Raw genomic sequence first — 54,040 nt, 5'->3', positions numbered from 1 at the left:
TCGAGACGGGCCGGGTGCCTGCCGACGATCTGCTGGCGGATTACCACGGCCCATGGAACGGCGATCTGAGCCGTATCTACGCCGAATATTCCTACTGAAGGGTAAAGAGGCTGATGCCGCCCAGGGGCGGTGTCAGCCTTTCTGGCCGATGCGCGATTCCGTACCTGCGCGGATCCGGCGAATATTATCGCGGTGCCGCCAAAAGATCAGCAAGGTCAGGGCGATGCCCAAAAGCAGCATTTCCCCGTAGCCGAGGAAAATCAGCAAAAAGGTCGAGCTTGCCGCCGCCGCCAGTGCGGATAGGGATGAGATGCGAGAGAGCGCTGCCGTGGCCAGCCAGACCGCACAGCAGGCCAGCCCGACCGGCCAAGCCAGCGCCAGCATGAGGCCCAAAAAGGTCGCCACACCCTTGCCGCCACGAAAGCCCAGCCAGACCGGGTAGCAATGGCCGATCATCGCACCAAGCGCCGCCGCCTGCGCCGCATCTTCGCCCGCGAAGGCACGGGCCAGCAGCACCGCCACGGCCCCCTTGGCCCCGTCCAACAACAGCGTCAGCGCCGCCGCCTTCTTGTTGCCGGTGCGCAGAACATTGGTCGCGCCGATGTTGCCCGATCCGATATCGCGCAGGTTGCCCAGCCCCATCAACCGCGCCAGCAACATGCCAAAGGCGATAGAGCCGATGACATAGCCTGCCAGCGCCCAGAAAAGGATCAATTCGACGGAAGTCTCGATAGGGGGCATCAATTCGCCTCGTAAACGCAGGAACCTGCTACATAAGTTGCCACGACCTTACCCTGCATCCGCATCCCGTCAAAGGGCGTGTTGCGGGATTTCGACCGCAGCGTCGCGCGGTCCAGCACGAAGGGCGCGTCGGGGTTGAAAAGGACCATATCCGCAGGCGCGCCCACGGCAATCCGCCCGCCGGGCAGGCCGAGGCGTTTGGCCGGGTTCAGCGACAGCGCGCGCCAGAGCGTGGGCAGGTCCATCATCTCGGCATGGACCAGACGCATCGCGGCGGGCAGCAACGTCTCCAGCCCCACCGCGCCGCTGGCGGCTTCCTCGAAGGGCAGGCGTTTGCTCTCTTCGTCCTGCGGGGTGTGCATGGAACAGATGATGTCGATCAGGCCGCTGGCCACGGCTTCGACCACGGCAAGGCGGTCTTCCTCATCGCGCAGCGGCGGCTTTACCTTGAAGAAGGTGCGATAGTCGGCCACGTCGAGCGCGTTCAACGTCAGGTGGTGGATGCCGACACCGGCGGTGATGTCGAGCCCGTTGCGCTTGGCGCGTTCCAGCGCGGGCAGGGCGCGGGCGGTGGTGATCTGGTCGGCGTGGTAGCGCGCGCCGGTCATCTCGATCAGTGCGATGTCGCGGTCCAGCCCCATCCGCTCGGCCATGGGCGAGACCGCCGGAAGCCCGCGCAGTGAGGCGAATTTGCCGGAGGTGACGGTCGCCCCCTTGCTCAGCCCCGGATCCTGCGGGTGGGCGATGACCAGCGCGCCGAGGCTGCGGGCATATGTCAGCGCGCGGGAGAAGACCTTGGTATCCGTCACCACGCGGTCGCAATCGGTGAAGGCAGCGGCGCCGGCGTCCATCAGAAAGCCGATCTCGGTCATCTCGCGCCCCTCGCGGCCCTTGGTCAGCGCGGCCATGGGCACGACATTCACTGGGGCGGCTTCATTGGCGCGGCGGGTGACGAATTCGAGGGTCTCGGGGCTGTCGATGGCCGGATCGGTGTCGGGGCGCGTGACCATGGTGGTGACCCCGCCCGCCGCCGCGGCAAGGCCCGCAGAGCGGTAGCTTTCCTTGTGGCGCTCGCCCGGTTCGCAGACTTTCACGCCAATATCGACGATACCGGGGGCGAGGATATGACCGCCGCAATCGACCAGTTCCGCGCCCTCGGGCGCTGTGGCTCCATCGGCCAGCACCTCGGCAATCACCCCGTTGCGGACCAGAACCGCAGCAGGCTCAAGCGTGCCTGCCTGAGGGTCGAGAAGGCGCAGATTGGTGAAGAACTGGGTCATGGGCGGGCCTTTGATGCGATAGCGGATGCGCCGCTGTCATGCCCCAAATCGCCCCCCAAACCAAGCGGTCTTTTGGGCGGGTGCCCCCCGTTCTGACCGCTAGCCGCCAATCCAAATCATCAGCCCGACCACGCCGAAGGCCACCAGAAGGGCGACTATGGCGATACGGCCAGACATCTTGGGATCGTGTTCAGGTTCTTGCATGGGCCAGATGTAGCCCGCCAGCCCCGAGGGTGCCAGCGGTTTTCGTCTTAGGCCAGCAGCCACCAGATGATCAGCAGGATCAGCGCGACAACGGCCACGATCACCATCGTCTTGCCGCCGCCGCCCTTGGCGGGCTCAGTTGGAGAGACCCGGGGGATGCCAGTGTAGGGCTGCGCGGCTTCGGCCTCCATCGCCTGCACGGGCGTGTCGGGGCCGCCTTCGGTATAGGTGCCGATATGGGTCAGCGCCGGGATTGGGGCCAGCTGCAAAGATTGCCCGGCGAAAGCGCGGGAGTAGACGATCATCACCCAACCGTCGAGCGCGGCAAGCTTGCTGCGGTCCGTCTCGATCTGCTCGGGGTTCACGCCATTGCCGTCGCGCAGATAGCCTGCAAGCCCCAGTTGATCGAGGTCGGCCACCCGAAAGACCTCTGTATAAGCCCCGTCGATCCGCTCGACCCCGAGGGCTGCGGCCTGCGCGGTCTCATCATCGCGCATCGCCCGTGCCTCGGCATCCGAGAGCGAAAGGGCATAGACGCGGACCTTGCCAGCTTCTTGCGGGGCGACTTCTGTATGGGGCATGACGGCTTCCTTTGACTGTTCTCAGGAAAACGCCGCCCGGCCCTTCGGGGTTCCGGTCAGGCCGCGCCGGGTTGGGCAGCGATGTGGTTGCGCGCCAGCAGGTCCATCGCGGCCATGCGCACGGCGACGCCCATCTCGACCTGATCTTGAATGACGGAACGGTTGATGTCGTCGGCCAAGGTGCCGTCAATCTCCACCCCGCGGTTCATCGGGCCGGGGTGCATGACGATGGCCTCGGGGCTGGCATGGGCAAGCTTTTCGGCGTCGAGCCCGTAGCGGTGGTAATACTCGCGCTCCGACGGGATAAAGCCGCCGTCCATCCGCTCTTTCTGAAGCCGCAGCATCATCACCACGTCGACACCTTCGAGCCCCTTTTTCATGTCGTCGAAGACCTCGACGCCGAACTGGTCGATCTGGCTGGGCATCAGGGTCGGCGGGCCGACAAGGCGGATGCGGTTCTCCATCTTGCCCAAGAGCAGGATGTTCGACCGTGCCACGCGGCTGTGCGCGATATCGCCGCAGATCGCGATGCTGAGCCGGTGCAGCCGCCCCTTGGCGCGGCGGATCGTCAGCGCATCGAGCAGCGCCTGCGTGGGGTGTTCGTGCCGCCCGTCGCCCGCGTTGAGCACGGCGCAGTTCACCTTTTGGGCCAGCAGGTCCACCGCGCCGGATTGCGGGTGGCGCACCACCAGTAGATCGGGGTGCATGGCATTCAGCGTCATCGCCGTGTCGATCAGCGTCTCGCCCTTTTTGATCGAGCTTGCCTGCATCGCCATATTCATCACATCCGCGCCAAGGCGTTTGCCCGCGATCTCGAAACTCGCCTGCGTGCGGGTGGAATTCTCGAAGAACATGTTGATCTGCGTCAGCCCGCGCAGTGCGTCGGAGTGCTTTTGCGGCTGGCGGTTCCGGTCGGCATAGGTGTCGGCCAAATCCAGAAGGGTGGTAATGTCGGATTGCGAAAGCTGCTCGATGCCAAGCAGGTGGCGATGGGCGAATGACATGGTGGCGATCCCTTCTGCTGTTGCCGCCTTATAGGCGCGGGGGGCTTGGCGCGTAAAGCGCAGCGATAGGGCATTTCGCCTCTCGCCCACAGGGCGTAAGCTACGGGTCATGGAATCATTCGATTATCATCAGGCGGCAGAGATGCTGGCGTGGCAGGTCGAGCTTGGCGCGACCGAGGCGATCTGCGACGCGCCGGTCAACCGCTATGAGGTGCCCGCAAGCCCGCCCAAGGCCAGCGCCAAACTGGCCAAAGGGCCGCAGCCCCTGCAAGCTTCTGAGCAGCCCGATCCGGTGGCGCTGGCCCGGCGCGCCGCGCAGGGCGCGCAGAGCTTGGAAGAGCTTCGCGCCGCGATCCAAGGGTTCGATCATTGCGAGCTGCACAAGGGCGCGCGCAATCTGGTTTTCGCCGATGGGGTGCCCGGCGCGCCGCTGATGATCTTGGGCGAATCCCCCGACCGCGACGAAGACCGCGCGGGCAAGCCTTTCGTGGGGCGCGTGGGCCAGATGCTCGACCGGATGCTGGCGGCGATCGACATGGGGCGGGACCGCAATGTCTATCTGTCGAACATCCTGCCGTGGCGCACGCCGCAAGGGCGCGACCCGAAGCCTGATGAGATCGCGATGATGCGGCCCTTTGTACAGCGTCACATCGAATTGGCCAAGCCCAGGGTGTTGGTGCTCTTTGGCAATTGGTCCTGCCAGTCGCTTTTGGAGAAACGCAGCATCATGCGTCTGCGCGGCAATTGGACCAAGGCCGCCGATCTTTCTTGCATGCCGATGGTGCATCCCGGCTATCTGCTGCGCAACCGCGAGGCCAAGCGCGAGGCTTGGGCCGATTTGCTCAGCGTTCAGGCCAAGCTGCGCGATGGTTGATGCGCTGACCCTTCTGGCCTTCGTGCCTGCCGCCTTGGCGCTGAACCTCACGCCGGGGGCGGATATGATGTTCTGCCTCGGGCAGGGGCTGCGCTCAGGCCCGCGTGCCGCATTGGCGGCGAGCGCGGGGATCTCGGCGGGCGTGCTGGTGCATGTGGCCTTGGCCGGGTTGGGGCTGGGCGCGGTCGTCGCGGCGCTGCCCTGGGCGCTGGACCTGATCCGCTGGCTTGGCGTGGCCTATCTGCTCTGGCTTGCGGTGCAAACCCTGCGACAGGCCGGCAAGCCGCGCGATACGGCGCCCGGAATGGGCGGATGGCGCGCGTTCAACACCGGTTTCGCCGTCAATCTGACGAACCCCAAGGTGATCCTTTTCGTGCTGGCCTTCTTGCCGCAATTCGTGGTGCCCGAGGCTGGGCCGGTCCTGGCGCAGTTCCTGACCTTTGGTGCGGTGCTGGCTCTGGGCGGCTTCGTCATCAACGGCGCGGTGGGTGTCTTTGCCGCCGGGATCGGGCGGCGGTTGGCGGGCGGCGGGCGGCTGCTGGGCTGGATCAGCAGCGGTATTTTCGTGGCACTGGCCGCGCGTTTGGCAATGATGGAGCGGACATGAGCAGGATCGACGACACCCGGGCGTTCATCCCCGTGAGAATCGCCGTGCTGACCGTCTCGGACAGCCGCAGCTTGGCGGAGGACCGTTCGGGTGATGTGCTCGTCGCGCGGATCGAAGCGGCAGGCCATCTGCTGGCCGCCCGCGAGATCGTGACCGACGACCGCCCCGCCATCGCAGCGCTTCTGCGCGACTGGTGTGCGGATCCAGAGATCGACGTGGTGATCAGCACGGGCGGCACCGGCCTAACCGGGCGCGATGTGACAGTCGAAGCGCACCGCGATGTCTATGAGAAAGAGATCGACGCCTTCGGCACGGTCTTCACCATGATCTCGATGGAGAAGATCGGCACCAGCGCGGTGCAAAGCCGCGCCACGGGCGGCGTGGCGCAGGGGACGTATCTGTTCGCGCTGCCGGGCAGCCCGGGCGCCTGCAAAGATGCGTGGGACGGGATCCTTCTGAAACAGTTGGACTACCGCCACATGCCCTGCAACTTCGTTGAGATCATGCCCCGGCTGGACGAGCATCAGCGCCGCAAGTAGCGCGCGGGTTTAGCCCGAGGTACAGCCCGTCACCTCGACCGCGTGGTTCTTGCCAATCACCGTGATCCGAATGGCGGAACGGTCGAGCGCCAGCGCGGTGCCATTCTCGGCGATCATCTCACCGCTGGCGACGAGCGTATTGCCCGACCGCTGGCTCACGGTCTCGCTCATCCACATGTTGGGGTTGCCGGGTTCGATCACCACGGTTTCCTTGCCCCCGGCAGAGGGCAGGGAAAGCCGGGTTTCGATCTCCAGCCCCCGGGCGGTGGGGCGCAGGCTGCAATGGGCGCTTTTCAGTCCGGCCTCGGCCCCGGAATAGGGGCGTGCGGCAAAGGCGGCGGCGATGGCCGGGGTGGGCTTGCTCTCGCGGGTGTCGAGCAGGGCGCGCAGGTGGATGGTCTGGGGCAGGCAGATGTCGCTGCAGACGCCAAGGTCGATGCTGGTGTCCAACGTCACCGGGGCACCGGGGCGGCGCGGGGTGATGGTCAGCGGCAGGATCACCTCGCGGGCATAGCCGATGGAGTTCACCCCGCCTTGGTCAAAGACCTTGGGCGCGGGCCATGTGATCTGCACATCGCGCAGGTTGTCCGAGCCGGACCAGTCGAACTCAGGCGGGATGCCAGCATCCCCGGGGCTGCGCCAATAGGTCTTCCAGCCCGGCGCCATACGCAACCGGATCGCTGCCACCCGCCGCCCGTCAGGCTGCTGCCACCCGGTGAGCAGATCGCCCTGCAAGGGCGTGCCGACAGCATTCTGCGCCGCGACGGGCAGGGCGAGGGCGAGATAGGAGAGAACGGCGGAGAAGAGGCGCGATATATTCATGCGGACTTGATGCGGTATCCATCCGCGCCTGCCAAGTCACATTTGTATCATCCATGTTTCGCCGATGCGGCGGAGGCTGGGGCGCCTCTCTTGTTTTGTGGGGCGCAAGCGGCCATGTTCAAAGAAAGGTTACCTTCAGGAGGTGAGCGTTGACGGGGCAGAAGATGGAACTGACGGGCAAGCTGCTGGTCGCGATGCCGGGCATGGGCGATCCGCGTTTCGCCCATTCGGTGATCTATCTTTCGGCGCATTCCGAACAGGGGGCGATGGGGTTGATCGTGAACAAACCCGCCCCGGAACTGCGCCTGTCGGATGTGCTGGATCAGCTGGTTGAAGACACGCCGCCGCAGGCCAAATCGCTGGCCGTGCACTTCGGCGGGCCGGTCGAGACCGGGCGCGGCTTTGTGTTGCATTCGGACGAATACCGATCGGCCATTGAGACGCTGCGCGTGGGCGATGGCATCGCCCTGACCACGACCCGCGACATCCTCGAAGACATCGCCACCGGCAAAGGCCCGGCGCAGGCGCAGTTGATGCTGGGCTATGCGGGCTGGGGGCCGGGGCAGTTGGAGGGCGAGATCGCCCAGAACGGATGGCTGACCTGCGAAGCCTCGCCCGAGGTGATTTTCGACCTGCCGGATGCCGAAAAATGGGGCGCGGCGCTCAAGTCACTGGGGATCGACCCTTTGGGGCTGTCGGCCTCAGCCGGGCACGCCTAACGCGGTGCTGCGGCGCGGGCCAATCGGTCATTGATCGCGCGGCCCAGCCCGTGATCGGGGATCGGGGCCACGGCAATGGTCTGGCCGGTCGCGTCCAACTGGTGCAGGTGGTCGAACAGTTTCGCCGCAGCCTCGGTCAGATCGCCGGAGGGGGAGAGGTTGAGGTCGCAGATCATCTCGCCAAACCCGAGCAGCACTTCACCCGGCCCCGCCGTTCGCGCATTCAGCCGCACCGCCGCGCCGGGCGCGTAATGCGAGGCGAGCTGCCCCGGCGCGATGATCTCGGCCCCATCGATAACCTCTAGCCTCTGGCCAAGCGCGGCCTCGATTGCCTCGCTCGGCAGACCGCCTGCGCGCAGCAGCGCGGGGCGGGGGCCGGTCAGGCCGATGATCGTGCTTTCCAACCCAACGGGGCAAGCGCCGTCGTCCAGCACCGCTGCGATCTTACCGTCGAGGCCCGCCTGCACATGCGCCGCCGTGGTCGCGCTGATCTTGCCCGAGGGATTGGCCGAGGGCGCAGCGACCGGCCCACCGAGTTCCTGCAAGACCTGCTGCATGGCGGGGTGGGCGGGCACCCGCACCGCAAGGCTCGGCAGCCCCGCCGTCACCAGCGACGACAGCCCGCTGTCCGGTTTCACCGGCAGGACCAGCGTCAGCGCGCCGGGCCAAAAGGCCTGCGCCAGCCGGTCGGCCTCCTTGGTCCATTGCACGTAGCGTTTGGCGGTGTCGATATCCGGCAGATGCACGATCAGCGGGTTGAAACTGGGCCGGCCCTTGGCGGCGTAGATGCCCGCGACAGCCTCACCGTTGCGGGCATCCGCGCCAAGGCCATAGACCGTCTCGGTCGGCAGGGCAACCAGCGCGCCGTCTTGCAGCAGGCGCGCCGCGCGGGCGATGCCTTGGGGCGTGGCGGTCAGGGTTTCGGTCGGCTGGGTCATCGGGTGTTTCGGCCTGTCGGATCATGCAGCATCCCGTGACGCCGCGTTTGGGTTGCGGGGGGCGGCCGGGCATTTCATGCTGGCGGCAACATAAACCAGCCTTTATCAGGGCCATGTCAGGCTTGCCAGAACAAGCGCGCCTTTCAGGAGGATATGATATGCCGTACCGCGCCGCCGTGGATGACTACCGTTTTCTGATTGAGGACGTGTTGGATTTCGCAACGCTTCGCAGCACCGAGCGTTTCGCTGAGGCCAGTGAAGACGTCACCGGCGCGATCCTGTCAGAGGCCGGACGGCTTTGCGATGACGTGCTGGCGCCGCTGCAACGGGGCGGAGATCTGCACCCTGCCAAGCTGGAGAACGGCGTCCTGCGCACCTCTCCGGGGTTTGCCGAAGGTTTCGCCGCGATTGCAGAGGGCGGTTGGATCGGCATGTCGGCGGACCCTGAATACGGCGGCATGGGCCTGCCGATGACCCTGACCAGCGCGGTCAACGAGATGATGAGCGGCGCTTGCCTGTCGCTGCAACTCGCCCCCCTGATGAGCCAAGGGCAGATCGAAGCATTGGAGCATCACGCGAGCGACGCGATCAAGGAATTGTACCTGCCTAAGCTGATCTCGGGCGAATGGACCGGCACGATGAACCTGACCGAGCCGCAGGCGGGCTCGGACGTAGGCGCGCTGAGCAGCCGGGCCGAAGACAATGGCGACGGGACTTATGCGGTCTCTGGTCAGAAGATCTACATCTCTTGGGGTGACAATGATTTCGCGGGCAATGTCTGCCACCTTGTCCTAGCGCGCCTGCCGGGGGCGCCCGCGGGGACCAAGGGGATCAGCCTTTTCCTCGTGCCGAAGTTCATCCCTGATGAGAATGGCGCGCCGGGCCAGCGCAATGGCGTGAATGTGGTCAGCCTTGAGCATAAGATGGGCCTGCACGGATCGCCCACCGCGGTCATGCAATATGACAAGGCCACCGGCTGGCTGGTGGGCCGCGAAGGTGGCGGCATGGCGGCGATGTTCACCATGATGAACAACGCCCGCCTTGGTGTCGGCGAACAGGGCATCGGCGCGGCTGAAGGCGCCTATCAACTGGCGCTGGACTATGCGCTGGAGCGTAAGCAGGGCCGCTCTCCCGTCGAAGGCGGCACCGGCACCATCGTAGATCACGCCGACGTGCGCCGGATGCTTCTGAGCATGAAGGCCGATATCTTTGCCTCCCGCGCGATCGCGCTGAGCTGTGCCTATGCCAGCGACATGGCGCGCGCCGGGCAGGGCGACGAATGGGCGGCCCGGGCCGCGTTCCTCACGCCGATCACCAAGGCATTTGGCACTGATGTGGGCATCGGCGTCGCCGAGATGGGCGTGCAGGTGCATGGCGGCATGGGCTTTATCGAAGAAACCGGCGCGGCGCAGTTCAGCCGCGACGTGCGCGTCACGGCGATCTACGAGGGCACCAACGGCATTCAGGCGATGGACCTTGTGGGCCGCAAGATGATGGACGGCGGAGAGGCGGCGAACCGGCTCTTGGATGAGATCGAAGCCCATGCGGAATCCGCCCGCGGCCCTTTCCCGCGCATGGCCGATGCGGTCTGGCAGGCCAGTGAGACCCTGCGCGAGGCGACCGAGTGGATGACCGCGCAGAAAGACATGAACGCGCGTTTCGCCGGTGCCGTGCCCTATCTGCGCGCCTTCGCCCGTGTGCTGGGCGGGCATCTGCATCTGCAAGCCGCCATGGCCGAGAAGACCGCCGGCGCGGGCGATGCGCGGGCCAAGCTGGCGCGGTTCTATATCCAACGTCTCTTGCCCGAGCATCAGGGCCTGCTGGCTCATGCGCAGGCCGGGGCAGAAGATCTCTATGCGCTCGATGTCGAAGACCTGAGAAGCTGATGACAGAACAGGCCACCCTCTCCGCCGCTTCGCCGAAAACGCCCAAAGGGCTGCGCTATCCTTGGGAGGTGCCGCCCGCCGAGGGGGAGGCGATAGAGGTGGCGCCGGGGGTGCTTTGGTTCCGCCTTCCGCTGCCGATGAAGCTGGATCACGTCAACGTCTATGCCTTGGACGAGGGCGATAGCTGGACGGTGATCGACACGGGCTTCGCCTCGCGCCGGGCCAAGGAGATTTGGCGCGGGCTGATGGCAGGGCCGCTTGGCGGCAAGCCGATTGCGCGCGTGGTCGTCACCCATCACCACCCCGATCACATCGGCCTTGCCGGATGGTTGCAGAGCGAGTTCGGGGCGGAACTGGTCACCACGCGCACCGCGTGGTTGACCGCGCGGATGCTGACGCTCGATGTCCAAGAGGTGCCGGTCGCCGAAGCCCTTGCGTTCTACCGCAAGGCGGGGATGGCCTCGGCGCTCTATGACAAACGCGCCAGCGAGCGGCCGTTCAATTTCGCCGATGTGGTGGCCCCGCTGCCGCTGGGGTTCACCCGCCTCCGGCAGGGCGATGTGATCCGCATGGGCGGGCGCGATTGGGAGGTGCATATCGGCAATGGCCACGCCCCCGAACATGCGACCTTTTGGAGCCGCGACGACAATCTGGTGATCGCGGGGGATCAGATCCTCCCCTCCATCAGCCCCAACATCGGCGTCTACCCGACCGAGCCGATGGCCGACCCCATCGGCGAATGGCTGGAGGCTTGCGAGCGTTTTCTGCCCTTGGCGCGGGAAGATCATCTGGTGCTTGGCGGCCACAAACTGCCCTTCACCGGCCTGCCGACGCGGCTAAAGCAGTTGATCGAAAACCATCACAGCGCCCTGCGCAGGCTTCTGGCCCATATCGACATGCCGAAATCGGCCTCGGAATGTTTCGCGCCGCTGTTCAAACGCAATATCGGTGAGGCGGAATATGGCCTCGCGTTGGTTGAAGCCGTCGCCCATCTGAGCCACCTTTACCAAGCCGGAGAGGCCACGCGCAGCTTGCGCGCGGCGGATGGCGCATGGGTGTATCAGCGCAAAGGGTGAGCGATGGGCGATGAGGTGAAAACGGCAGCCGAGGCCTATGAGGCTGCGGCATTACCGCGCATGCATGAGGTGCACACGGGCGCGGATCAGCCCAAGTCGGGCGATCAACCCCTGCCCAAATCGGTGACCGGCAAGCCGGTTAAACAGAAATCCCCCGCCCAATGGGCCTATGAGCGGGTCGTGCTCTACCTCAAGAATTTCGAGGAAAAGCTCGACAACGATCATGAGGCGGCGATCGGCTTTGCCGGGGGCGACGCCGGCGTGCTGCGGATCGAAGGCATGGGGTATTTCGACCCCGATATCATCACCTTCTACGGCGTCGATCCGGCAGGGGCGCGGGCGCAATTGGTGCAGCATGTGGGGCAGTTGAACGTGATGCTGCGGGCCTTGCCGAAAAAGGTGCCGGATGCCGCGCCGCAACGGATCGGCTTTCGCTTGGTCGCCGATCTGGAAGACGGCGAAAGCTGAGAGACTCTATAACGTGCGGGGAAGTGTAAGATTCCCCTTTAGCGCGTAGTTCCGCGCAAAGCTAGTATGGTTTTCTGCGCATGATCCCCCCGTGACAGGGTGATGCGAATAGGGTAATCAGCGCCAACAAATTGTCTTAGGGAGACGAAAATGGCTGAACATGAACACGGCAGCATGAATTACGAAGCGCAGAAAAAGACCTTTGACGGGTTCATGACCTTCGTGACACGCAGCACCGTCGTCATCCTCGTGATTCTTGTTCTGTTGGCAATCTTTGCCGGTTGATCATGTCCTATCCCTGGGCGAGAGGGTAATGGTTTGAAGACTCTCTTGGCGTCGATTGCGCTTATTGGCGTTCTGGCTGGCTGTTCGGTGGATCAAAGCCCCGATAGCCCGCCCGAGGTTGTGGCGCGTGCAGCCTACCGCGCGCCCGAGCCGCCGTCCCTCACATTGATGACCATGGTGAACAACCGCACCGGCAGCGGCGGCCATAGCGCGCTGATGGTGAATGGCTCGCAACGGGTGATCTTTGACCCCGCCGGATCGTTTCGGGATGCGCGGATGGCCGAGCGGGGCGATGTGCTCTACGGGGTGACGCCCGCGTGGTTGCAGGCCTATAAATCGGCTCATGCGCGCAGCACCTTTCATGTGGTCAGTCAGGAAATCCCCGTGAGCCCCGAGGTGGCCGAACGCGCGCTTGAACTGGTGACCGCCAATGGCGCGGTGCCCGGTGCCTTTTGCGCCAATGCCACCAGCGGCATTCTCAGCCAGTTGCCGGGGTTTCAAAGCGTCGGGTCGACCTTCTATCCCGTCAAGCTGCAAGAGCGGTTCGAGGCCCTGCCGGGCGTCACCACGACGAAATATTACGAAGACGATGAGGGCGATGTGATCGACGCCCTGCGCGCGGCGCAACTGGCCCGACAGTAGCGCCCGCGCTTACCCCACCAGATAGAGCATCCCATAAAGCGCCGCGGCCCCTGACAGGATCGCGGCGAGGACGTTCTTGGTCACCAGCCCCACGCCCAATGTCACCGCCGCCGCGGTGACGCGCGGCAGGTCGAATTGCCCCCCGGTGGCCGAAGGCCAGATCACCTGCGGTGCCACCAACGCGGGCAGAATCGCCACGGCAGTATAGCGCAGATGCCGCAAGAGCCATGCGGGCATCTGTTTGTTGCCAACCAAGCCGGTAAAGACAAAGCGCAGGAAAAAGCTGCCCAGCCCGAGGCCGATGATCACGACCCAAAGTGCGGTTCTATCGATCATCATGCCGTGCTCCCCGGTTTGCGCCGTTCCATCCACGCCTCGACCTGGGCGCCGGTGATCATGCCTGCGAGCCCCGCGATGATCAGCCCAAGCGCATAGGGCACCTCGACGGCGAAAAGGCTGACAACGACCGCGACCACCGCCGCCGCCACATGGGCCAGCGTGCGGAACATCGGCGCGATCATGGCCAGAAAGGTGATCGGAATGGCGAAGTCCAGCGCCCAGCTATCCGGCACGCTGGCTCCCACCATCGCGCCGATCAGCGTGAAGATATACCAAAGCGGCACAACCGGCGTCACGGTCCCAAAGAAATAGGCCATCCGCTGCGGCACCGTCATCTGAGGGTCGCGCTCATATTGCGTCATCGCAGCGACATAGGATTGGTCAACCGTCATATAGGCCGCCAGCGCCCGTTGCCACAGCGGCGCGCCGCCAATCCACGGGGTGAGAGAGGCCGAATACATCGCCATGCGCAGGTTCACCGCCAGCGCCGAGGCCAGCACGATGGCCGTGGGCACGTCTTCTCGCAGCAGTTGCAGCGCCGTGAACTGCGCGGCCCCGGCGATCACCACGATCGAAAAGGTCAGCGTTTCGAACACGTTCAACCCGGCCTCGGTGGCCAATAGACCGAAGAGCGAGGCGAAGGGGATGATCACCAGCACAAAGGGCAGCGCATCGACGATCCCTTTGCGATAGGCGGATTTGGTGGTGGTGATGGCCATGGCGAACTCTTAAATATAATGTCAAAGGCTTAGACCTAACCGCAGGGGGATACAATTGGCCCGAGACAATGAACTTAGCAATTATCTGATCGCCCCGGATCCGACTGCTGTTCGGCTGACGCGCAGCGTCTCTGGCGTGGACCACACCGGGGCCGAGGTTGCGATCAACGTGGTCGAAGAGCGCCCCCTGACGATATTCCTCAACCGGCAAGAGATCGTGACCGCCATGACCATCGGCGATTACCCGGCCTATCTGGCGCTTGGGTTTCTGCGCAACCAGGGAATGCTGCGCCCGGACGAAGAGATCACCGGCGTCGATTACGACGAAGAGCTTGAAACCGTCGTCGTCCGGACCAAACGGGCCACCGATTACGAAGACAAGATGCAGCGCAAGACCCGCACCAGCGGCTGCGCCGTGGGCACGGTCTTTGGCGATATGATGGAGGGGCTGGCGGAGGTGAGCCTGCCCGAGACACCGGTGCGCACATCGGACCTCTACGCGCTGGCGGCCAAGATCAACCGCACGCCGAGCCTCTATCTGGAGGCGGGCGCGATCCACGGCACGGTGCTTTGCCAAGGTGACCGACCCTTGGTCTATATGGAGGATGTGGGCCGTCACAACGCGGTTGACAAAATCGCGGGCTGGATGCTCTCCGAAGGGGTCGGGGCCGAGGATAAGGTGCTCTATACCACGGGGCGGCTGACCTCTGAGATGGTGATCAAGACGGCGATGATGGGCATTCCGGTGCTGGCGTCCCGCTCGGGCTTTACCGCTTGGGGGGTGGAGATCGCCCAGCAGGTGAACCTGACCCTGATCGGGCGGATGCGCGGGCAGCGCTTTACCTGTCTGGCCGGGGAGGGGCGGCTGATCCGCGATGCGGATCCGGCCAGCGTGGCCGAAGAACCGCGCAAAAGCGGGCGCAAGGGGGCGAAGGATTGACCACATGAAACAACCACTTGGCGTCATTCTGGCGGGCGGGCAGGCGACCCGTATGGGCGGCGGCGACAAGGGGCTGCTGCCGCTGGGGCAGGGCACGCTTCTGTCCTCGGTAATCGACCGGCTGGAGCCGCAGGTCGCGGGGCTGGCGCTTAATGCCAATGGCGATGCGGCGCGGTTTGCCGACCTCGGCTTGCCGGTGCTGGCCGATAGTATCGAAGGCTTCGCCGGACCGCTGGCGGGGGTGCTCGCCGGGCTGGACTGGGCCGCCGAACAGGGGGCCGAGAGCATCGTGACCGCTGCCGCTGATACGCCTTTCTTCCCCTGCGATCTGGTGCCGCGTCTGTTGCTGGCCGCCGATGATATGGCCCATCCGCTGGCCTTGGCCGCCACGCCGGATGCCAAACGCGGCACGGCGCGGCATCCGACCTTTGGCCTCTGGCCCGTGGCGCTGCGCGACGATCTGCGCAGCGCTTTGGCGGGCGGGCTGCGCAAGGTGGTGCTCTGGACGGAACGCCACGATGGGCGCGAGGCGCTCTTCCCCGATGAGGCAGCCTTCTTCAACGTGAACACGCCCGGGGATCTGGCGAAAGCAGAGGCGATGGTATGAGGGTTTACGGCATTGTCGGTTGGAAGAACGCGGGCAAGACCGGGCTGATGGAGCGGCTGGTCTCCGAGATCACGGGCCGTGGGTTCACCGTCTCCACCGTCAAACACGCGCATCACACATTCGACGTGGACCACCCCGGCAAGGACAGCCACCGCCACCGCATCGCGGGCGCGCGGGAGGTGCTCTTGGCCTCGGGCGCGCGTTTTGCCCTGATGCATGAGTTGCGCGGGTCCGATGAGCCGCCGCTGGAGGCGCATCTGGCGCGGCTCTCGCCCGTCGATCTGGTGCTGATCGAAGGCTACAAACGCGACGGCCATCCGAAGGTCGAAGCCCATCGGGTCGAGACCGGAAACCCGCTGATCGCGCCGGATGATCCGACCGTGCAGGCGCTGGCCAGCGATGTGCCGCTTGAGGTGGATCGGCCCGTTTTCGATTTGAACGACACCGCCGCCATTGCCGATTTCATCCTGCGCGACGTGGGGCTGATTGCCACTCCGGCGGCCCCCGCCACACCCGCGCCGCCGCCCCTGCGCAACGATTGTTTCGCCCTGCCGCCCGGCGTGCATTGGACCCCGGTGCATGAAGCGCTGGACCTGCTGCGTGCGCGGCTTCACGCGGTGACAGGAGCCGAGCCATGCCCCGCCGCCGATGCCGGGGGCCGCATCTTGGCCGAAGATGTTGCCGCCATCCGCGCCAACCCGCCGCTGCCCAACACGGCGGTCGATGGCTATGGCTTTGCCGGGGGCCGGGGCGATGGCCTGCACGAAATGCCGCTGGTGCCGGGCCGCGCGGCGGCGGGCGACCGCCCCGGTGCGGTGCCTGCGGGGCAAGCGATCCGCGTGCTGACCGGCGCGGCGCTGCCCGAAGGTGTCGATACCGTCATCTTGCAAGAGGATGTGACCGCCGAGGGGGGCGTGCTGCGCTTTCACGGGCCGGTCAAACAGGGGGCCAACGCCCGCAAGGCCGGGGAGGATGTGCAGGCGGGCGACGTGATCCTCGCCGCGGGCACGCGCATCGGTCCGGCGGAACTGGCGCTTCTGGCCGCCGCCGGTGTGGCGGAGGTGTCTTTGCGCAAAAGGCTCAAGGTCGGTGTGATTTCGACCGGCGATGAATTGGTCGAAATGGGCGATACGGCCCGCGACGGGCAGATTTACGACGCCAACCGCCCGATGCTGCTGCAACTCGCCACCGACTTTGGCCATGAGGCGGTGGATCTGGGCCGCGTGGCCGACGACCGCGCCGCGCTGCACGCGCGGCTTGATGCGGCGGCGGGGCAGGTCGATGTAGTCCTCACCAGTGGCGGCGCATCGGCGGGGGATGAAGACCACGTCTCGGCCCTGCTGACCGAAGCGGGGGCGATGCAGCTTTGGCGGATCGCGGTGAAACCGGGGCGGCCCTTGGCGCTTGGGATGTGGCAGGGCGTGCCGGTCTTCGGCCTGCCGGGCAACCCGGTGGCGGCGATGGTCTGTTCGCTGATCTTCGCGCGGCCCGCCATGGCGCTTTTGGCCGGAGGAGGCTGGCAAGAGCCGCAGGGGTTCGACGTGCCTGCCGCCTTCGAGAAACGCAAAAAGGCCGGGCGGCGGGAATACCTGCGCGCGCGGATGCGCGATGGCCGGGCCGAGGTCTTTGCCTCCGAAGGGTCGGGGCGCATCAGCGGGCTCAGCTGGGCCGAAGGGTTGGTCGAATTGGACGAGGCCGCCCGCGACATCGCGCCGGGCGATCCCGTTCGGTTCATTCCTTACGGCAGTTTTACCGGCTAGGCCCGCGCGTCAATCGAAGGTGCCCGCGCAGCGACCCAGCAGCATAAAGGCGCGGGCGGTGCGGGTGTCGGCCAGCATCGAGATTTCCTCATCCGTGGCCTGTTTCTCGAACTCCGCAAAGGTCCGATCGAAGCGGCGCAGGAAGTGATGCGCGGCATCGCGAAAGATCGGGTCTTGCCGCATCCGCGCATTGGCCAGCGCCAGCGACGAACGATCCCGAATGCCCCCCAAAGGCGCGATGGTCCGGCCCCGCGCACCGCTGGCGAACTGCCGCCAGACCTCGGGGCGGGCGCGGTCGGGGCGCAGGTCGTCCATATAGATGCCGTCTTGGCTGAGCAGGGTCAGCACATCCTGCGCGGCCTGCACAAGCTGCGCGGCGGAGCGGTCTTTCAGCGCACGGCGCAGGGCGTCGAAACCCGCCTGATCCTCCGCCGTTTCGGGGAAGTTGAGGGCGCGGGTGAAATCCTCGGCAGAGAGCGGCTGTGCGCTGTCGCCCGCCTGCGTGCCAAGGGCCAGCGCCGGCTGGTCTTTGGCGGCGGGCGGTGTGGGCGCGGGGGCCGGATCGACGGCACGCGACGGCGCATCGCGGCCCTGAAGCCCGGCCAGCGCGATCTCGGTCTTGCGGGCGCTGGCGGCGAGTTCATCGAGCTTGCGCGCAATGCTGCCTTCGCCCGCCGGTTTGTTGCCCTGCTGTTGCGAGATATAGGAGTGCCGGATCGTGTCGATCGCGGCTTGCAGACGTTGGCTTTCTTCACGCATGACACGCCCGGCGCGGGCGGCCGTGGCCCCGACCCAGATCATCGCGACGGGCATGATCACCACCAGCAGGATCAACAGCCCGCGCAGCCCGCTGTCGGGCGTGCTTTCGGGCACTTCTGCGGCGATGAAGGTGAAATAGATCGCCGTTCCAAGCAGCCACAGCGCCGAAAGCGCGCCTGCGATGATCTCGACCTCGGTGATGCTATTGGCCCTGGGCCGGTCGTAGATGCCCATCGGCGTGGGCCGTGCCGCGCCGGTCCCGCCGCGCGGGGCGCGGGGGGCTTGTTCTGGGGATGCGGAAACGTCGGGCTCTGCCATGTCAGCCTTCCCGGTCAAGCGTAGACGATCTTGAGAACCTCATAGGATTTCTGCCCGCCGGGGGTGCGCACCTCGACGGAATCACCCTCATCCTTACCGATCAGCGCGCGCGCGATGGGGGATTTGATGTTCAAAAGACCCTTTTCGATATTGGCCTCATATTCGCCAACGATCTGATAGGTTTTCTCTTCGTCCGTGTCCTCATCGACGAGCGTCACCGTGGCCCCGAATTTGATCGAGCCCGACAGTTTCTTGGGGTCGATCACATCGGCGAGCGAGATCACGCCCTCAAGCTCCTTGATGCGGCCTTCGATGAAAGACTGCTTTTCCTTGGCCGAGTGATATTCGGCGTTTTCCGACAGGTCACCATGTTCGCGCGCCTCGGCGATGGCCTTGATGATGGCGGGGCGTTCAACCGACTTGAGGTGCTTAAGTTCGACTTCGAGCGCGGTGTGACCATCGCGGGTCATCGGAATTTTTTCCATGGCGGTGTGCCTACATAATGAGGGCCGCACCCGGGTTTTCGCCGGGGGGCGGCCAATTGCGTGTTAACTTGACAGATACCTGACCCAAACTGCCGGCCAATTGCAAGGGGCTAACGGCTCCGAGATCGGCGGTTGACTGCCGTCAATAAGGTCTCGTTTTCGCCGTGCGGGCCGCGGCGGCTGGGTGGTGAAACCGGGCCTCGCCGCGCTATCTCGAAGGGGGACGAACCGGCGACCTGATAGGTCGCGCGTCATGTTATGTCGTGGAGCCCACGTTTTGCGCAATAAACGCAGGGTCGCGATTGCATTGCGCGCGGCGGTGGTTTAGCCAAATCCAAACCGAATTTGCCGTGAGGGAGCACCAAAATGGCCGAGATTGAACGCGAAGCGATGGAATATGACGTTGTGATCGTCGGCGCCGGGCCTGCTGGCCTGTCGGCTGCGATCCGGCTCAAGCAGTTGGACGCCGATTGCAATGTTGTGGTGCTGGAAAAGGGCTCCGAAGTGGGCGCGCATATCCTGTCGGGCGCGGTGCTCGACCCCTGCGGGCTGGACGCGCTGATCCCCGATTGGAAGGAAAAAGGCGCGCCGCTGAACGTGCCGGTGAAGGAAGACAACTTTTACCTGTTGGGCGAGGCGGGCAAGCTGCGCATCCCCGAGTTTCCGATGCCCCCGCTGATGAAGAACCACGGCAACTACATCGTGTCGATGGGCAATGTCTGCCGTTGGATGGCCCAACAGGCCGAGGAACTGGGCGTCGAGATTTTCCCCGGCATGGCCTGCTCCGAACTCGTCTTTGGCGAGAATGGCGAAGTCAAAGGCGTTGTCGCCGGTGAGATGGGCAAAAATGCCGACGGCACCCCCGGGCCGAGCTATGAGCCGGGGATGGAGCTGCACGGCAAATATGTCTTCCTCTCCGAAGGCGTGCGCGGCAGCCTCAGCAAGCGGGTCATCGCGAAATACGGACTGGATGAGGGCAAAGAGCCGCAGAAATACGGCCTTGGCATGAAAGAGATTTGGGAGATTGACCCCGCCAAGCACCGCGAGGGCACCGTCACCCACACGATGGGCTGGCCGCTCAACAGCAACGCAGGCGGCGGGTCGTTCATCTATCACCTTGAGAACAATCAGGTTTACGTCGGCTTCGTCGTCCACCTCGGCTACAAGAACCCGCATGTTTTCCCTTACATGGAATTCCAGCGCTTCAAGCATCACCCGATGGTGGCCGAACTGCTTAAAGGCGGCAAACGCGTGGCCTATGGCGCGCGGGCAATCACCGAGGGCGGCTATCAGTCGATGCCCAAGATGGTGGCCCCCGGTGTCGCGCTGCTGGGCTGTTCGGTGGGCATGGTCAACGTGCCGCGCATCAAGGGCAACCACAACGCCATGCTCTCGGGCAAGGCGGCGGCAGAGGCGGCCTATGCCGCGATCCAAGCGGGTCGGGGCGGTGATGAGCTGACCGAGTATGAAGCCGATGTGCGCGAAGGGCCGATCGCGACGGACCTCAAGAAAGTGCGCAACGTCAAGCCGCTGTGGTCGAAATACGGGCTCACCGCGTCGCTGGCACTTGGTGGGTTCGACATGTGGACCAACACGCTCGGCTTCTCGCTCTTGGGCACGCTGAGCCATGGCAAATCGGACGCCGAGGCGACCGAGCCTGCGGATAAGCACAAAAAGATCGACTACCCCAAGCCCGACGGCAAGCTCAGCTTTGACCGTCTGACCAATGTGGCCTTCTCCTTTACCAACCACGAGGAAAGCCAGCCTGCGCACCTCAAGCTGAAAGACCCGAGCATTCCGGTCGAGGTGAACCTGCCGAAATACGCCGGCCCCTCGGCCCGCTATTGCCCGGCGGGGGTTTACGAGTTCGTCGAGGATGACAAAACCGGCGAGACGCGGTTCCAGATCAACTTCCAGAACTGCGTACATTGCAAGACCTGCGACATCAAAGACCCGACGCAGAACATCGTCTGGACCACCCCGCAGGGCGGCGACGGGCCGAACTACCCGAATATGTGAGCCGTCGCCAAAGGGCACAGTCACAGGACCGACACGCGCAGGCGTGTCGGTCTTTTTCGTTTTTTCGGCGAAATCCTGTCGGCCAGGGGCGACATCTCCGCCCCGCCATTGCGCCCCGGCACGAAGATGATAGCCTGCAAGCAAAGCGATATGAGGCGGTTTGCATGTTTCGGAATGTCCTAGGTTTCACCAGCGTTGCGGCGCTTTGCATCGGCCTGTCGGCGCCGCTGATGGCGCAATCGGTCGCGGGCCCTTATTTGGCCGGGCGTCATGCTGCCGTGAACAGCGACTACCCCGAGGCTGCGCGCTATTACACCGAAGCGCTGGCGCGGGATCCCAAGAACATCGAACTGATGGAAAGCGCGGTGCTGTCCTATCTCTCGCTCGGGCGGGTGGAAAAGGCGCTGCCGCTGGCGCGCAATATGATCACGCTCGGCACCAAGAGCCAGGTGGCCGAGATGACCCTCGTGGCCGCCTTGGCGAAGGAGGAGGATTACGCCGCCCTGCTTGAACGCGATACCTCGGCCATCGGCCCTTGGGTCGGCGGGCTGGTGCAGGCTTGGGCGCATATGGGGGCGGGCGATGTCACCGCCGCGATGGAGGCATTCGACAGCCTGAGCGAAGAGGCCGGGATGCAGGGCTTCGTGATGTATCACAAGGCGCTTGCACTGGCGAGCGTGGGCGATTTCGAAGGGGCGGAGGCGATCTTTGCCAGTGGTGAGGCAGGGACCGCAGGTCAGACCCGGCGCGGCGTGATGGCCCATGCCGAGATCCTTGGCCAATTGGGGCGCAGCGAGGATGCGCTGGCCGTGCTCTCTGACGGCTTTGGCACGGATAGCGATCCTGAAATCGCGCGGCTGATCGAAGGGTTGCAGCAAGAGACACCCGCGCCCTTCAGCCATATGCCCGATGCCCAAGCGGGCATGGCCGAGGTGTTTTTCACCTTTGCCGCCGTGCTGCGCAATGAGGCGGCGGGGGACTACTACGTTCTGCTCTATTCGCGCATCGCGCGTTATCTGCGCCCCGATCATGTGGATGCGCTTTTGCTGACGGCCAGCCTTTTGGAGAACCTCGGCGAGCATGATCTGGCGATTGCCGAATATAAGTCCTTGCCTGCCGACAGCCCGGCCTATCACGCCGCCGAACTGGGCCGCGCCGATGCGCTGCGCCGCTCGGGCAAGACCGCGCAGGCCATCGAAGTGCTGGAACAACTCGCGCGGAGCCATGGTGATCTGGCCGTGGTGCATTCCACGCTCGGCGACATGCTGCGGGCCGAAGAGGACTATGAGGCGGCCATCGCCTCCTACGATCAGGCGCTCGCGCTGACGCCCGAAACCGCCCGCGCCCGCTGGGTGCTGTTCTACGCCCGCGCCATCGCCAAGGAGCGTAGCGGCGATTGGGAAGGCTCCGAAGCCGATTTTCGCGCCGCGCTTGAGTTGAACCCCGAACAGCCGCAGGTGCTGAACTACCTCGGCTACTCGCTGGTCGAACAGCAGCGCAACTTGGACGAGGCGCTGGAGATGATCGAACGCGCCGTCGCGGCCAGCCCCGACAGCGGCTATATCGTCGATTCGCTGGGCTGGGTGTTTTACCGGCTGGACCGCTACGAAGAAGCGGTAGAGCAGATGGAACGCGCGGTCGAGCTGGAGCCGGTCGATCCGGTGGTGAACGATCACCTCGGGGATGTTTACTGGGCCGTGGGCCGCAAACGCGAGGCCGAGTTCCAGTGGCGTCGGGCGCTCTCATTCGTTGACCTGACGGATGCGGATTCAGAGGCCGACCCCGAGCGCATGCGCCGCAAGCTGGAAGTCGGGCTCGATGCCGTGCTGGCCGAAGAGGGCGCAGCCCCGCTCAAGGTTGCTGCGGACGAATGAGTCTTTCAAAGGATGGGGCGCCCGCGGCTCCCGGCGCTGCGGCGTCGCGGATGGCTTGGGCCAAGGTGAACCTGACCCTGCATTGCACCGGCCAGCGGGCCGACGGTTATCACTTGTTGGATTCGCTGGTGGTGCGGGCGGGTGTCGGCGATCAGTTGGATGTGGCTGCCGCGAATGATCTGACCCTGACGGTAAGCGGCCCGCGGGCCGAAGGGGTGCCGACCGATGCGCGCAACCTCGTCCTGCGCGCGGCAGAGATGTTGGACGCGGGCGCGGGCCGGGGCGCCGCGCTGCACCTTGAGAAACACATGCCCGCAGCTGCGGGGATTGGGGGCGGTTCCGCCGATGCGGCGGCGGCCTTGAAGTTGCTTGCGGCGCATTGGGGCGTCCCGCTGCTCGCAGACCCCGCGCGGCTCGGGGCCGATGTGCCGGTCTGCCTGACACGCGGCCCGCAGCGGATGCAGGGGGTGGGGGAGATCCTCACGCCGCTCTGCGCGCTGCCGCCCTGCCATATGGTGCTGGTGAACCCCGGCGTCGATGTGCCGACGCCCGCTGTATTCTCGGCGCTCAGCGACAAGAACCAGCCACCGATGCCCGAGGTGATCCCGAAGTTCGCGGGCTTTTCCGATTTCATCGAATTTCTGACCGCGCAGCGCAACGACCTCGCCGCCCCCGCGATCGCGCGGGAGCCAGTCATCGCAAATTGTCTGGAGGCGCTGAACGACGCGGCGCTGGCGCGAATGTCGGGCTCGGGCGCGACCTGTTTCGGCCTCTACGCCACAGCGGCGCAGGCCGAGGCCGCGGCTCGTCGCATCGCCAGCGCGGCGCCGCGATGGTGGGTCGCCGCCGCGCCGATCTTGGCCGCTTAGCTGATCCGGGCGACGACGTAGTCGGCCAGATCAATCAACATGTCTTTCAACTCATGGTCGGGCAGGTGGGCAAGCGCCGCTTTGGCCTTCTCCGCCCAGTCACTGGCATCGCGCTGCGTCGCGGTGAGCGTGTCGTGTTTGGCCAAAAGCATCAGCGCATGGTCGAGGTCGCCCTCTTCCTGCTTGCCCTTCTCGATGGTGCGGGTCCAAAAGGCGCGCTCCTCGTCATCCGCCTTTGCCACGGCCTTGATCACCGGCAGGGTCAGCTTGCGCTCGCGGAAGTCGTCGCCGACGTTCTTGCCCGTGGCCCCTGTATCGCCCTGATAATCCAACAGATCGTCGACGATCTGAAAGGCGATGCCAAGCGCGTCACCATAGTCGTAGAGCGCCTTGACCTGATCCTCCGGCGCATCCGCAATCACGCCGCCCACCTCTGTCGCGGCCGAGAAGAGCGCCGCCGTCTTGCCGCGCACGACTTGCAGATAGACCGCCTCGTCCGTGGCCAAATTCTGCGCGGCCGTCAGTTGCAACACCTCGCCCTCTGCGATGGTCGCCGCAGCATTGGACAGGATGCGCATCACCGGCATCGAGCCCGGTTCGGTCATCAACTGAAAGCTGCGCGCAAAGAGGTAATCGCCGACCAGCACCGACGACTGGTTGTCCCACAAAAGGTTCGCCGTGGGCCGCCCGCGTCGCTGGGCGCTTTCGTCCACCACATCGTCATGCAGCAGGGTCGCGGTGTGAATGAATTCGACCGTGGCGGCCAGATGGACGTGATAGGGGCCACCGTAGCCGCACATCCGGGCCGCGGCCAGCGTCAGCATCGGGCGCAGGCGTTTGCCGCCCGCCTCGACCAGATGGGCGGTGACCTCGGGGATGCGGGGCGCGTGTTTCGACGCCATCCGCTCGCGGATCAGGGCGCTGACCGCCGCCATATCATCGCTCAGATAGGCCGCCATGCGGTCGTGCGGTTTGCCCGTTGCATCACTTTTCATCATCATTTCCCGCGTCCCGCTCGACATGCCGGTAATCCGGCTCTACATCTTTGATATGAAGGAACTTTTGCGCAGCACCGACATGACCATCATCGCCTTTGCCACCGCCCTTCTCAGGGGGGAGGATATAGACTGCTTTGAAATGGACGTAAACATGAGCGTGCTCGAAGGGGGTATTGGGATTTTCCCGCGCCGCCTGATGGTGCATCCCGATGACCATGACGCCGCCCTGCGGGTGATGCGCGACAATGAGATTCCGCTGGGGCTGTGACCCGTTTCGCCGAAGACGACCTGACCTGCGACGCTTTTCTGGGCGGCAAGCTGCACCTCTGGCAGCCGCGCCGGGGGCGGGGCTATCGTGCTGGGGTGGACCCGGTTTTGCTGGCCGCGAGCATCGAGGCCGAGGCGGGGCAGAGCGTGCTGGAGCTTGGCTGCGGGGCCGGTGCGGCAGTGCTTTGTCTGGGGGCGCGGGTGCCGGGGCTGACGCTGACGGGCTGTGAGCTGCAACCCGCCTATGCCGAATTGGCGCGGCGCAATGGCGGCGCGGCGCTGGAGGTGGTGGAGGCCGATCTGACCGAGATGCCCCTGCGTCTGCGCCAGCGACAATTTGACCACGTTCTTGCCAATCCGCCCTATTTCGATCGCGCCGCTTCGGTCCAGTCCCGCGATCCGGGGCGTGAAACGGCCTTGGGTGAGGCGACGCCCCTGCGACAATGGGTCCGCACCGCCGCGCGGCGGCTAAGGCCCAAGGGACAGGCGCATTTTATCCATCGCACCGAGCGACTGCCCGAGATTCTGGCGGCGCTCCCGCATGAGATGGGATCGGTCGAAGTGCTGCCGCTCGCCTCGCGCGCGGGGCGGATGCCGGAGTTGATTCTCTTGCGTGCGCGCAAGAACGGGCGCGGTGCTTTTCGGCTCTATCACAGCTTCGTCATGCACCGCGGCGCGCGGCACGAGGGGGATGGCGATAGCTATGTGCCGGAAATCGAAGCGGTCCTGCGCCGGGGCGCGCCGCTGGTCTATCCTACTTCTTAAGCGTTTCTTTACCAACTTCACGCTTATGCTGCGGTGCCGCGTGACTTGTGGATCGCGCTGTGGTCCACTGAAATTCCACACACCAATCATGGAGGATTGTATGGCTTTGAACGCACATCTGGACACCCTGAAGCGCAAGCATCAGGCGATGAGTGAGGCGGTGGAAACCGCGCAACGCGCCCCCGGTATGGACGATTTGAAAGTGGCTTCCATGAAGAAGGAGAAACTCCGTTTGAAAGAGGAGATTAGCCGCCTGTCGAGCTGACCCTCGCCGTGCAATGCGGCCTTTCCGACCGCTGCCGTTCCGCTTTGGCGGGGCGGTAGGCAGGGTGGCCAGTAAGTGCCGCATTCGGGCTTCGTTTTCCCATAGAAAAAAGGCCAGTCTTGGGAAAAGACTGGCCCCTTAAATTTCCAGAACATCCGCCCGTCAGACGACGAATTGCGCCCCATTGGCCGAGATGGTCGAGCCGTTGATGAAACCTGCGTCGTCGGAGACGAGGAAGGCCACCGCGCGGGCGATTTCTTCGGGCTCTCCCAAACGTCCGGCGGGGATCTGCGCGATGATGCTTTCACGGACTTTTTCGGGCACCGCCATAACCATATCCGTCGCGATATAGCCGGGGCAGATGGCATTGGCGGTGATCCCCGCGCGCGCGCCTTCTTGGGCCAATGACTTCACGATGCCCAGATCGCCCGCCTTGGTCGCGGCATAGTTCACCTGCGCGAACTGCCCCTTTTGCCCGTTGATCGAAGAGATCACGACAACGCGCCCGAATTTGCGTTCGCGCATGCCGGGCCAGACCGGGTGGATCGTGTTGAAGACACCGGTCAGATTGGTGGCGATGACCTCATTCCACTGGTCGGGGGTCATCTTGTGAAAGGGCGCGTCGCGGGTGATGCCTGCATTGGCGACCACCACCTCGATAGGTCCAAGATCGGCTTCGACCTGTTCGATCCCCGCTTTGGAGGCGTCGTAATCTGCCACGTTCCATTTATAGGTCTTGATGCCGGTTTCTTCGGTGAATTTCGCGGCGGCTTCGTCATTGCCGGCATAGGTGGCGGCGACGGTATAGCCCTTGTCCTTCAGCGTGGTCGAAATGGCCGCGCCAATCCCGCGACTTCCCCCGGTGACCAAAGCGATGCGTGACATGTAATCCCTCCCTCAAGGTAATGTTCTTGCAAATGCATGTTTCGGCGCGCAAGAAAGTTGCGCGCCGACCCAGTTTTAGGGGCGCTCAAGGCACATGGCAACACCCATACCGCCGCCAATACACAGCGTCGCCAAACCTTTCTTGGCGTCACGGCGCTGCATTTCGAACAGCAGGGTGTTGAGCACCCGCGCGCCCGAGGCACCAATGGGGTGGCCGATGGCGATGGCGCCGCCGTTGACGTTGACGATTTCCGGATCCCAGCCCATTTCCTTGTTCACGGCGCAGGCCTGCGCGGCGAAGGCTTCATTGGCTTCCACCAGATCGAGGTCTTCGGGCTTCCAGCCGGCTTTCTCCAGCGCTTTGCGCGAGGCATAGACGGGGCCGACGCCCATGATCGACGGGTCGAGACCGGCAGTGGCATAGGAGGCGATCCGCGCCAGTGGCTGAATGCCCCGCTTTTCGGCTTCATCCGCGCTCATCAGCAGCGCGCCCGCCGCCCCATCGTTGATGCCCGAGGCATTGGCCGCGGTGACAGAGCCGTCCTTGGTGAAGGCCGGGCGCAGTTTCTGCATCGCTTCGATATTGGCGCCATGGCGGATGTATTCGTCTTGATCGACGACCGTCTCGCCCTTGCGGGTCTTGATGGTGAAGGGAACGATTTCATCGGCGAATTTGCCAGCCTTTTGCGCGGCTTCGGCCTTGTTTTGCGACGCCACGGCGAATTCGTCCTGCTGGTCGCGGCTGATCTGCCATTTCTCAGCCACGTTCTCGGCGGTTTGGCCCATGTGGTAGCCGTTGAACGCATCCCACAGGCCGTCGCGGATCATCGTGTCGATGAATTGCAGATCGCCCATTTTCTGGCCCGCGCGGAGGTTCTGCGCATGGGGGCTGAGGGTCATGTTCTCTTGCCCGCCAGCGGCCACGATATGCGCGTCACCGAGCTGGATGTGCTGAGCCGCCAGCGCCACGGCGCGCAGGCCCGAGCCGCAGACCTGATTGATGCCCCAAGCCGCGCTCTCCTTCGGCAGCCCTGCGTTGATATGCGCCTGACGTGCCGGGTTCTGACCCTGGGCGGCGGTCAGCACCTGCCCCAGAATGGTCTCAGAGACTTCGGACGGGTCCACCCCGGCGCGGGCCACCAGTTCTTTCAGAACGGCGGCACCAAGGTCATGGGCGGGCGTATTGGCGAACGCTCCGCCGAAACTGCCCACGGCGGTCCGGGCGGCGGATGCGATGACGACATTGGTCATGATGTGACTTTCCTCTACCTTGTTGGGCGGGGGCACACCGACACGCGCCATCGTCGGGCGTGGGCGCTCCCGTCCCTCTGAGGTAGTGATAGCGGATGCGCTGCAATGCGGCAACTGAGCAGGCAGCCCGCCGCCGCAGCCCCGGCGGCCTGTCCGCGCGGGCCTAGCCGGTGGCGTGCACCCGGTCGAAATTCAGCCATGGGGGCCGCGTGGTTGGCGCGGCGAAGTGGTAGCCTTGCAGGCAGTCTACCCCCATCTCGGTCAGCACCGCCGCATCGGCGGCGTTCTCCACGCATTCGGCCACAGTCAGCATGTCGAAATGCGTGGCGATGGACATCAGCGCGGCGGTCAGGGCACGGTTGTCGGGGTTGGTGGCGATGCCGCGAATGAACTGCCCGTCAAGCTTCAGGACATCAAAGTAGAAATCCTTGAAATAGCGGATCGCCGTCTGCCCCGCTCCGAAATCATCCATGGCAAAGCAGATGCCATGGGGCTGCAATAGGTTCATGAAGCTTGTCACCAGTTCCGGCACCATCATGGCCGAGCTTTCCGTGATCTCAAGGATCAGCCGCTCGCCCAAGGTGGCGTCGCGGGCCAGCCAGTGGTGCAAGACGCGGGTCCATTCCTGATACCCGATGGAGCGGGCGGACATATTGATCGACAGGCGCAGCCCGGGGTGGTGGTGCAGCGCGTTCAACCCAAGCCGCAGGGCCAGAACATCCACCTGCCGCCCGGTATCCGTATCCTCGATCGCGGGCATGAAATCCTTGGCAGGAATCACGCGGCCCGTCGGATCCAGCAGGCGGATCAGCCCCTCGTGAAAGGCGACATTCCTCGGGTCGCTGGCCCGCATGACGGGCTGAAACGCCAGTAGCGTTTGGCGGTGTGCCACGGCCTCGCGCACCATTTCAAGCGTCGCGGCATCGCGCTGCATCACCGCATGGTTCAGCGGGCTGTCCCCACCGGGGGGAACGTCGGCGAAAGGGCGTTGGAATCGACGGGGCACGGCGGTACTCTCTTGCTGTCCTGCGATGGGTATGGGCGCAAATGTGATAATACGGTATTAATCGGCGGCGATTTCCGCGGTGGATCGCGCAGGGGAGATCCGAAGATGCAGCGCTGTGACTGGGCCGGGGATGATCCGGTTTACCAAGCCTACCATGACACCGAATGGGGCGTGCCCGAATACGACAGCCGCGCGCTTTGGGAGAAGCTGATCCTTGACGGGTTTCAAGCGGGGCTGAGCTGGATCACGATCCTCAAAAAACGCGATAATTTCCGCGCGGCTTTTGCCGGATTCGATCCGCATCAGATCGCCGAATGGGGCGAGGCGGATGTGCTGCGCCTTTTGGCCGATCCGGGCATCATCCGCCACCGGGGCAAGATCGAGGCCGCCATCACCAACGCGCGCGCGTGGCAAGATCTGGAGGCCCGCGAGGGGTTCGACGCCTTCATGTGGCGCTATGTCGAGGGCACGCCGCTGCAAAACCGCTTTGCCACACAGGCCGAGGTGCCGCCGAAGACCGTCTTGTCCGAGCAGGTGAGCAAAGACCTGAAGAAAGCCGGTTTCAAGTTCTGCGGGCCGACGATCACCTATGCCTGGATGGAGGCCTGCGGGCTGGTGAACGATCATATCCTGACCTGTCACCGCCACGCGCCCTGCGCTGCGATGGCGCGGTAAGGGCGGGGCAGGGCAAATAGGCTAAATCCCCCGTTGACTCCCTGCCATGGCCCCGTATAAGCGCCCCTTCATTGGTGTTGGTGGACCCCGCAAGGGGAAGCCTGTCGGGCTTCGGCCAAAGGACAACGCCCTTTACCGCCCCTCGGGGCCTTATAAAGGAGATCAGCCGTGACAAAACGCACAGCTGCCAAGCACAAACTAGACCGCCGTATGGGCGAAAACATCTGGGGCCGTCCGAAGTCCCCGGTGAACCGTCGTGAATACGGCCCCGGCCAGCACGGCCAGCGCCGCAAGGGCAAAATGTCGGACTTCGGCATTCAGCTGCGCGCCAAGCAGAAGCTCAAAGGCTACTACGGCGACCTGACCGAGAAGCAGTTCCGCCGCATCTACGGCGAAGCCGAGCGCGTCAAAGGCGACACCGGTGAGAACCTGATCGGCCTGCTCGAGCGCCGTCTGGACGCCGTTGTTTACCGTGCCAAGTTCGTGCCGACCGTTTTCGCCGCACGCCAGTTCGTGAACCACGGCCACGTCAAAGTGAACGGCCGCAAGGTCAACATCCCCTCCTACCGCGTGAAAGAGGGTGACGTGATCGAAGTGCGTGACCGTTCCAAGCAGCTGACCTCGGTTCTCGAAGCCGTGCAACTGCCCGAGCGTGACGTGCCGGATTACCTCGAGTGCGACCACTCCAAAATGACCGCGACTTTCGTGCGCACACCGAGCCTTGGCGACGTGCCATACCCGGTTGTCATGGAGCCGAACCTCGTCGTGGAATTCTACGCGAAGAACTAAGCTTCTTCGCCTGTCGAATGCCAAAGGCCGCGTGGTGCAGACCGCGCGGCCTTTTTCTTTGTGCGGCGCGCGACGGGCAGCAGGGCAACATCCTGTCCGCTGGCGCCGCGGATGCAGAATGATTCTGGCATCACCGCGGCACCCCCGATAGAAGGGCGGCAGTAGCGTGAGGAATAGAGCGAGATGACACAGATCGCACCGCAGCCGGGCATTATGGAGATTGACCTGTACCAAGGGGGGGCGGCGCATGTCGCGGGCCTTGAGAATGTGGTCAAACTCAGCTCGAACGAGAACCCGCTGGGGCCCAGCCCCGCCGCCGTCGAAGCCTATCGCCGCGCGGCCTATGACCTGCATCGCTACCCGTCCTCCGACCATAGCGCCCTGCGTGCCGCCATTGCCGAGGTGCTGGACCTCGATGCCGAACGGATCATCTGCGGCGCGGGTTCGGACGAGATCATTGCTTTCCTTTGCCAAGCCTATGCCGGCCCGGGCACCGAGGTGGTGCATACCGAACACGGCTTTGCCATGTACCGTATCTCGGCGCTGGCCGCCGGGGCCACGCCCGTCGAGGTGCCCGAGCGTGAGCGGGTGACCGATGTCGACGCGATCCTCGCCGCCTGTACCGAGGCGACGCGGCTGGTGTTTATCGCCAACCCCAACAACCCCACCGGCACGATGATCGGTCTGGCCGAGATCGAGCGTCTGGCCGAAGCGCTGCCGCCGCAGGCGCTGCTCGTGCTCGACGGAGCCTATGCCGAATATGTCGAGGGCTATGACGGCGGGGCCGCGCTGGTCGACCGGCGCGACAACGTGGTGATGACGCGCACCTTCTCCAAGCTCTACGGCCTTGGCGGGTTGCGGATCGGCTGGGGCTATGGGCCGAGCCATGTGATCGACGTGCTGAACCGGGTGCGGGGGCCGTTCAACCTGTCGCAGGCCGCGCTCAATGCCGCTGAGGCTGCGATGCGCGACCGCGCCTATACCGACCATTGCCGCGCCGAAAACGCCCGCTGGCGCAGCTGGCTGGCCGATGCGCTGGCCGAGATCGGCGTGCCTTCGGACGTCTCGCTCGCCAATTTCGTGCTGGCCCGTTTCGCCAATCAGGCCGAGGCCGAGGCCTGCGACGATTACCTCAAGACCCAAGGGCTGATCGTGCGCCGGGTGGCGGGCTACAACCTGCCCAACTGCCTGCGGATCACCGTCGGTGACGAGAGCGCCTGCCGCCGCGTCGTCCATGCTGTGCGGCAGTTCAAGGGGGGCAATTGATGGCGCAGGTCTATGATAGGGTCGCCCTCATTGGGCTGGGGCTGATCGCCTCCTCGCTGTTCTGGGCGATGAAGCGCGGCGGGCTGGCGGGTGAGGTCACCGGCTATGCCCGCAGCGACGAGACCCGCGCCACGGCGCGCGAGATCGGCCTCTGCGACCGGGTCTGCGACAGTGCCGCCGAGGCGGTCGCGGGCGCCGATCTGGTGGTGCTCTGCGTGCCGGTGGGCGTGATGGGCGCCGTCGCGGCCGAGATCGCGCCACATCTGGCACCGGGGGCCACCGTGACGGATGTAGGCTCGGTCAAGGCCGACGTGATCGCACAGGTCGGCCCGCATCTGCCCGACGGCGTGCATTTCATCCCCGCGCACCCGCTGGCGGGGACCGAACATTCCGGCCCACGCAGCGGTTTTGCCGAACTCTTTGACAACCGCTGGTGCCTGTTGGTTCCGGTGGAGGGGACCGACCCCGAGGCCATCGCGCGGCTGCGCGGGCTCTGGGAAGGGGCGGGCGCCAATGTCGAAGAGATGGACGCCGAGCATCACGATCTGGTGTTGGCCGTGACCTCTCATGCGCCGCACCTCATCGCCTATACGATGGTGGGTGTGGCCGACGACCTGCGCCGGGTGACCGACAGCGAGGTCATCAAGTATTCCGCCGCCGGTTTCCGCGACTTCACCCGGATTGCGGCGAGTGACCCGACGATGTGGCGCGATGTGTTTCTGACCAACAAGGACGCCACGCTGGAAATCCTTGGCCGTTTCACCGAAGAGTTGTTTGCCCTGCAACGCGCCATCCGCACCGGGGACGGCGATCATCTGCACGCCTATTTCACCCGCACCCGGGCGATCCGGCGCGGCATTATCGAGGCGGGGCAGGATACCGACGCGCCCGACTTTGGCCGGGGCGCGCCCAAGCCATGAGGGGCTGGGCTGTCCTGCCGCTGATCATGCTGGGGCAAATCGCCTTGGCTGCGGGGCCGGACAGTTCTGAGCGCCCGGTGGCGCGAAGCAAGGCGGAGCGCTTGCCGGTGAGCGTCGCCCTCGGCGGCGCGATCGCCCCGCCCGAACGTGACCCCGCAGCACGCGCCGCCGCCGAGGGCGGGCAGGGGATGAAAGCATCGCTCCGTCCCACCCTGCGCAGCGCAAAGATCGAACAGGCCGCCCGTGCACGCCAGCGGATGTTGGCCAAGGGCGCGGTCTGCGGTGATCTGGCAATTCAGGGCAAGCGGGTAGGCCGGGTGCCGGGCCGGATCAGCGGTTGCGGGATTGAGGATGCGGTCAAAGTCCGCTCGGTCTCGGGCATCCGGCTCAGCACCGCGGCTGTGATGGATTGCACCACGGCCAAGGCGCTGAACACATGGGTGCGCCAATCGGCGATGCCCGCTTTGGCGGGGCAGGGTGGGGGGCTGAAAGAGCTCAAGGTCGCCGCGCATTACTCCTGCCGGACGCGGAACAACCGCAAGGGGGGCAAGATTTCCGAACATGGCAAAGGCCGCGCGATCGACATTTCCGGGTTTGAATTGGCGGACGGCAGCACGATCAGCCTGCTGAAGGGCTGGCGTGCCCGGCGCAGCAGCGCGGCCTTGCGGCGGATGCACCGGGGCGCCTGCGGACCCTTCGGCACGGTGCTGGGACCAGAGGCAGACCGCTTTCATCAAGACCATTTTCACTTTGACACGGCGCGCTATCGCAGCGGCAGCTACTGCCGCTAAGCGGCGGTCAGGGCTGGATCAACCGCGGTGCGGGGCCAAGCGGGATCCCCGCCAGCATCATCTGACCGTCCGAAAAGATCAGGTCGAGGTCCAATCCGCCCGGCGTGCCGCCCCGCGCTTCCAACAGCCGCAGCATGGTGTCGACCTGCCCGCGCATCGACGGCGGCAGAAAGCCCGCGCGTTCGCCCGCGTCGAGCAGTCTGGACCAATTGGTGACGCGCAGGCTCAGCACCCCATCGGGAATGCCCGCAGCGTCAAAGGTCAGCGCCCCCTCGGCGCCCAAAGCCACCTCGCCCCAAGCGGCATCCACATTCTCAACCGTCAGCGCGTCGATCTGTGGCAGGGTGCCTGCCATCGCGCTGTGCCGGTCCAACGGGCGGGCAAAGGTCACGGCCATCCGTGCCGACAGCATCGGCTGACCGCCGGGCTGGCCTGTGCCATCGCCCAAGACCTTGCGCAGCAGGGGGCCGGGGGTGATGCCGCCGGGCAGCAGCGCGATGTCATAGTCCCGCGCCGCATTGCCCGATTGCGCGATCCGCATTCGCGGCTCTTCGGCCTTCAGCAGCAGCCCGTCGGGGCCGTCGACCTCAAGATGCGTGCTGCGAAGCTCCATCGCCTCCAGCTGAAGCGAGGTTCCGGGGTGGAGTTCCAGATCGGCGCGCAGATCGCGCATCTTCAGCGTCAGGGGCAGCGCCCCTGCGGGCAGGTCGGCAGCCGCAACGGGCGCGCGGGCGGAGAGATCACCGGGCCACCAAACCGGGGCGGAGAGATCAATCTGCGGGGCTTCGAATGCCAGACCACGGGTCGGGTCCGCCACGGCCAACCCGCTCAGCCGGTTTTGCAAAGATAGGGGGAAGCCCGCTTTGTCGATCTCTTTGAGCGTCACCTCCCAGCCCGCCGCGCGGCGGGTGTCGAGCAAGCGGGTGAGCGTGCTTTGCATCTGCGCCGTGGCGGCGGCCCACCACGCGCCCCAAAGTGCGGCGAGCACAATCAGCAGCCAAACCAATTTCCGCATTTCGATAGCCCTTCAAATCGTGCTTCAGATGCGGTTTACCGAAGGCCAGCAGAAAGGACCAGCAGGATGACAATGTGGGTATTTGGCTATGGCAGCCTTTTGTGGAACCCCGGTTTCGAGGTGGCGGAAAGCGTGATCGCCATGCTGCCGGGCTATGCGCGATCGTTCTGCATGCGCTCGATCCATCACCGGGGCACGGTCGACCAGCCGGGGCTGGTACTGGCGCTCGACGAATCCGTCCGCTCGGCCTGCGAAGGCATGGCGATGCGGGTGGCTGCGGGGCAGGAGGCGCAGACGCTGGAGTACCTGCGCGAACGTGAGCTGATCTCCTCGGCCTATGTCGAGAAAAACCTCACCGTGCATCTGACCGATGGCCGCGACGTGGAGGCGGTGACCTATGTTATCGACGCGGCGCATGATCAATATTGCGGCGGGCTGCCCTTGGAAGAACAAGCGCAGATCATTGCCCGCGCCGTAGGCGGACGCGGACCAAATACCGAGTATTTGATCAACACCGCCGTGCATCTGTCCGAAGTGGGCTTGCATGACCCCGCGTTGGAGTGGTTGCATGATCGGGTGAAGGCTTTGACCTCATAAAAACTTGGCAACTCTTCGCCGTTTCAGTGTAGGCTGCGGCAAGAGCAGAACAAAGGGTCAGGAAAGGCCGCATGGCACAGCCAGACCGCAAGGCAAAACCGCAGTTTTCACAACCGGTGCGTCAGATTTCTCTGATGCTGATCGCGCTCGGCCTTACGGGGGCCGGGGTGTTTTTGGCGCTGCCGCGGGTGCTGCCGATCTTTGCCGCGAACCCATGGCTGAATGGGGTCATCATCTTTGTCTTCATCGTCGGTGTGCTGGCCTGTTTCTATCAGGTGATGCAGCTTATCGGCTCGGTCCGCTGGATCGAGGATTTTGCCGCCGGCAATGCCGAACCCGATGCCAAGCCGCCGCAGTTGCTGGCACCCTTGGCGTCGCTTCTGCGCCAGCGCGGTGCGCGGATGCAGGTCAGCACGACCTCCACCCGGTCGATCCTCGATTCCGTCGCCTCGCGTATCGACGAAGTGCGCGAGATCACGCGCTATATCGTCAATATGTTGATTTTCCTCGGCCTTCTGGGAACGTTTTACGGGCTGGCCACGACCGTTCCGGCGGTGGTCGACACGATCCGCTCCCTCGCCCCGGGTGAGGGAGAGGCGGGTGTCGATGTCTTTGGCCGTCTGATGACCGGGCTTGAGGCGCAACTGGGCGGCATGGGCGTGGCCTTTGGCTCTTCGCTTCTGGGGCTTGCGGGCTCTCTCGTCGTGGGGCTGTTGGAGCTTTTTGCGGGGCATGGGCAGAACCGGTTTTACCAAGAGTTGGAAGATTGGCTGAGTTCCATCACGCGGGTCGGGCTGACCTCGGGCGATGATGTGAGCGATCAGAACATCATGGCCAGCGTGATGGACCAGATGGTCGAACAGATGGCCGAGATGCAGCAGATGTTCACCCAATCTGACGTCAGCCGCGCCATGGTCGACGACAAGCTGGGCAAGCTGGCCGATGCCGTGGACCGGATGACCACCCGGATGGAGCATGACACGTCCACCAACAGCGCGCTGGAGCGGGTGGCCGACGGGCAGGACCGGTTGATCGCCACGCTCGAAGGTCAGGTCGCGGGCGAGGGGATCGACGCGGAAAGCCGGATGCGCCTGCGCTCCATCGATGTGCAGATGCTGCGTATCTTGGAAGAAATCTCAGCCGGGCGTCAGGAAACCATGGCCGAACTGCGCAAGGATATCTCTTTGCTGGCCAAGGCGCTTTCCGGGCAACGCGCCCCTGAAGCCCGTCGCCTGCGGGCGGGCGATACCCCCGGTGGCGGGGACCAGTAATGGCACTTTCCCGGCGGACAGGCGCACGGTTTCAGGGCTCCATCTGGCCGGGGTTCGTCGATGCGATGACCGGGCTTTTGCTGGTTCTTATGTTCGTGCTGACCATCTTCATGGTGGTGCAATTCGTCCTGACCGAGCGGATCAGCGGGCAGGAAAGCGAGCTTAACGAACTGGCCGGAGAGGTCGCGGCCCTTGCCCAAGCGCTTGGCGTCGAGGAACGGACCACCGCGCGGTTGGAGGCGCGGCTCGGCGCGTTGAATGCCTCACTGAACGACGCGCGTGATGAAATGTCGCGGCAAGAGGCGGTGATCGCCGGGCTGACCTCGGAACGCGACGCGCAGGCGGCTGCCTTGCAAGCGGCCGAGGCCGAGATCACCGGCTTTGAGGCGCGGGTGGCCGCGCTCTTGGCCTCGCAGGCCGAAGATCAGGCGCGCATCGGTGACTTGGAAACCCGCGAAGCCGCGCTGTTGGATGAGCAAGAGGCGCTGAACCTCGCGCTCAGCACCGCGCGGGAGGAGATCGACGCGCAGGCGGAAACGGCCCGGCTTGCCGCCGCGAAACGCGAGGCGCTGGACGCGCTGGTGGCCGATTTGCGGGCGCAAAACGCCGAAGCCGAGGCCGAAGTCGCCGCCCTCAATGCCGAGGTGGCGGAGGCCGAAGAGGCGCTGAGCGCCGAGGAAGCCGCGCGTTTGGCCGAAGCCGCAGCGGCGCAGGCTCTGCGCGACCGGCTGGAGGATGCGGATGCGGAATTGACGGCCATGACCCTTTCGCTTGAGGCGCAGCGCAAGAAGGCCGAAGAGACGCTGACCCTTTTGGCGGCCGCCCGCGCGGCGCGCAGCGATCTTGACAGTGAGCTTGCCGCAGCACTGCTGCGGATGGAGCGGCTGGAGGAGAGCGGCGCGGGTCTGGAGGCCGAACGCGCCGCCCTGGCCGAAGCGTTGGAAGCCGCGGAAGGCACCGAAGAGGAGCTGCGCACGCGGCTGGCGCAGGCCGAGGCGACCGAGCAGGCCTTGAACGCCCGTCTGGCCGAGGCGCTGGCCCGTGTGCAGTCCCTTGAGGAGGAGGGCGCGGCGCTGAGCGGCACGCAGTCGGACCTGCGCGAACGTCTGGCGCAGGCGCTGGCGGCAAAACTCGCCGCCGAGACCTTGGCCGAGGATAAGACCACCGCCGCCGAACGCCGCGCGGCCCTTTTGGCCCAAGCCGAAGAGACGCTGGCCGAGGAAAAAGCCGTGAGCGCCGCCGCGCAGCGGCAGACCGAGTTGCTGAGCCAACAGGTCGCGGAACTGCGCGCGCAACTGGGCAACCTACAGGCGTTGCTTGATGACGCCGTGGCGCGGGATGCGGCGAAATCGGTGGAATTGCAGTCGCTTGGCTCCGAGTTGAACACCGCGCTGGCGCGGGTCGCAGCAGAGGAACGCCGCCGCGCCGAGTTGGAAGCGGCCGAGCGCAAGCGGCTTGAGGAAGAGAGCAAGAACCTCGCCCAGTACCGCTCGGAATTTTTTGGCCGTTTGCGTGATCTGCTGGGCAATCAGGAGGGGGTGCGGATCGAAGGCGACCGTTTCGTCTTCTCCTCCGAGGTGCTGTTCGCGCCGGGCAGTGCGGTGCTGAGCCAAGACGGGCAGGGTGAGATTGCCAAGGTGGCGGGCATCCTGCGCAGCGTGGTGGACGAGATCCCGCCCGAGATCGATTGGGTGATCCGCGTCGATGGTCATACCGACAATGTGCCGCTTTCCGGCTTTGGGGAGTTTGCGGACAACTGGGAACTCAGCCAAGCGCGGGCGCTGTCGGTGGTCAAATATATGGTCAATTTCCTCGGCATCGCGCCGGATCGTTTGGCTGCCAACGGCTTTGGCCAGTATCAGCCCGTGGCCGAGGGCAATACCGAAGCCGCGCGGGCGCAGAACAGGCGGATCGAGCTGAAGTTTACCGAGAAGTAAGCGGGCACCCCGGACCTATCGCAGGGTCAGAACGCCGGTCTTTTCGTCGATCACACGGCCTTCGCGCAGCAGGGTAACCTTGCCTGTATAGCGCCCGGCGGCCCATGGCGCAGAAGCCGCGCGTTTGCCGATCGCACGGAAGGATTGCGCCTGCGGCTTTTCCATCACCACATCCCTTTCGATCACGCTGCCCTTCGGACCGGCGAGGCTGAGGCGCAGCACGTCATCCTTCCGCGTGCCGTAGCTGTAGCCGTAGATGACCAAGGCAGACGCCTCTTTGGGCAGGCTGTCGCGATGGGCCTCTCCCGCTTTGATCTCATCATAGCTGGGCACGCGGTCGGCAAAGCCAAGCGCAATCAGCCCGCCGGGGCGGTAGGGCGGGGTGTCTTGCCAGAGGGTGTTGCGCGGTTCGGTGTCACAACTGGGGTCTTCGGGGGCGAATGGATCGACGGGCGTGCCGTGATGGCGCAGCGACAGGTGCAGGTGCGGAAAGGCCGCTTTGCCGGACTGACCGACCAACCCGAGCGCATCGCCGACCGCCACCTCTTGCCCTTCCTGCACGCGGAGCGAGCCGCGTTTCAGGTGGCAGTACTGCGTCTCCCATCCCTCGCCGAGGTCGATCACCACGCCGTTGCCACATTCCCGCCCTTCAACCTCTGAAAGCCGCGCGCCATCCGGCATCCCATCCCGCAGTCCTTTGACCACCCCCGCCGCTGCCGCGCGCACGGTGACGCCCGCGGCCATCGCCGCCCGGTCGGGCAGGGCGAAATCCGTGCCCTTGTGGCCGTCATAGGTCAGGCCGGAACAGCGATAGTCCTCTGCGCCGTCGCTCGGGTCGCGGTCCATATATTGTTGGATGTGGCAATCCTGCCCAAGGGTGCAATCCAGCGGGAAGGCCAGTTGCAAATCCTCCGCCAGCGCAGGGCTGGCGGAGGAGAGGATCAGGGCCAGTGCGGCCCGATAGATCATTCCGCGGTGAGCAGCGGGGGCCGGTCACCGGAAAGACGCTTGCTTTCGCTGCCCAAGACCTTGAGCGTCAACTCATCATCTTTGACACCGACCTTAACGACACCGCCCTTGGCCAGCTTGCCAAAGAGCAGTTCCTCGGCCAGCGGCTTCTTGATGTGCTCTTGGATCACACGGCCCAGGGGGCGCGCGCCCATCTTGTCGTCATAGCCCTTGTCGGCGAGCCATTCGGCGGCTTTCTTCGACAGTTCGATGGTCACGTTCCGGTCCATCAGCTGCGCTTCGAGTTGCAGCACGAACTTCTCGACCACCCGCAGGATCACCGACTTCGGCAGCGGCGCGAAGGAGATCACCGCGTCCAGACGGTTGCGGAACTCCGGCGTGAAGGTCCGCTCGATCGCGGCGGTATCCTCACCCTCGCGGCGGTCGCGGCCAAAGCCTACAGCCGCTTTGGCCTGTTCGGAGGCGCCCGCGTTCGAGGTCATGATCAGCACCACATTGCGGAAATCCACCGTGCGGCCATTGTGATCGGTCAGCTTGCCGTGGTCCATCACCTGCAACAGGATGTTGTAGACGTCCGGATGCGCCTTCTCCATTTCGTCCAAGAGCAGCACACAGTGCGGATGCTGGTCCACGCCATCGGTCAGCATGCCGCCCTGATCGAAGCCGACATAGCCCGGAGGCGCGCCGATCAGACGGCTGACCGCGTGTTTCTCCATATATTCCGACATGTCGAAACGCAGCAGTTCCACGCCAAGGGTGTCGGCCAATTGCTTGGCGACCTCGGTTTTACCCACGCCAGTGGGACCAGCGAAGAGGTAATTGCCGATGGGCTTGTCCGGCTCGCGCAGGCCTGCGCGGGACAGTTTGATGGCCGAAGACAGCGCCTCGATCGCGGCATCCTGACCGAAGACCACCCGCTTGAGCGAGCTTTCCAGATCCTTCAGCACCACCACGTCGTCCTTGGAGACGTTCTTCGGCGGGATGCGAGCGATCTTGGCCACCACGGCCTCGACCTCTTTGGTGCCGATGGTCTTGCGGCGCTTGGAGGCGGCGACGAGGTGCTGCGCGGCACCGGCTTCGTCGATCACGTCGATGGCGCTGTCCGGCAGCTTGCGGTCGTTGATGTAGCGATGCGCCAGTTCCACCGAGGTCTTGATCGCGTCGGAGGTGTATTTGACGCTGTGATGCTCCTCGAAATAGGGCTTGAGACCTTTCAGGATCTTTGTGGCGTCTTCGACCGAAGGCTCGCTCACGTCGATCTTCTGGAACCGGCGGCTCAGCGCGCGGTCCTTCTCGAAGTGTTGGCGGAACTCCTTATAGGTGGTGGAGCCCATGGTGCGCAGCTTGCCGCCCTGAAGCGCGGGCTTCAGCAGGTTGGAGGCATCCATTGCCCCGCCAGAAGTAGCACCGGCGCCGATCACGGTGTGGATCTCGTCGATGAAGAGCACGGCGTCCTTGTGGTCCTCGAGCTCTGTCACCACGGCCTTGAGCCGCTCCTCGAAATCACCGCGGTAGCGGGTGCCTGCGAGCAGGGCGCCCATGTCGAGCGAGTAGATCGTGGTATTGGCCAGCACCTCAGGCGTTTCGCCGGCGACGATCTTGCGCGCCAGACCTTCGGCGATGGCGGTCTTGCCAACACCCGGATCCCCCACCAGAAGCGGGTTGTTCTTGCGGCGGCGGCAGAGCACTTGAATGCAGCGCTCAACCTCGCCCTCGCGGCCGATCAGCGGGTCAATGTCGCCCTCACGGGACTTGGCGTTGAGGTCCACGCAGTATTTGGCCAGCGCGGATTCCTTCTTGTCGCCATCGGTGACGCCTTGGGCCTCTTCCTCGGCCTCGGGCGCGCCTGTGACGGGGCGGGATTCCCCATATGCCGGGTCTTTGGCGACACCATGGGCGATGAAGTTTACCGCGTCATAGCGGGTCATATCCTGCTCTTGCAGGAAATAGGCGGCGTTGCTCTCACGCTCGGCAAAGATGGCGACCAGCACGTTGGCGCCCGTCACCTCGGTCCGGCCCGAGGATTGCACGTGGATCGCGGCGCGTTGGATCACGCGCTGGAAGGCCGCCGTCGGCACCGCTTCGGAACCGTCGATGTCGGTGATCAAGTTGCTAAGGTCATCGTCGACGAATTCGACCAGCGTATCGCGCAGGTCGGAGACATCGACGGAACAGGCTTTCATGACCTGCACGGCGTCGGGTTCATCGAGCAAGGCCAGCAACAGATGTTCAAGCGTTGCGAATTCGTGGCGGCGGGCATTGGCCAGCGCGAGGGCCGCGTGGATTGCCTGCTCAAGTGTAGTCGAGAATGAAGGCACGGGCGTGCTCCTTTTCGATCGGGGTCGGTGAGGTGCTGAGATGTCTCAGGCCCCGGTCCGACCATGGCCTCATAGTATTAGAGTTTGGTTGATCATCGCCCATCTTCAAGAAGATTCTGGTCCGAATCGGTCACATTTGCCGTGAGCGAGGACTTTGAGCCATGATTGCAGGCGCTCAGAACTGGTCTTTTCGCCTGCGGATTTCGGTGAACACTTCCGTGTCGGTGGCGTCTGACATCCCCAAGGTCGCGCGGATGGCCGGGTCGCCGGGGCGCAGGAAGGGATTGGTTTCTAGTTCCATTGAAAGCGACGAGGGGACGGTCGGCTGCCCTTTGCTGCGGGCGCTGTCGATGTCCTTGGCCCTTGATATAAGGGCGGCATTGTCCGGATCAACGGTCAGGGCGAATTTTGCATTGGCGGCGGTATATTCATGGCCTGAGCAGATCGTCGTGTCACGGGGCAGGGCGGCCAGCTTTTGCAGGCTTTCCCACATCTGTGCGGGGCTGCCTTCAAAGAGGCGACCGCAGCCAAGCGCCATAAGGCTGTCGGCGGTGAAGGCCGCCTTGGCCTTGGGCACATGAAAAGCGATATGGCCCACGGTATGGCCCGAAACGTCGAGCACTTGGGCCGCAAGCGCGCCCAACTCGATGCTGTCACCCTCGGCCACCGCCCGGTCGAGCGGGGGCAGGCGGTGGGAATCGGCCTTGGCACCGATCACCTCGGCGGGGAAGCGGGTCAGCAGTTCGGCCAGACCTTGAACGTGGTCGGGGTGGTGGTGGGTCAACCAGATTTGGCTCAGCGTCCAGCCGCGGCGGTCAAGCTCTGCCATGATCGGCGCGGCCTCGGGCACGTCGATCAGCGCCACCGCGCCGCTGTCATGGTCACGCAGCAGAAAGGCGTAGTTGTCCGACAGACAGGGAATCGTGACCAGATCAAAGGCCATGGCGTCTTACCTCGCTGTGTTGTTATGGTCCGGCAAGAGTGACACTCACCAAGGCGGGCTGCAATGCATCTTGATGTACAGGATCTGCGCAATTTCTATTATCGCAGCGCGTTGGGACGTGCGGCGCAGAAATCCCTGCGCGGGCGGTTGTTGGAGTTGTGGCCCGAGGCGAAGGGTCAGACCGTTGTCGGCTTTGGCTTTGCCGCGCCCCTGCTGCGCCCCTATCTGGCGGATGCGCGGCGGGTGATGGTCTTGATGCCCGGCCCGCAGGGGGTGATGCCTTGGCCTGCGGGGATGCCCAACACCTCGGTCCTGACGGAAGAGACCCTCTGGCCGGTCGAGACGGGGGCGGTGGATAAGCTGGTGTTGATGCATGGGCTCGAAACCTCTGAGCGGCCCAGTGAGCTGCTCGACGAATGCTGGCGCGTGCTGGGGCCGGGGGGCAAGGCGCTGTTCATCGTGCCAAGCCGCGCGGGCATGTGGGCGCGGCGCGACCGCACCCCGTTCGGCTATGGGCGGCCCTATTCGCCGGGGCAGCTGGAGACGCAGTTGCGCAAGCATCAGTTCCTGCCCGAACGGCACCTTGGCGCGCTTTATCAGTTCCCGTCGCAGCAGCGAATCTGGATGAAATCGGCGCCTTTGTTCGAGAAAATCGGACGTCAGATGCCGACGATGATGGGCGGCGGCGCGATCTTGGTGGAGGCCACGAAACTGGTTTACCCGCCGCGAGGTCGTCCGCAACGCAGCACCGCAAGGCGCGCCATCGGAGTGTTGGAGGGGATGGCAGAGCCGCAGGCGAAACCGGTCTAAACACCTCAGCGCCTTGTAGACTTTGCCCATGCAGTAGGCGAGGGAGCCGGATTCGTGGACCCGCCCCGGTGATAAATGGGCTGGCATTTTTCTGCGGCAAAGAGCCGCGATTAGCCGCAGCCCTTGCAATATTGCAGCACGCCGCGACATTACCTGCCTATACTGTGTTGCCGGGCGCGAACCTGTCTGCTACATCGCCCCTGATTTAGACGTCTTGGGTAACTTCAAGCCGCGCCAACTGCTGGTGACGCGACATATTCGCATATCCGGCGCTTATTGAACGAGAGGATGGACGTGTCCGAACCTGCTTCCATTTCCACCGGTATCGCGGAACGTTATGCGACAGCCGTGTACGATCTGGCCCGCGAGGCCAATCAGGTCGATGCCATCGAGGGCGATCTTACCGCGCTTGAAGCGGCATTGAACGACAGCGACGATTTTCGCCGCCTGACCACTTCGCCGCTCTATACCCGCGAAGAGCAGGAACAGGCGATCAAGGTGCTGGCCGAAAAGATGGGCCTGACCAAGACCATGGCGAACACGCTGCAACTAATGGCGCAAAAGCGCCGCCTGTTCGCGCTGCCCGCGCTGGTCAAAGCGCTGCGCGAGACCATTGCCGAAGCCAAAGGCGAAATCACTGCCGAGGTCACAACGGCCAAGGCACTGACGAAGACACAGTCGGACAAGCTGGCGAAATCGCTGACCGCTTCCACCGGCAAAAAAGTATCACTTCATGCGACCGTTGATGAAAGCCTCATCGGCGGTCTTGTCGTCAAAGTGGGCTCGAAGATGATCGACACCTCGATCCGCTCCAAGCTCAATTCCCTCCAGAATGTAATGAAAGAGGTCGGATAAATGGGTATCCAAGCAGCAGAGATTTCTGCGATCCTGAAGGACCAGATCAAGGATTTCGGTCAGGAAACCGAAGTGGCCGAAGTGGGTCGCGTTCTCTCCGTCGGTGACGGTATCGCCCGCGTCTATGGTCTGGACAACGTTCAGGCCGGTGAAATGGTCGAATTCCCCGGCGGCATTCAGGGCATGGCCCTGAACCTCGAAGCCGACAACGTGGGTGTCGTTATCTTCGGCTCCGACCGCGACATTACCGAAGGCGACACCGTCAAGCGCACCAACTCCATCGTGGACGTGCCAATCGGTGACGAACTGCTGGGCCGCGTTGTTGACGGTCTTGGCAACCCCATCGACGGCAAAGGCCCCATCGGCGCCACCAAGCGCGGCATCGCCGACGTGAAGGCACCCGGCATCATCCCGCGTAAATCCGTGCACGAGCCGATGGCCACTGGCCTCAAGTCCGTTGATGCGATGATCCCGATCGGCCGTGGCCAGCGTGAGCTGATCATCGGCGACCGTCAGACCGGCAAGACCGCCGTCGCGCTCGACGCGATGCTGAACCAAGCTCAGGTCAACGAAGCCGCTGGCGACGACGAGAGCAAGAAGATGTACTGCGTCTACGTCGCGATCGGCCAGAAACGCTCGACCGTGGCGCAGCTGGTGAAAAAGCTCGAAGAGACCGGCGCGATCGACTACTCCATCGTCGTGGCCGCAACCGCGTCCGAGCCCGCGCCGATGCAGTTCCTCGCGCCCTATGCCGCCACCGCGATGGCCGAGCATTTCCGCGACAACGGCCGCCACGCGCTGATCATCTACGATGACCTGTCCAAGCAGGCCGTGTCCTACCGCCAGATGTCCCTGCTGCTGCGTCGCCCGCCGGGCCGCGAAGCTTACCCGGGCGACGTTTTCTACCTCCACTCCCGCCTGCTCGAGCGTTCGGCGAAGCTGGGTGATGAAGCTGGCAACGGCTCTCTGACCGCGCTGCCGATCATCGAAACCCAAGGTGGCGACGTTTCCGCGTTTATTCCGACCAACGTGATCTCGATCACCGACGGTCAGATCTTCCTTGAGACCGAACTGTTCTACCAAGGCATCCGTCCCGCCGTGAACACCGGTCTGTCGGTGTCCCGCGTTGGCTCCTCGGCCCAGACCAAGGCGATGTCCTCGGTGGCCGGTCCGGTGAAACTGTCGCTGGCCCAGTACCGCGAAATGGCGGCCTTCGCCCAGTTCGGTTCCGACCTTGACGCCGCGACCCAGCAGCTGCTGAACCGTGGTGCGCGTCTGACCGAACTGATGAAGCAGCCCCAGTACGCGCCGCTGACCAACTCCGAAATCGTCTGCGTGATCTACGCCGGTACCCACGGCTATCTCGACAAGGTGGACATCTCGGACGTTGGCCGCTTCGAAGCGGGCCTGCTGGCGCATCTGCGCAGCAAGCATGACGACCTTCTCAAGGACCTCACCAACAACGACCGCAAGGTCAAAGGCGAGTTGGAAGAGAAGATCAAAGCCGCCATCGACGGTTTCGCCGCCGACTTCGCTTAAACGGGAGATAAGGCAATGCCAAATCTCAAGGACCTGAAGAACAGGATCTCGTCGGTCAAATCGACCCGCAAGATCACCAAGGCCATGCAAATGGTTGCCGCGGCGAAACTTCGCCGCGCGCAGGAGGCTGCCGAGGCTTCGCGTCCCTATTCTGAGCGGTTCAATGCCGTGATGGCAGGGCTCGCGGCCAGCGTCGGCGGCTCCGACAGTGCGCCCAAGCTGCTCAGCGGCACGGGTGAAGACAAGGTGCATCTGCTGGTGGTCATGACCGCCGAACGCGGACTGTGCGGCGGCTTCAACAGCAACATCGCGAAGAAGGCCAAGGCCCATGCGCGCGATCTGCTGGCCCAGGGCAAAGAGGTGAAAATCCTCACCGTTGGTAAGAAGGGCCGCGACGCGCTGCGCCGCGATCTGGGCGCTCATCTGGTGGGCCATGTTGACCTCAGCGAAGTCAAAAAGATCGGCTATGGCGACGCGCAGAACATCGCGCAAGACGTGCTGAACCGCTTTGACGCGGGCGAATTCGACGTGGCGACGATCTTCTACGCGAAGTTCGTCAACGTGGTCATGCAGACGCCGACGGCGCAGCAGATCATCCCCGCCAAATTCGACGGCGAAGCAGGCGACGACAGCGCAGCGTCCACATTGTTCGACTATGAACCCAGCGAAGAGGCGGTCTTGGCCGACCTTCTGCCGCGCGGGGTCGCCACGGCGATCTTCTCGGCCCTGCTGGAGAACGGTGCATCCGAACAGGGTGCCCGGATGTCGGCGATGGACAACGCCACACGCAACGCGGGCGAGATGATCGAGAAACTGACCATCGAGTACAACCGCACGCGTCAGGCCGTCATCACCAACGAGCTGATCGAAATCATTTCCGGCGCGGAAGCGCTGTAAGCAAATCGGAGACACGACATGGCACAAGCTGTCGGTAAAATCACACAGGTCATCGGCGCTGTCGTTGACGTTCAATTCGAGGGCGAACTGCCCGAGATTCTCAACGCGCTCCACACCGAGAACCAAGGCAAGACGCTGGTTCTCGAAGTGGCGCAGCATCTTGGCGAAAACACCGTGCGCGCCATCGCGATGGACGCCACCGAAGGCCTCGTGCGCGGCCAGTCGGTGACCAACACCGGTGACCAGATCCGCGTGCCCGTGGGCAACGCGACCCTGGGCCGCATCATGAACGTCACCGGCGAAGCCGTGGACGAGCAGGGCCCGGTCAACGCGGACAACTCCCGCGCGATTCACGGCGAAGCGCCCGAGTTCGCGGCCCAGTCGACCGAGACCGAGATCCTCGTCACTGGCATCAAGGTCATCGACCTGCTGGCCCCCTACACCAAGGGTGGTAAGATCGGCCTCTTTGGCGGTGCCGGCGTGGGCAAGACCGTTCTCATCATGGAACTGATCAACAACATCGCCAAAGTGCACTCGGGTCTCTCGGTGTTCGCGGGCGTGGGTGAGCGGACCCGTGAGGGCAACGACCTCTACCACGAGATGATCGAATCCGGCGTTATCGTTCCCGACAACCTCGTGGATTCGAAAATTGCGCTGGTCTACGGCCAGATGAACGAGCCTCCGGGTGCGCGTATGCGGATCGCCCTGACCGGCCTGACACTGGCCGAGCAGTTCCGCGACGAATCCGGTTCCGACGTTCTGTTCTTCGTCGACAACATCTTCCGCTTCACGCAGGCCGGTTCCGAAGTGTCCGCCCTTCTGGGCCGTATTCCTTCGGCCGTGGGTTACCAGCCGACACTGGCGACCGACATGGGCGTCATGCAGGAGCGTATTGCTTCGACCAAGAACGGCTCGATCACCTCGGTTCAGGCCGTCTACGTTCCCGCGGACGACCTTACCGACCCCGCGCCGGCGACCTCCTTTGCGCACCTCGACGCGACAACGGTTCTCGACCGTTCGATCTCGGAAAAGGGCATCTACCCGGCGGTTGACCCGCTCGGCTCCACTTCGCGCCTGCTCGACCCGCTGATCATCGGCGACGAGCACTACAAGGTGGCGACAGACGTGCAGCAGGTGCTTCAGCGCTACAAATCGCTTCAGGACATCATCGCCATTCTCGGCATGGATGAACTGTCGGAAGAGGACAAGCTGACCGTGGCGCGCGCCCGTAAGATCGAGCGCTTCCTCAGCCAGCCCTTCGACGTGGCGAAGGTCTTCACCGGGTCCGACGGCGTTCAGGTGCCGCTGGAAGAGACAATCGCGTCCTTCAAGGCCGTGGTTGCCGGTGAGTATGACCACCTGCCCGAAGGTGCCTTCTACATGGTTGGCGGCATCGACGAAGTGAAGGCGAAAGCCGAGAAAATGGCGGCAGACGCCGCTTAAGGAGCGCTGACAATGGCAGACACAATGCAATTCGACCTCGTTTCGCCGGAACGGCGGCTGGCATCGATGCAGGTGACGGCCGTGCAGATTCCGGGCACCGAGGGCGACATGACGGCCATGGCCGATCATGCGCCCACCATCACCACCCTGCGTCCGGGCCTTCTGCGCGTGGAAGGGCCGGAGGGCACGACCGAATACGTCGTGACCGGCGGCTTCGCCGAAATCGGCGGTCAGGGCGGCGTGTCTGTGCTGGCGGAACGTGCCGTGGCGCGTGCCGACATGACGCAGGAGCAGATGGACAGCATGGTGGCAGAGGCGCATGCCGTCTACACCCGCGCCAAGGACAACTGGGAGAATGAGCCCGGCCCCGTGGATGACGCCGCCAAGCTGCTCGCCGATATGGTTGCCGTGGGCGATCACATCGGGTTGTCGAGCAAACAGCCCAACCTGTAATGCGTTGAAAATCAGTGAAAAGCCCCGCCTTGGCGGGGCTTTTTGCTTTTCTGCCTCTCTCTGCTGCGGCATCATTGTGCGGTGATCACAAAAGCGGGCAGGCTAGGAATATGAAACGACTGCGCAGCCATACCATCGGCGTGGACAACGGCGAAGTGATGCTGTTTTCCGAGTTCGAGGACGGTGGTTCGATGTGGACGGGCCATGGCCAGCGTGAACGCCGCCGTCGGATCAGCTTTTCAGAACCCTTCCGAGAGCCGCCCCATGTTCAGGTCACGATGTCGCTGTGGGACATCGACGCCAGCACCGTCACCCGCGCCGATATCTGCGCCGAGGCGGTGACCGAGGCAGGCTTTGATATGGTGTTCCGCACATGGGGCGACACCCGCGTGGCACGCGCGCGGCTGGCGTGGACGGCAATCGGATCACTGGGGGAGGAAGATGACTGGGTCATCGGCTAGGCCCGTCATGCTGGGAGAGGGACCTAGCAGGGGTGGGCGGCCCGCTGGGGCCGGCCCTAGATCACAGCACGCGGCTTAGCTCGCGGCATACATCCCGTCATAGATCGGGCCCAGCGTTTCCGCCTCGAACAGCGAGGAGACGGAGGTGCCGTTCCAGATGTTCAGGATCGCTTGGGCGAACATCGGCGCGGTGGGCACGATGCGGATGTTCGGCGCTTTCTTAACCGCAGGGGTCGGCGCGATGCTGTCGGTGATGACAAGCGATTTCATGACGGAATTGGCCACACGTTCAACCGCCGGGCCGGACATGACACCGTGGGTGATGTAGGAGTGCACCTCCTTGGCGCCGTTCTCCAACAGCACTTCGGCGGCTTTGCAGAGCGTGCCCGCGGTGTCGCAGATGTCGTCCACGATCAGGCAGGTCTTACCCTTCACATCGCCGATCACGGTCATTTCGGCCACTTCGCCGGCCTTTTCACGACGCTTATCGACGATCGACAGGGGGGAGTTGATCCGCTTGGCCAGTTCGCGCGCGCGGGCCACGCCGCCAACGTCGGGGCTGACGACCATCAACTCATCCATACGGTCTTTGAAAGCGTCCTTGATATCCAGCGCGAAGATCGGGGAGGCATAGAGGTTGTCGACCGGAATGTCGAAGAAACCTTGGATCTGCGCGGCGTGCAGGTCCATGGTCAGGATCCGCTCGATCCCGCTGCCGGTCAGCATGTTGGCGACCATCTTGGCGGTGATCGGCGTGCGCGCCTTGGTGCGGCGGTCTTGGCGCGCGTAGCCGAAGTAGGGCAGCACGGCCGTGACCCGCGCGGCCGAGGAGCGGCGCAGCGCGTCGGCCATGATCATCAGTTCCATCAGGTTGTCGTTCGCGGGGTTCGACGTGGGCTGGATGATGAACATATCCTCGCCGCGCACGTTCTCATAAACCTCGACGAAAATCTCGCCATCGTTGAACCGCTCGACCCGTGCATCGACAAGGCCGACATTGACGCCGCGGTGCAGCGACATGCGCCGCGCGATGGCCTTGGCAAGCGGCATATTGGCATTGCCTGAGATCAGTTTAGGTTCTGAAGTGCGTGGCATAGGAGCTCCGGGGCAGCGGTAGGTTGCAGATTCGTGACGTTGACACCGCTTAGCATGCGCTTACGGTCGGGCAAAGCTGCACCGCCCCCGAAGGAGAGCCAAATGGCCCGGATCGACTATTTTTTCGCAACGCTGTCACCCTATTGCTACCTCGCCGGGAACAGGCTTGAGGCGATTGCCGAAAAGCACGGGGCTGAGATCGTTTACAAACCTTTCGACATCGTGGCCGCATTCCCGCGCACCGGCGGGCTGCCCCCGGCAGAGCGTCATCCCAGCCGGAATGAATACCGCGCCCAAGACCTGCCGCGGCAGGCGCGCAAGCTGGGCCTGCCGTTCAACCTCAAACCCGCGCATTGGCCGACGAATGGCGCGCCCGCGGCCTATGCGGTGATCGCGGCGCAGAATGCGGGCGGGGGCGATTTGGGCAAGCTGACCCATGCCGTCACCCGCGCGGTCTGGGCCGAGGAAAAGGACATCGGCCATGACGATGTGGTCCGCGCCTGCCTGAGCGAAGCGGGGTTCGATCCGGCTCTGGCCGACAGCGGGTTGTTGCAAGGCGCCGAGACCTATGCCGCGAACCTTGAAGAGGCGGTGGCGCAGGGTGTCTTTGGTGCACCGTTCTATATCGTCGGCGATCAGAAGTTTTGGGGGCAGGACCGTTTGGAAGACCTCGATCTGCACCTCGGGGGCAAGCTGTGACCCCAGAGATCAACGCGCGTCGGTTCGGTCACGGCCCGCGCCCGGCCTTGGCGATCCATTGCTCGCTGGCGCATTCCGGCGCGTGGCGGGGGATCGGGGCGGCGCTGTCGGATGAGCTGACCTTGCGTGCTTTCGACCTGCCGATGCACGGGCGGTCGGGCGATTGGGACGGGCAGGGGAATATCCACGACGTGGCGACAGAGATGGCGCTGAGCCTGCTCGAAGCGCCGATGGACCTGATCGGCCATTCCTTTGGGGCGACGGTGGCGATGCGTTTGGCGATCGAGCATCCTGAACTGGTGCGTAGCATTACCCTGATCGAGCCGGTCTATTTCGCCGCCGCCAAACAGGATGATCCCGAGGCGATGGCCGAATACAACGAGCAGAACGCGGCTTTTGAGGCGGCACTGGCTGCGGGGGACGCGGAAACCGCCGCGCGGCTGTTTAACCGCGTTTGGGGCGATGGCACGAAATGGGATCAAATCCCCGCGCCAACCCGCGCCTATATGGTCGACCGCATCGGCTTCATCCCCGCCTCTTCGCCCTTCTTGGGGGAGGATAGCGCGGGGTTGCTGGCGCCGGGCATGTTCGACCGTGCGTCGATGCCCGCGCTTTTGGTCGAAGGCAGCGCCTCTCCCAAGGCGGCCCATGCGATCAACGCGTCGCTGATGCGCCGCTTGCCGGACGCACGGCGCGTCTCGGTCGAGGGGGCAGGGCATATGGTGCCCATTACCCATGCCGCCGAGGTCGCCGAGGCGATCCGCGATTTCCTGAAGGACGTGCCGCTGGCGTAAACGTTTAGAAGTGGCTTAGGAACTGGTCGATCCGCTCACGGCTGATCGACCAGTCGCAGACCATACGCGCCGCGACCATCTCGGCGTCATCGCCGTCGAGCGTGCCGTTCCACAGATAATAGCGCGCGCCTGCTTCGTGCAGCTTGCGGTGAATGGCGCGGGGGAAGCGGGCGAAGATCATGTTCGCCGCAGGCTCATGCAGGAATTCCGCCCCCGCCGCGCGTAGCCCTTGGGCAAGATGGGCTGCATTGGCATTGGCTGTCTTGGCCGTTTCCAACCATGTCCCTTCCGCAAGGTAGCCCGCCATCTGCGCCGAAAGATACCGGTGTTTGGAGAAGAGATGCGCCCCGCGCTTGCGGCGCAACTCGAACTCCCACGCTTTTTGGGGGTCAAAGAACACCACGGCTTCGACGCCCATGCAGCCGTTCTTGGTGCCGCCAAAGCTCACCACATCAACACCCGATTTCCACGTCATCTCAGCCGGGGTGCAGCCCAGTGCCACCAGCGCATTGGCAAAACGCGCGCCGTCCATATGGACGGGCAGGTCGTATTCCTTGGCCACCGCGGTCAGCGCGCGCAGTTCTCCAAGGCTGTGTACCCCGCCGCGTTCCGTCACCTGCGTGATCGACACCGGGCCGCGTTGCGGCGTGTGCACGTCGCCCGCCACCCGCGCGACGATGGCCCGGCGCAGGGCCTCGGGGGTCATCTTGTTTTCGGTCTCCACCAGCGTCAGCTTGGCCGCACCTGCGTAGAACTCGGGCGCGTTGCACTCATCCTCTTCGATATGCGCGACTTTGGAGCAGAAGATCGTCTGCCACGGCTGGGTGTAGCAGGCCAGCGCCAACGCATTGGCCGCGGTGCCGGTGGCGACGAGGTAGACCTCGGCCTCGGGTGCCTCGAACTGCTGCCTGATTTGGTCGCGGACCTCATCCATGATCGGGTCTTTGCCGTAGGGCATCGCGTAGTCCGTATTGGCGGCGATCACGCGCTCCATCACCTTGGGGTGGACGGGGCCGGCATTGTCAGAGGCGAAAAACATTAGGTGGGCTCCTCGATAATATGGTCTTCCCATTCTTCGAACGGGGTATCAAATTCGGACACGGTATCAAATTGCACGCTCACCCCGGCGTCATGCACGCTGTCGGGCGTGCCGGTCTTGAGCGGGTGCCACTCGGGCAGGGGCTTGCCCTCCCAGAGCAGGCGGTAAGCGCAGCTCTGCGGCATCCAATAGGCGTGGGTATCAAGGTTGTCGGGGCGCAGCACGATGCAATCGGGCACGAATTCATGCCGGTTCTCGTAATGCACGCAGCGGCAGCTGCTGTCGTCGAGCAGGCGACAGGCGACGCGGGTCAGGGCCACTTCGCCGCTGTCTTCGTCTTCGAGCTTGTTGAGACAGCATTTGCCGCATCCGTCGCAGAGCGCTTCCCATTCGGTCTGGGACATCTCCGTCAGGGGTTTCTTCTCCCAGAACTTCGGGGTCAGACCCTTGCGGGGGATCGGATCGCTCATAACGCCGCCAGAATGGCCCGGGCGCGGTCGCAGTCCTGCCCCATCTGGCTGATCAGCGCATCGAGGCTGTCAAACTTCTCTTCGCTGCGCAGATGTTCGACCAGACCGACCGAGAGCGGCGCGCCATAAAGGTCGCCTTTGAAGTCAAAGACATAGGTCTCGATATTGGCTTTGTTCTCACCGAACATCGGGCGGGTGCCGATGCTGGCCGCCCCGTGATAGCTGCCCTTATGCGGCCCCTCCAGCACGTCGACCAGCACGGCATAGACGCCGAAGGCGGGCGGGTGCAGGCCGTCGATGGACATATTCGCGGTGGGAAAGCCCAACTCGCGGCCACGCTGCTCGCCCGAGATCACGGGCCCGTCAATACGGTGCCAATGGCCCAGCATGGCGGCGGCTTCGCGTGGCGCGCCGCGGGTCAGTGCCTTGCGGATGGCGGTGGAGGAGACGGTCAGCTCATCGCGCGCCATCAAGGGGGCGATGGTGACGCCAAAGCCATATTGCGCGCCAAAGCGGACCAGATCGTCGGCGGTGCCCGCGCGGCCCTTGCCGAAACAGAAGTCGGCACCGACGACCACATGGGCCAGCCCCAGCCCTTCATGCAGCACGTCGCGGGCAAAAGCCTCGGGCGAGAGGCCCGCAAGCGTGCTGTTGAAGGCCAGTTCATAAAGCCGTTTGACGCCGATCTTTTCCAGCCGATGCGCACGGGCCTCGCGGCCCATCAGACGAAAGGGCGGGGCGTCGGGGGCGAAATATTCGCGGGGATGCGGCTCGAAGGTGACGACGCCAAGGGGCGCGTCGGGGGCCGCCTGCTGCGCCAGTTCGATCACCGACCGGTGGCCAAGGTGCACGCCATCAAAATTGCCGATCGCGGCGGTGGCACCGCGATCTGGCAGGTCGACGAATTGATAATCTCGGATGATCCGCATGCGCCTTGCCTAGCCGTGCTACGGGGCAAGAGCAAGATGCACAGGCGGCGAAAACCGCCCGTTCAGTCCAGCTTGGCCGAGGGGGCGAGGACCGTGGCCTCTCCGGCCAGCACGGGTTTGCCGTCGACCGTACAGCGGCAGTCCATTTTTACGCGGCGTTTGGCGATGTTCATGTCGGTCACGGTGACTTCGGCCAGCACCATATCGCCGGGGCGCACGGGGCCGAGGAATTTGAGCGATTGCCCAAGGTAGATCGTGCCATGACCGGGCAGC

59 protein-coding genes (2 of these 59 running past the window's edge) are annotated in these 54,040 nt (G+C 64.4%); 36 read left to right on the top strand and 23 right to left on the bottom strand.

The features are described 5' to 3' along the window. A protein-coding gene (locus tag ACGYK7_RS10455; RefSeq protein ID WP_394401903.1) for a glutamate--cysteine ligase crosses the window boundary here: on the top strand, positions 1-98 show its end. 1,273 nt of this gene lie to the left of the window's left edge; only the last 98 of its 1,371 coding nucleotides appear in the window; its start codon lies off the left edge, out of view; the stop codon is at positions 96-98. Positions 99-132: 34 nt separating this feature from the next. Here the strand turns inward: ACGYK7_RS10455 and plsY are convergent, their stop codons facing one another. From plsY to ACGYK7_RS10435, 4 genes are all read right to left on the bottom strand, one after another. Beyond that, positions 133-741 carry a glycerol-3-phosphate 1-O-acyltransferase PlsY gene (gene plsY, locus ACGYK7_RS10450; protein WP_394401900.1) on the bottom strand — a complete coding sequence of 203 codons (609 nt, stop codon included), beginning with the start codon at positions 739-741 and terminating at the stop codon, positions 133-135. Next, positions 741-2,021 (bottom strand): dihydroorotase, encoded by a 1,281-nt coding sequence (gene pyrC / locus ACGYK7_RS10445; protein ID WP_394401898.1) that lies wholly within the window; start codon positions 2,019-2,021, stop codon positions 741-743. The genes plsY and pyrC overlap by 1 nt, the downstream gene beginning before the upstream one ends. A gap of 251 nt (positions 2,022-2,272) precedes the next feature. Next, positions 2,273-2,806 carry a hypothetical protein gene (locus tag ACGYK7_RS10440; protein ID WP_394401895.1) on the bottom strand — a complete coding sequence of 178 codons (534 nt, stop codon included), beginning with the start codon at positions 2,804-2,806 and terminating at the stop codon, positions 2,273-2,275. 56 nt (positions 2,807-2,862) lie between these two features. Beyond that, positions 2,863-3,810: an aspartate carbamoyltransferase catalytic subunit gene (locus tag ACGYK7_RS10435; RefSeq protein WP_394401893.1), complete on the bottom strand. Its 948-nt coding sequence runs from the start codon at positions 3,808-3,810 to the stop codon at positions 2,863-2,865. 109 nt (positions 3,811-3,919) lie between these two features. On the opposite strand from ACGYK7_RS10435, the gene ACGYK7_RS10430 reads away from it, so the two are divergent. Genes ACGYK7_RS10430 through moaB form a run of 3 tightly spaced genes read left to right on the top strand, consistent with a single transcriptional unit; the run spans position 3,920 to position 5,830 of the window. Continuing rightward, entirely contained in the window at positions 3,920-4,684 is a 765-nt protein-coding gene (locus tag ACGYK7_RS10430; protein ID WP_394401892.1) for a uracil-DNA glycosylase family protein, read from the top strand. Further along, positions 4,677-5,291 (top strand): LysE family translocator, encoded by a 615-nt coding sequence (locus tag ACGYK7_RS10425; protein WP_394401890.1) that lies wholly within the window; start codon positions 4,677-4,679, stop codon positions 5,289-5,291. The genes ACGYK7_RS10430 and ACGYK7_RS10425 overlap by 8 nt, the downstream gene beginning before the upstream one ends. After that, on the top strand, positions 5,288-5,830 hold the full coding sequence (moaB, locus tag ACGYK7_RS10420; protein WP_394401888.1) for a molybdenum cofactor biosynthesis protein B: 543 nt from the start codon (positions 5,288-5,290) through the stop codon (positions 5,828-5,830). Before ACGYK7_RS10425 ends, moaB begins: the two co-directional genes overlap by 4 nt. A gap of 9 nt (positions 5,831-5,839) precedes the next feature. Here moaB and ACGYK7_RS10415 read toward each other — a convergent pair whose 3' ends face one another. Beyond that, positions 5,840-6,652 (bottom strand): protein-disulfide reductase DsbD domain-containing protein, encoded by an 813-nt coding sequence (locus tag ACGYK7_RS10415; RefSeq protein WP_394401886.1) that lies wholly within the window; start codon positions 6,650-6,652, stop codon positions 5,840-5,842. Positions 6,653-6,816: 164 nt separating this feature from the next. Between ACGYK7_RS10415 and ACGYK7_RS10410 the strand changes: the two genes are divergently transcribed. Further along, entirely contained in the window at positions 6,817-7,371 is a 555-nt protein-coding gene (locus ACGYK7_RS10410) for a YqgE/AlgH family protein (RefSeq protein WP_394401946.1), read from the top strand. Here ACGYK7_RS10410 and ACGYK7_RS10405 read toward each other — a convergent pair. Further along, entirely contained in the window at positions 7,368-8,309 is a 942-nt protein-coding gene (locus tag ACGYK7_RS10405; RefSeq protein WP_394401884.1) for an L-threonylcarbamoyladenylate synthase, read from the bottom strand. The genes ACGYK7_RS10410 and ACGYK7_RS10405 overlap by 4 nt on opposite strands. A 158-nt stretch (positions 8,310-8,467) precedes the next feature. Between ACGYK7_RS10405 and ACGYK7_RS10400 the strand changes: the two genes are divergently transcribed. The 5 genes from ACGYK7_RS10400 to ACGYK7_RS10380 all read left to right on the top strand — a co-directional run bounded on the left by ACGYK7_RS10400 (position 8,468) and on the right by ACGYK7_RS10380 (position 12,666). Beyond that, positions 8,468-10,195, top strand: coding sequence for an acyl-CoA dehydrogenase (locus ACGYK7_RS10400; RefSeq protein WP_394401882.1), 1,728 nt, complete (start codon positions 8,468-8,470; stop codon positions 10,193-10,195). Continuing rightward, positions 10,195-11,271 carry an MBL fold metallo-hydrolase gene (locus ACGYK7_RS10395; RefSeq protein ID WP_394401879.1) on the top strand — a complete coding sequence of 359 codons (1,077 nt, stop codon included), beginning with the start codon at positions 10,195-10,197 and terminating at the stop codon, positions 11,269-11,271. The genes ACGYK7_RS10400 and ACGYK7_RS10395 overlap by 1 nt, the downstream gene beginning before the upstream one ends. A 3-nt stretch (positions 11,272-11,274) precedes the next feature. Next, positions 11,275-11,739 carry a DUF6173 family protein gene (locus tag ACGYK7_RS10390; RefSeq protein WP_394401877.1) on the top strand — a complete coding sequence of 155 codons (465 nt, stop codon included), beginning with the start codon at positions 11,275-11,277 and terminating at the stop codon, positions 11,737-11,739. A gap of 150 nt (positions 11,740-11,889) precedes the next feature. Further along, positions 11,890-12,024, top strand: a complete 135-nt coding sequence (locus tag ACGYK7_RS10385) for an aa3-type cytochrome c oxidase subunit IV (RefSeq protein ID WP_394401875.1) — start codon at positions 11,890-11,892, stop codon at positions 12,022-12,024. A 33-nt stretch (positions 12,025-12,057) separates the two neighbouring features. Then, positions 12,058-12,666 carry a hypothetical protein gene (locus ACGYK7_RS10380; RefSeq protein WP_394401872.1) on the top strand — a complete coding sequence of 203 codons (609 nt, stop codon included), beginning with the start codon at positions 12,058-12,060 and terminating at the stop codon, positions 12,664-12,666. A 9-nt stretch (positions 12,667-12,675) separates the two neighbouring features. On the opposite strand, the gene ACGYK7_RS10375 is transcribed toward ACGYK7_RS10380, so the two are convergent. Then, on the bottom strand, positions 12,676-13,002 hold the full coding sequence (locus ACGYK7_RS10375) for an AzlD domain-containing protein (RefSeq protein WP_067265610.1): 327 nt from the start codon (positions 13,000-13,002) through the stop codon (positions 12,676-12,678). After that, positions 13,002-13,724, bottom strand: coding sequence for an AzlC family ABC transporter permease (locus ACGYK7_RS10370; protein ID WP_394401869.1), 723 nt, complete (start codon positions 13,722-13,724; stop codon positions 13,002-13,004). The genes ACGYK7_RS10375 and ACGYK7_RS10370 overlap by 1 nt, the downstream gene beginning before the upstream one ends. A 49-nt stretch (positions 13,725-13,773) precedes the next feature. On the opposite strand from ACGYK7_RS10370, the gene ACGYK7_RS10365 reads away from it, so the two are divergent. The 3 genes from ACGYK7_RS10365 to ACGYK7_RS10355 are packed head-to-tail and all read left to right on the top strand — an operon-like array spanning position 13,774 to position 17,031. After that, positions 13,774-14,664, top strand: coding sequence for a formate dehydrogenase accessory sulfurtransferase FdhD (locus tag ACGYK7_RS10365; protein WP_394401943.1), 891 nt, complete (start codon positions 13,774-13,776; stop codon positions 14,662-14,664). 4 nt (positions 14,665-14,668) lie between these two features. Continuing rightward, the gene (gene mobA / locus ACGYK7_RS10360) at positions 14,669-15,271 is read left to right on the top strand and encodes a molybdenum cofactor guanylyltransferase MobA (RefSeq protein WP_394401866.1); all 603 of its coding nucleotides are present in this window, start codon (positions 14,669-14,671) and stop codon (positions 15,269-15,271) included. Then, on the top strand, positions 15,268-17,031 hold the full coding sequence (locus ACGYK7_RS10355) for a bifunctional molybdopterin-guanine dinucleotide biosynthesis adaptor protein MobB/molybdopterin molybdotransferase MoeA (protein ID WP_394401863.1): 1,764 nt from the start codon (positions 15,268-15,270) through the stop codon (positions 17,029-17,031). The genes mobA and ACGYK7_RS10355 overlap by 4 nt, the downstream gene beginning before the upstream one ends. Positions 17,032-17,040: 9 nt before the next feature. On the opposite strand, the gene ACGYK7_RS10350 is transcribed toward ACGYK7_RS10355, so the two are convergent. Next, complete coding sequence (locus tag ACGYK7_RS10350) at positions 17,041-18,108, bottom strand: hypothetical protein (RefSeq protein WP_394401860.1); 1,068 nt, start codon at positions 18,106-18,108, stop codon at positions 17,041-17,043. A gap of 14 nt (positions 18,109-18,122) precedes the next feature. Continuing rightward, on the bottom strand, positions 18,123-18,593 hold the full coding sequence (gene greA, locus ACGYK7_RS10345) for a transcription elongation factor GreA (RefSeq protein WP_342852196.1): 471 nt from the start codon (positions 18,591-18,593) through the stop codon (positions 18,123-18,125). A gap of 366 nt (positions 18,594-18,959) precedes the next feature. Between greA and ACGYK7_RS10340 the strand changes: the two genes are divergently transcribed. The 3 genes from ACGYK7_RS10340 (at position 18,960) to ACGYK7_RS10330 (ending at position 23,355) form a co-directional block, all read left to right on the top strand. Further along, positions 18,960-20,612, top strand: coding sequence for a 4Fe-4S dicluster domain-containing protein (locus tag ACGYK7_RS10340; RefSeq protein ID WP_394401857.1), 1,653 nt, complete (start codon positions 18,960-18,962; stop codon positions 20,610-20,612). A 164-nt stretch (positions 20,613-20,776) separates the two neighbouring features. Then, positions 20,777-22,486 (top strand): tetratricopeptide repeat protein, encoded by a 1,710-nt coding sequence (locus tag ACGYK7_RS10335; protein ID WP_394401855.1) that lies wholly within the window; start codon positions 20,777-20,779, stop codon positions 22,484-22,486. Between the two features lie 50 nt (positions 22,487-22,536). Then, a complete protein-coding gene (locus tag ACGYK7_RS10330) occupies positions 22,537-23,355 on the top strand; it encodes a 4-(cytidine 5'-diphospho)-2-C-methyl-D-erythritol kinase (RefSeq protein ID WP_394401853.1) in 819 nt (272 codons plus the stop codon). Here the strand turns inward: ACGYK7_RS10330 and ACGYK7_RS10325 are convergent. Next, positions 23,352-24,350 (bottom strand): polyprenyl synthetase family protein, encoded by a 999-nt coding sequence (locus ACGYK7_RS10325; RefSeq protein WP_394401851.1) that lies wholly within the window; start codon positions 24,348-24,350, stop codon positions 23,352-23,354. The genes ACGYK7_RS10330 and ACGYK7_RS10325 overlap by 4 nt on opposite strands. A gap of 55 nt (positions 24,351-24,405) precedes the next feature. On the opposite strand from ACGYK7_RS10325, the gene ACGYK7_RS10320 reads away from it, so the two are divergent. From ACGYK7_RS10320 to ACGYK7_RS10310, 3 genes are all read left to right on the top strand, one after another. Continuing rightward, positions 24,406-24,621: a DUF2007 domain-containing protein gene (locus ACGYK7_RS10320; RefSeq protein ID WP_040700850.1), complete on the top strand. Its 216-nt coding sequence runs from the start codon at positions 24,406-24,408 to the stop codon at positions 24,619-24,621. Then, entirely contained in the window at positions 24,618-25,385 is a 768-nt protein-coding gene (locus ACGYK7_RS10315; RefSeq protein ID WP_394401848.1) for a tRNA1(Val) (adenine(37)-N6)-methyltransferase, read from the top strand. Before ACGYK7_RS10320 ends, ACGYK7_RS10315 begins: the two co-directional genes overlap by 4 nt. A gap of 100 nt (positions 25,386-25,485) precedes the next feature. Next, the gene (locus tag ACGYK7_RS10310; RefSeq protein WP_082852182.1) at positions 25,486-25,650 is read left to right on the top strand and encodes a YdcH family protein; all 165 of its coding nucleotides are present in this window, start codon (positions 25,486-25,488) and stop codon (positions 25,648-25,650) included. A 162-nt stretch (positions 25,651-25,812) separates the two neighbouring features. Here ACGYK7_RS10310 and phbB read toward each other — a convergent pair whose 3' ends face one another. The 3 genes from phbB to ACGYK7_RS10295 all read right to left on the bottom strand — a co-directional run bounded on the left by phbB (position 25,813) and on the right by ACGYK7_RS10295 (position 28,792). Then, complete coding sequence (phbB, locus tag ACGYK7_RS10305; protein ID WP_067942768.1) at positions 25,813-26,535, bottom strand: acetoacetyl-CoA reductase; 723 nt, start codon at positions 26,533-26,535, stop codon at positions 25,813-25,815. 75 nt (positions 26,536-26,610) lie between these two features. Next, a complete protein-coding gene (locus ACGYK7_RS10300) occupies positions 26,611-27,786 on the bottom strand; it encodes an acetyl-CoA C-acetyltransferase (RefSeq protein ID WP_394401845.1) in 1,176 nt (391 codons plus the stop codon). A 163-nt stretch (positions 27,787-27,949) separates the two neighbouring features. Next, positions 27,950-28,792, bottom strand: a complete 843-nt coding sequence (locus ACGYK7_RS10295; protein ID WP_394401843.1) for an EAL domain-containing protein — start codon at positions 28,790-28,792, stop codon at positions 27,950-27,952. Between the two features lie 105 nt (positions 28,793-28,897). Here ACGYK7_RS10295 and ACGYK7_RS10290 point away from each other — a divergent pair, with 105 nt between their 5' ends. From ACGYK7_RS10290 to ACGYK7_RS10270, 5 genes are all read left to right on the top strand, one after another. Next, positions 28,898-29,467, top strand: coding sequence for a DNA-3-methyladenine glycosylase I (locus tag ACGYK7_RS10290; RefSeq protein ID WP_394401841.1), 570 nt, complete (start codon positions 28,898-28,900; stop codon positions 29,465-29,467). Positions 29,468-29,635: 168 nt separating this feature from the next. Further along, complete coding sequence (rpsD, locus tag ACGYK7_RS10285) at positions 29,636-30,256, top strand: 30S ribosomal protein S4 (RefSeq protein WP_271693051.1); 621 nt, start codon at positions 29,636-29,638, stop codon at positions 30,254-30,256. Between the two features lie 183 nt (positions 30,257-30,439). After that, positions 30,440-31,522 (top strand): histidinol-phosphate transaminase, encoded by a 1,083-nt coding sequence (hisC, locus tag ACGYK7_RS10280; protein ID WP_394401837.1) that lies wholly within the window; start codon positions 30,440-30,442, stop codon positions 31,520-31,522. Next, positions 31,522-32,442, top strand: a complete 921-nt coding sequence (locus tag ACGYK7_RS10275; protein WP_394401834.1) for a prephenate/arogenate dehydrogenase family protein — start codon at positions 31,522-31,524, stop codon at positions 32,440-32,442. The genes hisC and ACGYK7_RS10275 overlap by 1 nt, the downstream gene beginning before the upstream one ends. Further along, entirely contained in the window at positions 32,439-33,233 is a 795-nt protein-coding gene (locus tag ACGYK7_RS10270) for an extensin family protein (protein ID WP_394401831.1), read from the top strand. Before ACGYK7_RS10275 ends, ACGYK7_RS10270 begins: the two co-directional genes overlap by 4 nt. A gap of 7 nt (positions 33,234-33,240) precedes the next feature. On the opposite strand, the gene ACGYK7_RS10265 is transcribed toward ACGYK7_RS10270, so the two are convergent. Then, a complete protein-coding gene (locus tag ACGYK7_RS10265; protein WP_394401828.1) occupies positions 33,241-34,248 on the bottom strand; it encodes a DUF2125 domain-containing protein in 1,008 nt (335 codons plus the stop codon). Between the two features lie 66 nt (positions 34,249-34,314). On the opposite strand from ACGYK7_RS10265, the gene ACGYK7_RS10260 reads away from it, so the two are divergent. From ACGYK7_RS10260 to ACGYK7_RS10250, 3 genes are all read left to right on the top strand, one after another. After that, positions 34,315-34,845 (top strand): gamma-glutamylcyclotransferase, encoded by a 531-nt coding sequence (locus tag ACGYK7_RS10260; RefSeq protein ID WP_394401825.1) that lies wholly within the window; start codon positions 34,315-34,317, stop codon positions 34,843-34,845. Positions 34,846-34,916: 71 nt separating this feature from the next. After that, positions 34,917-36,116 carry a biopolymer transporter ExbB gene (locus ACGYK7_RS10255; RefSeq protein ID WP_394401822.1) on the top strand — a complete coding sequence of 400 codons (1,200 nt, stop codon included), beginning with the start codon at positions 34,917-34,919 and terminating at the stop codon, positions 36,114-36,116. Continuing rightward, positions 36,116-38,053 (top strand): peptidoglycan -binding protein, encoded by a 1,938-nt coding sequence (locus tag ACGYK7_RS10250; RefSeq protein ID WP_394401819.1) that lies wholly within the window; start codon positions 36,116-36,118, stop codon positions 38,051-38,053. Before ACGYK7_RS10255 ends, ACGYK7_RS10250 begins: the two co-directional genes overlap by 1 nt. Positions 38,054-38,068: 15 nt before the next feature. Here ACGYK7_RS10250 and ACGYK7_RS10245 read toward each other — a convergent pair whose 3' ends face one another. The 3 genes from ACGYK7_RS10245 to gloB form a co-directional block, all read right to left on the bottom strand. Beyond that, entirely contained in the window at positions 38,069-39,022 is a 954-nt protein-coding gene (locus tag ACGYK7_RS10245; RefSeq protein WP_394401816.1) for a M23 family metallopeptidase, read from the bottom strand. Then, a complete protein-coding gene (gene clpA, locus ACGYK7_RS10240) occupies positions 39,019-41,340 on the bottom strand; it encodes an ATP-dependent Clp protease ATP-binding subunit ClpA (RefSeq protein WP_394401813.1) in 2,322 nt (773 codons plus the stop codon). The genes ACGYK7_RS10245 and clpA overlap by 4 nt, the downstream gene beginning before the upstream one ends. A 175-nt stretch (positions 41,341-41,515) precedes the next feature. Beyond that, the gene (gene gloB / locus ACGYK7_RS10235) at positions 41,516-42,283 is read right to left on the bottom strand and encodes a hydroxyacylglutathione hydrolase (RefSeq protein WP_394401810.1); all 768 of its coding nucleotides are present in this window, start codon (positions 42,281-42,283) and stop codon (positions 41,516-41,518) included. Positions 42,284-42,346: 63 nt separating this feature from the next. Between gloB and ACGYK7_RS10230 the strand changes: the two genes are divergently transcribed. The 7 genes from ACGYK7_RS10230 (at position 42,347) to ACGYK7_RS10200 (ending at position 48,741) form a co-directional block, all read left to right on the top strand. Next, on the top strand, positions 42,347-43,093 hold the full coding sequence (locus tag ACGYK7_RS10230; protein WP_067262215.1) for a class I SAM-dependent methyltransferase: 747 nt from the start codon (positions 42,347-42,349) through the stop codon (positions 43,091-43,093). A 294-nt stretch (positions 43,094-43,387) separates the two neighbouring features. Then, on the top strand, positions 43,388-43,948 hold the full coding sequence (locus tag ACGYK7_RS10225) for a F0F1 ATP synthase subunit delta (RefSeq protein ID WP_067262214.1): 561 nt from the start codon (positions 43,388-43,390) through the stop codon (positions 43,946-43,948). Continuing rightward, the gene (gene atpA, locus ACGYK7_RS10220) at positions 43,949-45,487 is read left to right on the top strand and encodes a F0F1 ATP synthase subunit alpha (protein ID WP_394401806.1); all 1,539 of its coding nucleotides are present in this window, start codon (positions 43,949-43,951) and stop codon (positions 45,485-45,487) included. It abuts the gene before it with no gap. A gap of 15 nt (positions 45,488-45,502) precedes the next feature. Next, positions 45,503-46,384, top strand: coding sequence for a F0F1 ATP synthase subunit gamma (locus tag ACGYK7_RS10215; protein WP_394401803.1), 882 nt, complete (start codon positions 45,503-45,505; stop codon positions 46,382-46,384). An 18-nt stretch (positions 46,385-46,402) separates the two neighbouring features. Beyond that, on the top strand, positions 46,403-47,827 hold the full coding sequence (gene atpD / locus ACGYK7_RS10210; protein ID WP_394401800.1) for a F0F1 ATP synthase subunit beta: 1,425 nt from the start codon (positions 46,403-46,405) through the stop codon (positions 47,825-47,827). 12 nt (positions 47,828-47,839) lie between these two features. Continuing rightward, a complete protein-coding gene (locus ACGYK7_RS10205; RefSeq protein WP_394401797.1) occupies positions 47,840-48,280 on the top strand; it encodes a F0F1 ATP synthase subunit epsilon in 441 nt (146 codons plus the stop codon). A gap of 110 nt (positions 48,281-48,390) precedes the next feature. Continuing rightward, positions 48,391-48,741 carry an H-type lectin domain-containing protein gene (locus ACGYK7_RS10200; protein WP_394401794.1) on the top strand — a complete coding sequence of 117 codons (351 nt, stop codon included), beginning with the start codon at positions 48,391-48,393 and terminating at the stop codon, positions 48,739-48,741. A gap of 75 nt (positions 48,742-48,816) precedes the next feature. Here ACGYK7_RS10200 and ACGYK7_RS10195 read toward each other — a convergent pair whose 3' ends face one another. Further along, entirely contained in the window at positions 48,817-49,836 is a 1,020-nt protein-coding gene (locus ACGYK7_RS10195; RefSeq protein WP_067262737.1) for a ribose-phosphate pyrophosphokinase, read from the bottom strand. Positions 49,837-49,938: 102 nt separating this feature from the next. Between ACGYK7_RS10195 and ACGYK7_RS10190 the strand changes: the two genes are divergently transcribed. Continuing rightward, complete coding sequence (locus ACGYK7_RS10190) at positions 49,939-50,535, top strand: 2-hydroxychromene-2-carboxylate isomerase (RefSeq protein WP_394401791.1); 597 nt, start codon at positions 49,939-49,941, stop codon at positions 50,533-50,535. Then, positions 50,532-51,329, top strand: coding sequence for an alpha/beta fold hydrolase (locus ACGYK7_RS10185; RefSeq protein ID WP_394401788.1), 798 nt, complete (start codon positions 50,532-50,534; stop codon positions 51,327-51,329). Before ACGYK7_RS10190 ends, ACGYK7_RS10185 begins: the two co-directional genes overlap by 4 nt. A 4-nt stretch (positions 51,330-51,333) precedes the next feature. Here ACGYK7_RS10185 and ACGYK7_RS10180 read toward each other — a convergent pair whose 3' ends face one another. The 4 genes from ACGYK7_RS10180 to ACGYK7_RS10165 all read right to left on the bottom strand — a co-directional run. Then, positions 51,334-52,368 (bottom strand): threonine aldolase family protein, encoded by a 1,035-nt coding sequence (locus ACGYK7_RS10180; RefSeq protein ID WP_394401785.1) that lies wholly within the window; start codon positions 52,366-52,368, stop codon positions 51,334-51,336. Next, positions 52,368-52,838, bottom strand: a complete 471-nt coding sequence (locus tag ACGYK7_RS10175; RefSeq protein ID WP_394401782.1) for a YcgN family cysteine cluster protein — start codon at positions 52,836-52,838, stop codon at positions 52,368-52,370. Before ACGYK7_RS10175 ends, ACGYK7_RS10180 begins: the two co-directional genes overlap by 1 nt. After that, positions 52,835-53,767 carry a bifunctional riboflavin kinase/FAD synthetase gene (locus ACGYK7_RS10170; RefSeq protein WP_394401779.1) on the bottom strand — a complete coding sequence of 311 codons (933 nt, stop codon included), beginning with the start codon at positions 53,765-53,767 and terminating at the stop codon, positions 52,835-52,837. The genes ACGYK7_RS10175 and ACGYK7_RS10170 overlap by 4 nt, the downstream gene beginning before the upstream one ends. A 62-nt stretch (positions 53,768-53,829) precedes the next feature. Beyond that, positions 53,830-54,040 carry the 3' portion of a MaoC family dehydratase gene (locus tag ACGYK7_RS10165; protein WP_394401776.1) on the bottom strand. It continues 233 nt past the right edge of the window, so only the last 211 of its 444 coding nucleotides appear in the window; its start codon lies beyond the right edge, outside the window — the gene reads right to left on this strand; its stop codon occupies positions 53,830-53,832.

Source organism: Sulfitobacter sp. 1A15299 (assembly GCF_043556915.1).
Lineage (GTDB): Bacteria > Pseudomonadota > Alphaproteobacteria > Rhodobacterales > Rhodobacteraceae > Sulfitobacter.
Note: the sequence above shows the minus strand (reverse complement) of the source record. Positions and strands in the feature narration are given on the sequence as shown.

Excerpts from the sequence above, each read along its gene's own strand:
- ACGYK7_RS10265 (WP_394401828.1), bottom strand. The coding sequence starts at position 34,248 with ATGCGGAAATTGGTTTGGCTGCTGATTGTGCTCGCCGCACTTTGGGGC.
- ACGYK7_RS10300 (WP_394401845.1), bottom strand. The coding sequence starts at position 27,786 with ATGACCAATGTCGTCATCGCATCCGCCGCCCGGACCGCCGTGGGCAGT.
- ACGYK7_RS10435 (WP_394401893.1), bottom strand. The coding sequence starts at position 3,810 with ATGTCATTCGCCCATCGCCACCTGCTTGGCATCGAGCAGCTTTCGCAA.
- atpA (WP_394401806.1), top strand. The coding sequence starts at position 43,949 with ATGGGTATCCAAGCAGCAGAGATTTCTGCGATCCTGAAGGACCAGATC.
- ACGYK7_RS10415 (WP_394401886.1), bottom strand. The coding sequence starts at position 6,652 with ATGAATATATCGCGCCTCTTCTCCGCCGTTCTCTCCTATCTCGCCCTC.
- ACGYK7_RS10250 (WP_394401819.1), top strand. The coding sequence starts at position 36,116 with ATGGCACTTTCCCGGCGGACAGGCGCACGGTTTCAGGGCTCCATCTGG.
- ACGYK7_RS10270 (WP_394401831.1), top strand. The coding sequence starts at position 32,439 with ATGAGGGGCTGGGCTGTCCTGCCGCTGATCATGCTGGGGCAAATCGCC.
- pyrC (WP_394401898.1), bottom strand. The coding sequence starts at position 2,021 with ATGACCCAGTTCTTCACCAATCTGCGCCTTCTCGACCCTCAGGCAGGC.
- ACGYK7_RS10405 (WP_394401884.1), bottom strand. The coding sequence starts at position 8,309 with ATGACCCAGCCGACCGAAACCCTGACCGCCACGCCCCAAGGCATCGCC.
- ACGYK7_RS10350 (WP_394401860.1), bottom strand. The coding sequence starts at position 18,108 with ATGGCAGAGCCCGACGTTTCCGCATCCCCAGAACAAGCCCCCCGCGCC.
- ACGYK7_RS10195 (WP_067262737.1), bottom strand. The coding sequence starts at position 49,836 with ATGCCACGCACTTCAGAACCTAAACTGATCTCAGGCAATGCCAATATG.
- ACGYK7_RS10180 (WP_394401785.1), bottom strand. The coding sequence starts at position 52,368 with ATGTTTTTCGCCTCTGACAATGCCGGCCCCGTCCACCCCAAGGTGATG.
- ACGYK7_RS10370 (WP_394401869.1), bottom strand. The coding sequence starts at position 13,724 with ATGGCCATCACCACCACCAAATCCGCCTATCGCAAAGGGATCGTCGAT.
- ACGYK7_RS10330 (WP_394401853.1), top strand. The coding sequence starts at position 22,537 with ATGGCTTGGGCCAAGGTGAACCTGACCCTGCATTGCACCGGCCAGCGG.
- gloB (WP_394401810.1), bottom strand. The coding sequence starts at position 42,283 with ATGGCCTTTGATCTGGTCACGATTCCCTGTCTGTCGGACAACTACGCC.
- ACGYK7_RS10320 (WP_040700850.1), top strand. The coding sequence starts at position 24,406 with ATGAAGGAACTTTTGCGCAGCACCGACATGACCATCATCGCCTTTGCC.
- ACGYK7_RS10215 (WP_394401803.1), top strand. The coding sequence starts at position 45,503 with ATGCCAAATCTCAAGGACCTGAAGAACAGGATCTCGTCGGTCAAATCG.
- plsY (WP_394401900.1), bottom strand. The coding sequence starts at position 741 with ATGCCCCCTATCGAGACTTCCGTCGAATTGATCCTTTTCTGGGCGCTG.
- ACGYK7_RS10260 (WP_394401825.1), top strand. The coding sequence starts at position 34,315 with ATGACAATGTGGGTATTTGGCTATGGCAGCCTTTTGTGGAACCCCGGT.
- ACGYK7_RS10335 (WP_394401855.1), top strand. The coding sequence starts at position 20,777 with ATGTTTCGGAATGTCCTAGGTTTCACCAGCGTTGCGGCGCTTTGCATC.
- ACGYK7_RS10175 (WP_394401782.1), bottom strand. The coding sequence starts at position 52,838 with ATGAGCGATCCGATCCCCCGCAAGGGTCTGACCCCGAAGTTCTGGGAG.
- ACGYK7_RS10390 (WP_394401877.1), top strand. The coding sequence starts at position 11,275 with ATGGGCGATGAGGTGAAAACGGCAGCCGAGGCCTATGAGGCTGCGGCA.
- ACGYK7_RS10385 (WP_394401875.1), top strand. The coding sequence starts at position 11,890 with ATGGCTGAACATGAACACGGCAGCATGAATTACGAAGCGCAGAAAAAG.
- ACGYK7_RS10245 (WP_394401816.1), bottom strand. The coding sequence starts at position 39,022 with ATGATCTATCGGGCCGCACTGGCCCTGATCCTCTCCTCCGCCAGCCCT.
- moaB (WP_394401888.1), top strand. The coding sequence starts at position 5,288 with ATGAGCAGGATCGACGACACCCGGGCGTTCATCCCCGTGAGAATCGCC.
- ACGYK7_RS10395 (WP_394401879.1), top strand. The coding sequence starts at position 10,195 with ATGACAGAACAGGCCACCCTCTCCGCCGCTTCGCCGAAAACGCCCAAA.
- ACGYK7_RS10430 (WP_394401892.1), top strand. The coding sequence starts at position 3,920 with ATGGAATCATTCGATTATCATCAGGCGGCAGAGATGCTGGCGTGGCAG.
- ACGYK7_RS10425 (WP_394401890.1), top strand. The coding sequence starts at position 4,677 with ATGGTTGATGCGCTGACCCTTCTGGCCTTCGTGCCTGCCGCCTTGGCG.
- ACGYK7_RS10205 (WP_394401797.1), top strand. The coding sequence starts at position 47,840 with ATGGCAGACACAATGCAATTCGACCTCGTTTCGCCGGAACGGCGGCTG.
- ACGYK7_RS10340 (WP_394401857.1), top strand. The coding sequence starts at position 18,960 with ATGGCCGAGATTGAACGCGAAGCGATGGAATATGACGTTGTGATCGTC.
- ACGYK7_RS10355 (WP_394401863.1), top strand. The coding sequence starts at position 15,268 with ATGAGGGTTTACGGCATTGTCGGTTGGAAGAACGCGGGCAAGACCGGG.
- mobA (WP_394401866.1), top strand. The coding sequence starts at position 14,669 with ATGAAACAACCACTTGGCGTCATTCTGGCGGGCGGGCAGGCGACCCGT.
- ACGYK7_RS10440 (WP_394401895.1), bottom strand. The coding sequence starts at position 2,806 with ATGCCCCATACAGAAGTCGCCCCGCAAGAAGCTGGCAAGGTCCGCGTC.
- ACGYK7_RS10325 (WP_394401851.1), bottom strand. The coding sequence starts at position 24,350 with ATGAAAAGTGATGCAACGGGCAAACCGCACGACCGCATGGCGGCCTAT.
- ACGYK7_RS10410 (WP_394401946.1), top strand. The coding sequence starts at position 6,817 with ATGGAACTGACGGGCAAGCTGCTGGTCGCGATGCCGGGCATGGGCGAT.
- phbB (WP_067942768.1), bottom strand. The coding sequence starts at position 26,535 with ATGTCACGCATCGCTTTGGTCACCGGGGGAAGTCGCGGGATTGGCGCG.
- hisC (WP_394401837.1), top strand. The coding sequence starts at position 30,440 with ATGACACAGATCGCACCGCAGCCGGGCATTATGGAGATTGACCTGTAC.
- ACGYK7_RS10190 (WP_394401791.1), top strand. The coding sequence starts at position 49,939 with ATGGCCCGGATCGACTATTTTTTCGCAACGCTGTCACCCTATTGCTAC.
- ACGYK7_RS10310 (WP_082852182.1), top strand. The coding sequence starts at position 25,486 with ATGGCTTTGAACGCACATCTGGACACCCTGAAGCGCAAGCATCAGGCG.
- ACGYK7_RS10230 (WP_067262215.1), top strand. The coding sequence starts at position 42,347 with ATGCATCTTGATGTACAGGATCTGCGCAATTTCTATTATCGCAGCGCG.
- ACGYK7_RS10290 (WP_394401841.1), top strand. The coding sequence starts at position 28,898 with ATGCAGCGCTGTGACTGGGCCGGGGATGATCCGGTTTACCAAGCCTAC.
- ACGYK7_RS10170 (WP_394401779.1), bottom strand. The coding sequence starts at position 53,767 with ATGCGGATCATCCGAGATTATCAATTCGTCGACCTGCCAGATCGCGGT.
- ACGYK7_RS10375 (WP_067265610.1), bottom strand. The coding sequence starts at position 13,002 with ATGATCGATAGAACCGCACTTTGGGTCGTGATCATCGGCCTCGGGCTG.
- atpD (WP_394401800.1), top strand. The coding sequence starts at position 46,403 with ATGGCACAAGCTGTCGGTAAAATCACACAGGTCATCGGCGCTGTCGTT.
- ACGYK7_RS10255 (WP_394401822.1), top strand. The coding sequence starts at position 34,917 with ATGGCACAGCCAGACCGCAAGGCAAAACCGCAGTTTTCACAACCGGTG.
- greA (WP_342852196.1), bottom strand. The coding sequence starts at position 18,593 with ATGGAAAAAATTCCGATGACCCGCGATGGTCACACCGCGCTCGAAGTC.
- ACGYK7_RS10400 (WP_394401882.1), top strand. The coding sequence starts at position 8,468 with ATGCCGTACCGCGCCGCCGTGGATGACTACCGTTTTCTGATTGAGGAC.
- ACGYK7_RS10200 (WP_394401794.1), top strand. The coding sequence starts at position 48,391 with ATGAAACGACTGCGCAGCCATACCATCGGCGTGGACAACGGCGAAGTG.
- ACGYK7_RS10275 (WP_394401834.1), top strand. The coding sequence starts at position 31,522 with ATGGCGCAGGTCTATGATAGGGTCGCCCTCATTGGGCTGGGGCTGATC.